General features: G+C 43.3%; 43 protein-coding genes and 1 tRNA gene. 25 read left to right on the top strand and 19 right to left on the bottom strand.

Annotated features, from left to right (window positions below):
- Positions 1-276: 276 nt before the first annotated feature.
- The gene (locus ABYU67_RS06215) at positions 277-936 is read right to left on the bottom strand and encodes a 7-cyano-7-deazaguanine/7-aminomethyl-7-deazaguanine transporter (protein WP_372844137.1); all 660 of its coding nucleotides are present in this window, start codon (positions 934-936) and stop codon (positions 277-279) included.
- 311 nt (positions 937-1,247) lie between these two features.
- Between ABYU67_RS06215 and ABYU67_RS06210 the strand changes: the two genes are divergently transcribed.
- The 3 genes from ABYU67_RS06210 to ABYU67_RS06200 all read left to right on the top strand — a co-directional run bounded on the left by ABYU67_RS06210 (position 1,248) and on the right by ABYU67_RS06200 (position 3,502).
- On the top strand, positions 1,248-1,823 hold the full coding sequence (locus ABYU67_RS06210) for a TerD family protein (RefSeq protein ID WP_372844136.1): 576 nt from the start codon (positions 1,248-1,250) through the stop codon (positions 1,821-1,823).
- A gap of 266 nt (positions 1,824-2,089) precedes the next feature.
- On the top strand, positions 2,090-2,842 hold the full coding sequence (locus ABYU67_RS06205; RefSeq protein WP_372844135.1) for a TIGR00266 family protein: 753 nt from the start codon (positions 2,090-2,092) through the stop codon (positions 2,840-2,842).
- 51 nt (positions 2,843-2,893) lie between these two features.
- A complete protein-coding gene (locus ABYU67_RS06200) occupies positions 2,894-3,502 on the top strand; it encodes a TerD family protein (protein WP_372844134.1) in 609 nt (202 codons plus the stop codon).
- Positions 3,503-3,609: 107 nt separating this feature from the next.
- Here the strand turns inward: ABYU67_RS06200 and ABYU67_RS06195 are convergent, their stop codons facing one another.
- The gene (locus tag ABYU67_RS06195; protein ID WP_372844133.1) at positions 3,610-4,863 is read right to left on the bottom strand and encodes a TerD family protein; all 1,254 of its coding nucleotides are present in this window, start codon (positions 4,861-4,863) and stop codon (positions 3,610-3,612) included.
- A 470-nt stretch (positions 4,864-5,333) separates the two neighbouring features.
- On the opposite strand from ABYU67_RS06195, the gene ABYU67_RS06190 reads away from it, so the two are divergent.
- The 10 genes from ABYU67_RS06190 to ABYU67_RS06145 all read left to right on the top strand — a co-directional run bounded on the left by ABYU67_RS06190 (position 5,334) and on the right by ABYU67_RS06145 (position 18,174).
- Complete coding sequence (locus tag ABYU67_RS06190) at positions 5,334-6,497, top strand: ATP-grasp domain-containing protein (RefSeq protein ID WP_372844132.1); 1,164 nt, start codon at positions 5,334-5,336, stop codon at positions 6,495-6,497.
- Positions 6,498-6,541: 44 nt separating this feature from the next.
- Positions 6,542-7,831 carry a phosphoribosyltransferase domain-containing protein gene (locus ABYU67_RS06185; protein WP_372844131.1) on the top strand — a complete coding sequence of 430 codons (1,290 nt, stop codon included), beginning with the start codon at positions 6,542-6,544 and terminating at the stop codon, positions 7,829-7,831.
- A 473-nt stretch (positions 7,832-8,304) separates the two neighbouring features.
- On the top strand, positions 8,305-9,948 hold the full coding sequence (locus tag ABYU67_RS06180; protein WP_372844130.1) for an ABC transporter substrate-binding protein: 1,644 nt from the start codon (positions 8,305-8,307) through the stop codon (positions 9,946-9,948).
- A 211-nt stretch (positions 9,949-10,159) separates the two neighbouring features.
- Complete coding sequence (locus ABYU67_RS06175; RefSeq protein WP_011513106.1) at positions 10,160-11,176, top strand: ABC transporter permease; 1,017 nt, start codon at positions 10,160-10,162, stop codon at positions 11,174-11,176.
- A gap of 248 nt (positions 11,177-11,424) precedes the next feature.
- Positions 11,425-12,339, top strand: a complete 915-nt coding sequence (locus tag ABYU67_RS06170; RefSeq protein WP_372844129.1) for an ABC transporter permease — start codon at positions 11,425-11,427, stop codon at positions 12,337-12,339.
- Positions 12,339-13,415 carry an ABC transporter ATP-binding protein gene (locus ABYU67_RS06165; RefSeq protein ID WP_372844128.1) on the top strand — a complete coding sequence of 359 codons (1,077 nt, stop codon included), beginning with the start codon at positions 12,339-12,341 and terminating at the stop codon, positions 13,413-13,415. The genes ABYU67_RS06170 and ABYU67_RS06165 overlap by 1 nt, the downstream gene beginning before the upstream one ends.
- Positions 13,412-14,383 (top strand): peptide ABC transporter ATP-binding protein, encoded by a 972-nt coding sequence (locus ABYU67_RS06160; protein WP_372844127.1) that lies wholly within the window; start codon positions 13,412-13,414, stop codon positions 14,381-14,383. Before ABYU67_RS06165 ends, ABYU67_RS06160 begins: the two co-directional genes overlap by 4 nt.
- A 545-nt stretch (positions 14,384-14,928) precedes the next feature.
- Entirely contained in the window at positions 14,929-15,744 is an 816-nt protein-coding gene (locus ABYU67_RS06155) for an HAD hydrolase family protein (protein WP_372844126.1), read from the top strand.
- A gap of 93 nt (positions 15,745-15,837) precedes the next feature.
- The gene (locus ABYU67_RS06150; protein WP_372844125.1) at positions 15,838-17,019 is read left to right on the top strand and encodes a cysteine protease StiP domain-containing protein; all 1,182 of its coding nucleotides are present in this window, start codon (positions 15,838-15,840) and stop codon (positions 17,017-17,019) included.
- Positions 17,020-17,109: 90 nt separating this feature from the next.
- Positions 17,110-18,174, top strand: coding sequence for an HpcH/HpaI aldolase/citrate lyase family protein (locus tag ABYU67_RS06145; protein WP_372844124.1), 1,065 nt, complete (start codon positions 17,110-17,112; stop codon positions 18,172-18,174).
- A 122-nt stretch (positions 18,175-18,296) separates the two neighbouring features.
- On the opposite strand, the gene ABYU67_RS06140 is transcribed toward ABYU67_RS06145, so the two are convergent.
- Entirely contained in the window at positions 18,297-19,109 is an 813-nt protein-coding gene (locus ABYU67_RS06140; RefSeq protein ID WP_372844123.1) for an alpha/beta fold hydrolase, read from the bottom strand.
- Between the two features lie 298 nt (positions 19,110-19,407).
- Here ABYU67_RS06140 and ABYU67_RS06135 point away from each other — a divergent pair, with 298 nt between their 5' ends.
- Positions 19,408-20,205, top strand: a complete 798-nt coding sequence (locus tag ABYU67_RS06135; protein WP_372844122.1) for an enoyl-CoA hydratase/isomerase family protein — start codon at positions 19,408-19,410, stop codon at positions 20,203-20,205.
- Between the two features lie 118 nt (positions 20,206-20,323).
- Here ABYU67_RS06135 and ABYU67_RS06130 read toward each other — a convergent pair whose 3' ends face one another.
- Positions 20,324-20,770 carry a PACE efflux transporter gene (locus ABYU67_RS06130; protein ID WP_372844121.1) on the bottom strand — a complete coding sequence of 149 codons (447 nt, stop codon included), beginning with the start codon at positions 20,768-20,770 and terminating at the stop codon, positions 20,324-20,326.
- A gap of 233 nt (positions 20,771-21,003) precedes the next feature.
- On the bottom strand, positions 21,004-23,607 hold the full coding sequence (acnB, locus tag ABYU67_RS06125) for a bifunctional aconitate hydratase 2/2-methylisocitrate dehydratase (RefSeq protein ID WP_372844120.1): 2,604 nt from the start codon (positions 23,605-23,607) through the stop codon (positions 21,004-21,006).
- Positions 23,608-24,189: 582 nt separating this feature from the next.
- On the opposite strand from acnB, the gene ABYU67_RS06120 reads away from it, so the two are divergent.
- Positions 24,190-24,546 carry a carboxymuconolactone decarboxylase family protein gene (locus ABYU67_RS06120; protein ID WP_372844138.1) on the top strand — a complete coding sequence of 119 codons (357 nt, stop codon included), beginning with the start codon at positions 24,190-24,192 and terminating at the stop codon, positions 24,544-24,546.
- A 211-nt stretch (positions 24,547-24,757) separates the two neighbouring features.
- Positions 24,758-25,801, top strand: a complete 1,044-nt coding sequence (lipA, locus tag ABYU67_RS06115; RefSeq protein WP_372844119.1) for a lipoyl synthase — start codon at positions 24,758-24,760, stop codon at positions 25,799-25,801.
- A 150-nt stretch (positions 25,802-25,951) separates the two neighbouring features.
- On the opposite strand, the gene ABYU67_RS06110 is transcribed toward lipA, so the two are convergent.
- From ABYU67_RS06110 to ABYU67_RS06100, 3 genes are read right to left on the bottom strand one after another with little or no spacing between them, the layout of a single operon-like run.
- Entirely contained in the window at positions 25,952-28,024 is a 2,073-nt protein-coding gene (locus ABYU67_RS06110; RefSeq protein WP_372844118.1) for a TRAP transporter permease, read from the bottom strand.
- Complete coding sequence (locus ABYU67_RS06105; RefSeq protein ID WP_372844117.1) at positions 27,996-28,547, bottom strand: DUF1850 domain-containing protein; 552 nt, start codon at positions 28,545-28,547, stop codon at positions 27,996-27,998. The genes ABYU67_RS06110 and ABYU67_RS06105 overlap by 29 nt, the downstream gene beginning before the upstream one ends.
- On the bottom strand, positions 28,525-29,556 hold the full coding sequence (locus ABYU67_RS06100) for a TAXI family TRAP transporter solute-binding subunit (RefSeq protein ID WP_372844116.1): 1,032 nt from the start codon (positions 29,554-29,556) through the stop codon (positions 28,525-28,527). The genes ABYU67_RS06105 and ABYU67_RS06100 overlap by 23 nt, the downstream gene beginning before the upstream one ends.
- An 808-nt stretch (positions 29,557-30,364) precedes the next feature.
- Here ABYU67_RS06100 and ABYU67_RS06095 point away from each other — a divergent pair.
- Both ABYU67_RS06095 and ABYU67_RS06090 read left to right on the top strand, forming a co-directional pair.
- Complete coding sequence (locus tag ABYU67_RS06095) at positions 30,365-30,751, top strand: hypothetical protein (protein WP_372844115.1); 387 nt, start codon at positions 30,365-30,367, stop codon at positions 30,749-30,751.
- 201 nt (positions 30,752-30,952) lie between these two features.
- Positions 30,953-32,617: an alkaline phosphatase gene (locus ABYU67_RS06090; RefSeq protein ID WP_372844114.1), complete on the top strand. Its 1,665-nt coding sequence runs from the start codon at positions 30,953-30,955 to the stop codon at positions 32,615-32,617.
- A gap of 128 nt (positions 32,618-32,745) precedes the next feature.
- Here the strand turns inward: ABYU67_RS06090 and ABYU67_RS06085 are convergent, their stop codons facing one another.
- The 3 genes from ABYU67_RS06085 to uvrB all read right to left on the bottom strand — a co-directional run bounded on the left by ABYU67_RS06085 (position 32,746) and on the right by uvrB (position 36,729).
- Positions 32,746-33,123 (bottom strand): hypothetical protein, encoded by a 378-nt coding sequence (locus ABYU67_RS06085; protein WP_372844113.1) that lies wholly within the window; start codon positions 33,121-33,123, stop codon positions 32,746-32,748.
- 218 nt (positions 33,124-33,341) lie between these two features.
- Entirely contained in the window at positions 33,342-34,397 is a 1,056-nt protein-coding gene (locus tag ABYU67_RS06080; RefSeq protein WP_372844112.1) for a histidinol-phosphate transaminase, read from the bottom strand.
- Positions 34,398-34,617: 220 nt separating this feature from the next.
- Positions 34,618-36,729: an excinuclease ABC subunit UvrB gene (gene uvrB, locus ABYU67_RS06075; RefSeq protein ID WP_372844111.1), complete on the bottom strand. Its 2,112-nt coding sequence runs from the start codon at positions 36,727-36,729 to the stop codon at positions 34,618-34,620.
- A gap of 534 nt (positions 36,730-37,263) precedes the next feature.
- Here uvrB and dps point away from each other — a divergent pair.
- Positions 37,264-37,767, top strand: coding sequence for a DNA starvation/stationary phase protection protein Dps (dps, locus tag ABYU67_RS06070; RefSeq protein WP_372844110.1), 504 nt, complete (start codon positions 37,264-37,266; stop codon positions 37,765-37,767).
- A gap of 89 nt (positions 37,768-37,856) precedes the next feature.
- On the opposite strand, the gene ABYU67_RS06065 is transcribed toward dps, so the two are convergent.
- The 8 genes from ABYU67_RS06065 to ABYU67_RS06030 form a co-directional block, all read right to left on the bottom strand.
- Positions 37,857-38,585 carry a DUF2059 domain-containing protein gene (locus ABYU67_RS06065; protein ID WP_372844109.1) on the bottom strand — a complete coding sequence of 243 codons (729 nt, stop codon included), beginning with the start codon at positions 38,583-38,585 and terminating at the stop codon, positions 37,857-37,859.
- Positions 38,586-38,626: 41 nt separating this feature from the next.
- On the bottom strand, positions 38,627-39,724 hold the full coding sequence (locus ABYU67_RS06060; RefSeq protein ID WP_372844108.1) for a cation diffusion facilitator family transporter: 1,098 nt from the start codon (positions 39,722-39,724) through the stop codon (positions 38,627-38,629).
- A 321-nt stretch (positions 39,725-40,045) separates the two neighbouring features.
- Entirely contained in the window at positions 40,046-40,582 is a 537-nt protein-coding gene (locus tag ABYU67_RS06055) for an acyl-CoA thioesterase (RefSeq protein ID WP_372844107.1), read from the bottom strand.
- Between the two features lie 96 nt (positions 40,583-40,678).
- On the bottom strand, positions 40,679-41,089 hold the full coding sequence (locus ABYU67_RS06050) for a DUF2177 family protein (protein WP_372844106.1): 411 nt from the start codon (positions 41,087-41,089) through the stop codon (positions 40,679-40,681).
- Positions 41,090-41,125: 36 nt separating this feature from the next.
- Positions 41,126-42,487: a class I SAM-dependent methyltransferase gene (locus ABYU67_RS06045; protein WP_372844105.1), complete on the bottom strand. Its 1,362-nt coding sequence runs from the start codon at positions 42,485-42,487 to the stop codon at positions 41,126-41,128.
- Positions 42,488-42,560: 73 nt separating this feature from the next.
- Entirely contained in the window at positions 42,561-43,601 is a 1,041-nt protein-coding gene (locus ABYU67_RS06040; RefSeq protein ID WP_372844104.1) for a DUF1365 domain-containing protein, read from the bottom strand.
- Positions 43,602-43,637: 36 nt separating this feature from the next.
- Complete coding sequence (locus ABYU67_RS06035) at positions 43,638-45,359, bottom strand: NAD(P)/FAD-dependent oxidoreductase (protein WP_372844103.1); 1,722 nt, start codon at positions 45,357-45,359, stop codon at positions 43,638-43,640.
- A 50-nt stretch (positions 45,360-45,409) separates the two neighbouring features.
- Positions 45,410-46,147, bottom strand: coding sequence for an SDR family NAD(P)-dependent oxidoreductase (locus ABYU67_RS06030; protein WP_372844102.1), 738 nt, complete (start codon positions 46,145-46,147; stop codon positions 45,410-45,412).
- A 395-nt stretch (positions 46,148-46,542) separates the two neighbouring features.
- Between ABYU67_RS06030 and ABYU67_RS06025 the strand changes: the two genes are divergently transcribed.
- The 6 genes from ABYU67_RS06025 to ABYU67_RS06000 all read left to right on the top strand — a co-directional run bounded on the left by ABYU67_RS06025 (position 46,543) and on the right by ABYU67_RS06000 (position 51,610).
- A tRNA-Asn gene (locus ABYU67_RS06025) sits at positions 46,543-46,618 on the top strand.
- Between the two features lie 275 nt (positions 46,619-46,893).
- Entirely contained in the window at positions 46,894-47,826 is a 933-nt protein-coding gene (locus ABYU67_RS06020; RefSeq protein ID WP_372844101.1) for a lysophospholipase, read from the top strand.
- Between the two features lie 111 nt (positions 47,827-47,937).
- Positions 47,938-48,759 carry a 2,3,4,5-tetrahydropyridine-2,6-dicarboxylate N-succinyltransferase gene (dapD, locus tag ABYU67_RS06015; RefSeq protein ID WP_372844100.1) on the top strand — a complete coding sequence of 274 codons (822 nt, stop codon included), beginning with the start codon at positions 47,938-47,940 and terminating at the stop codon, positions 48,757-48,759.
- 232 nt (positions 48,760-48,991) lie between these two features.
- A complete protein-coding gene (queE, locus tag ABYU67_RS06010) occupies positions 48,992-49,726 on the top strand; it encodes a 7-carboxy-7-deazaguanine synthase QueE (RefSeq protein WP_372844099.1) in 735 nt (244 codons plus the stop codon).
- Between the two features lie 59 nt (positions 49,727-49,785).
- A complete protein-coding gene (locus tag ABYU67_RS06005) occupies positions 49,786-50,946 on the top strand; it encodes a multidrug resistance efflux transporter family protein (RefSeq protein WP_372844098.1) in 1,161 nt (386 codons plus the stop codon).
- Positions 50,947-50,974: 28 nt separating this feature from the next.
- Positions 50,975-51,610 (top strand): trimeric intracellular cation channel family protein, encoded by a 636-nt coding sequence (locus ABYU67_RS06000; RefSeq protein ID WP_372844097.1) that lies wholly within the window; start codon positions 50,975-50,977, stop codon positions 51,608-51,610.
- The last annotated feature ends 171 nt before the right edge of the window (positions 51,611-51,781 follow it).

Genomic DNA, 51,781 nt, shown 5'->3' with positions numbered 1-51,781 from the left:
GGCGTTACTGGCGTCACTTAAGTATCGTAAGCAACAGGCAAAGTCGATGACTTAGGGTGTAGATCGCTTGAAGTAAACCTATTTTGCTTTAAAGTTTATTAATAACAGGTTATATCACGCAGTTGGTATGGCCTGTTTTTTTATCTGTTTTTCCATACTTAAATAAAGACTCGAGTTTAATGATACTCTTTTTATATGTTGAGCGCCCTATTAATCTATACCGTTATCAGAGTGCTCAACCTATCTTACTGCTTTCTTATGGTTGCCTTCTTATTGTTACTTCCCTGCTAGCATCTTTTGCAACCTTGCCAATATCACACCATATAAAGGTAAAAATATCAGCACGCCCATCACTATCTTAAACAGATAATCCATTGCGCCGATCTCAACCCAGTTCGCTGCCATAAACGGGTCTGGGCTTTTATAAAAAGCAATGGCAAAAAAGCAAAAGCTATCGACAAGATTACCAATAAACGTCGATACCAAGGGCGCAATCCACCAAGTTTTAAGCTGGCGCAATCTATTAAACACTTGAATATCTAACAGCTGGCCTACGACATAAGCACTAAAGCTTGCAATGACAATGCGAAAGACGAACAGATTAAAATCAAGCAGGTGCTCATGACCAACAAACTGACCATTTGAAAACACCACCGAGAAATAATAAGAAATCACCAGCGCCGGTAGCATAGCAAAGAATATAATGCGTCTAGCAAGACTTTGACCGAATATACGTACGGTCAAATCTGTAATTAAAAAGATAAAAGGAAAGGTAACGGCGCCCCATGTGGTGATAAAACCAAACAGGCCGACAGGTATTTGCACCAAGTAATTACTGATCGCAATAATAAAGATATGCAGACTGACCAGCCAAAATAGAGCACGGCTGTAGCGAATAGATTGAATCGGGGTGGTTGACAGGGTACTACTGCTCATAGAAGAGTCCTTTTTTTACATCAGGGTAGAGGGAACCTGAGCGCGCTATTATAAATGATAATAACAAAAATAGCCAAAATGTGGCTCATATAGCCATAAAAGCCTTTTTTTATAAATAGAAATACAAATGTCATATAGTCACACAAAATACGCCTTGCTTAGTAAGCAAACGCTTAGTATAGTAAAACGTAATGATATGCAGGACATGGCGTACAGATATTTTTTTCTCATAACGTCTATATATTACCACTGCACTATTTGAGTTTATTTTCTTATCAATCCACTTAATTATTAATCCAAAGGATATTTATATGGCTATTAGCTTAACAAAAGGCGGCAACGTAAACTTATCAAAAGAAGCGCCAGGCTTAACCAATATTACTGTCGGTCTAGGCTGGGATCCACGCGCCACTGACGGTCAAGAGTTTGACTTAGATGCGATTGGCTTTTTGGTCAATGAAGCAGGTAAAGTGCGTAACGATCAGGACTTTATTTTCTTTAATAACCTAAAGTCAGACAATGGCGCGGTTGAGCATACTGGTGATAACCGCACTGGTGAAGGCGACGGCGATGATGAAAAAATCAAAATCAACCTAGCTAGTATACCAGCTGACGTCAGCAAAGTTGCTATCTGTGCCATCATTTATGAAGGTCAAGCTCGTAACCAAAACTTCGGTCAAGTGGGTGATGCGTATATCCGTGTGGTAAATGATAACGGCGATTCTGAAATCGCGCGTTACGACCTATCAGAAGATGGCAGTACTGAAACGGCGATGATCTTTGGTGAGTTATATCGTCATAGCGGTGACTGGAAATTCCGCGCGGTTGGTCAAGGTTTCAGCGGTGGTCTTGGACCATTAGCAGCCTCTTATGGCGTTAACGTTTAATAGTCTCATTGACTTAAACGTATAGTAAGCCAACTATCGTAAGTAGCTATTTAACGAGCTACTGATGATATTTATAAGCCATCAAGTGTGTTGTTTAAGACATTTGATGGCTTTAAATTTAAGTAGCTTTACATTTATACGCCTATAAATTTAAACGGCTATGAATTTAAGTAACTCATTTAATGTCTAGGCGATATTCATAGAATTATTTGCTATACCCTCTACAAAGCGACTCATAAAAATATTAGAACAAGGACTTTTGACCTATGGCTGCAACATTTAGCTTAATCGGTACTATTGAACCTTTTTTACATTGTAATCTTAAAAAAGGCGACTCAATCTATTGCGAAGCCAATGCCATGGTGATGATGGAATCAAACCTTGAGCTAAAAGGTAAATTGCAAGGCGGTCTGATGCAGTCATTGATGCGCCGTTTTGCTAATGATGAGTCCTTATTTCAGCAACAGATTGAGGCGGTACATGGTGAAGGTGATTGTTTGCTAGCCCCAACGCTTGATGGCGATATGCAAATTATTGACTGTGGTAAACATCAATATACCTTGAGCGATGGCGCGTTCGTTGCTGCCCAGACAGGTGTCGATATCAGAGCCAATATCCAGCGTAACCTCGGCGGCGCGGTATTTGGTGATACCGGCGGCTTTATGGTCATGCAGACCCAAGGTCAAGGTCAGGTGGTGGTATCAGGTTTTGGTTCACTGTTTGAGATTGATGTGACACCAGATAAAGACGTCATCATCGATAATGGTCATGTGGTTTGCTGGGATTCAACACTTGATTATAAGCTGTCGGTATCGACCAGCAAGAAAAAAGGCATCATGAGTAATATCATCAATTCAGTCACCAGCGGTGAGGGCATGGTACTGAACTTCTCAGGCTCAGGCAAAGTTATTATTTGCTCGCGCAACCGTGATAGCTATCAAGGCTGGCTACAAAGCATCCTCGGCACCAGCTCAGGTGGTCGCGGCGGCAATAATGGCTTACTTGGCAATATTTTATAGCAGGCTTTTTACGTCACTATTATTTCACATAAATATTATAAGGATAATCACATGGCAGTTAGTTTACAAAAGGGTCAAAAAATCTCCCTAAGCAAAGAAGCTGGCGGCGAGCTTACCCAAGTAAAACTGGGTCTAGGTTGGGACGTCTTCCAAGGACAACAAGAGAAGAAAGGCGGTTTTTTAGGTAAGTTATTTGGCGGCGGTAGCGGCGGCGATTCTATCGATTTAGATGCCTCATGCATTATGTTTGATAGCAACAAACAGCCAGTTGATGCCATTTGGTTCAGTCAACTAAAATCAAAGGATGGCAGTGTTGTGCATACAGGTGACAACCGTACTGGTGACGGCGATGGTGATGATGAAGTCATCAATGTTGATTTATCAAAGGTTCCCGCCAATGTGGTATCGTTAGTATTTACCGTTAATAGCTTTACGGGCCAAACGTTTGAGACAGTAGAAAACGCTTTTTGCCGTATCGTTAATGCCAATAATAACACTGAAGTCGCGCGCTATAATTTGTCGTCGCAAGGTACTCATACCGCGATGATTATGGCAAAAGTCTATCGCCATAATAATGAGTGGAAAATGCACGCCATTGGTGAAACCGCTTCTGGTCGTACCTTTCATGATTTGATGCCTGCTATCACACCGCACGCGTAAACAATTTAAGCAGTCTGCATAAAGACCCTTAGTCATCCATACGCAATCAGCCCGTCTATTATAAATAGACGGGCTGATTTTTTTATTAAACAATACTATTAAAGCGCTTACTTACTACCACGTTTCCAGCTAAATCCCCAATTAAAGGCTTTGTCCATCTCTTGATGGCCTTTAAAGTACTCATTAATCCGCTCAACATTGATACTGCCTTGCTGATTGACCAGACGCGCAATCGCACACATCGGTAAGTTTCCCGCCCCTTCTGTCAAACGCGTTTCAATCGGTGGCTGGTCTGGCACATGGATAGTGACCACCCCATCGGTTTGCGCCCAATTTGGCGCACCTTCGTAGATGAAAGCAAAGATAAATACTTCTTCTATCTGCGACCATTGTTGCCCATTAATATCGAGCCATTCACCGCCGCTGACCTGCCCTGTCCTATCATCGGCACGTAACAATACATAAGGCGCTGACTGTAGGTTACCAAAGCGACCTCCTAATGCTTGGATAAGGGTCTTTTCACCATTTTTTAGATGAATCATCGCCCCAACATCAAGATCAATCCCACTGGCTTTATGCTGTTTGAACAAATCGCCAAGCAGCCCTTTTTTAGGTGCTTGCTTACTGACATCTGGTCGTTGGTTCCAGTCTAAATTGACAGAGATTTTACCAAAATCATCACGTTTTCTAAGATTGATGCTGGATTGGTTTTTGGTTAAAGTGATTTTACTTAGGTTAATTGACGGATTTTGAGCAGCTGTAGGAATGGGCGGCGGCGTAGATGTTTGAGGCGCACTGCCCGCTTTTTGCGTATTGATTGGTTGAGACTGATTTTGTATAGGGCTTTGAGCTGGCGCTTCATCGGCAATCTCCACACCGAAATGCTCAGACAACGGTTTTAAGCCACCTTCAAAACCTTGGGCAATAAAGCGAAACTTCCAGCTGCCCTGCCGGCGATAACATTCCGCTAGGATAATGGCTTTTTCGTTACGTCCAGCAGCACTTAGTTGGCAAGTCATCAACACTTGGCTACCTTGTAATACCTGAATATCTACATCGCCGACTTGCGCAAGCGTCTGGGCGCTAGAGAATGCGAGGGCTATCTTCTCGATACTGGCTGGCTGCGCTAGCAAATTGATATCAAAAAATCCATCACTGTCATGACCGCGAAAGCTTACGCTGCCATCATCGCTACGCGTCTGCCCATAAAATATCATATCGCCATCGCCGCGCACTTTACCGTCGCTGGTCAAACGATAAGCTGCACAGTCGATGGCATTTTGGCTTAAAATACGAATGCTAATATGGTCAGTTGGTAGTGGCGCATTAGCACCAGCAATCAGGGCTTGAGGTTGGCTCATTTTTTATCCTTGAAATGATTGATTGTATTTACTGTGTCGCTGTATTTGTTAGATTGACGCTTGCCATATAGTAGCATAGTTGGCATTAGAACCTTAATCAGAACCAGCAGCGTATAAAACGTCAAACAACATCCTAAAAAAGTAAAAATCTTTGAAGCTATTTTATTGCAAATCTCTATACCATCTAGCATTTGTATATAATAGAACCCGTTATATATAAACGCCATGACTGAAATTATTTGATCATGTATAGTGATTTCAGTATAAAAACGATCAACGGGACTAGGATAAATGTTATGCAGCCTCTGTCGGCGTAGGCACAGTACGCCAGAAAAACTTATCCCTGTTGCGCGTTGTCATATGACGTATCTGTTTTATTTGAAATCGACTGCATTACATTGCCAATCACTTTATGATGACAATATCAAGTGATCCACCACCCTATTATTTAAGAGAGCGCAAAGAGAATTATGGATAACCCTGTTAATGATCGTCATCATACAAAGTTAAGCGCTGCTTGGTTGGCTGAAGGTCAATCAAGCCAGCGCGATATGCTTGCTAGCTTGCAAGCATTAAAAGCTCAATCTGATGAGCCTTTTCGCATTATTGCTTCACACCGCCATAATCGACCTGAGATTTTTGAATTTGCCGACATCGTATACCGTGAACCCTCTGCGAGTGCGACAGATAGCGATGAGCAAGTACTGCTCAGTCCCGTTGAACCATTGTTACCGCGCTGGGAGTTTGTCTTAGAGCACGCAAAAGATAACAAAGTTAAGGTGTTATTGACTGGGCGCAACGGTATCGATTATGAAGCGCATCGCGAGAAATTTGCGGCAGCAGGTATTCGTCTATTAACAGGTGCGACCAGCGTAGCAGCATTAGAGGCGATAGATGACAAATTTGCCTTTATGCAGCAGTGTCATGAACATGATATTCCTGTTGCTGATGCGTGGCGTTTTGACAATGTGGCTGAACTTGAAGCGTTACTGGCTGCACACGGTCATCAGCCATTATGTGTCAAGCCCGTCACAGGTATTTTTGCTCAAGGGTTTTGGCGCTTAGGCAAAGTTCAGGAGACAGATAAAGAAGAGGCTGAGCAATACGACAGTTTTGAGCATCTGTATTTTACTGAAGAGAAAAAAATCAATACCACGCAATTTATCAATGCCTATGCCAACAGTCTCATGGTGCATGAACGCCCGATTCCTATGCTATTGATGCCTTATTTATCAGGGCAAGAATACTCTATCGATGTCGTTTGTGAATATGGCGAAGTATTGGCTGCCATCACCCGCTATAAAACTGGCAAAATCCAGCATATCGGCTATGAGCAAGCGGTCATGGATGTCGTCATTCCCTTAATAAAAGCCTTTGGCTGCGATGGTATCGTGAGCGTACAAACCAAAGCCGATGATGACGGTCAGCACCGGGTGCTTGAAATTAATAGTCGTCCTTCTGGCGGTATTGATTACACCACCCATAGCGGCGTAGATTTGACTCAAGTTGGCTTTGCTTATTGGCTCGGTTTAACTGCTAAACCTGTATTGGCTGATATCTCACAACAAATAACCCTCTGCCAAGTACGCTCTATTATGGTGGGTGTAAAAATTGAAGAAGATACCGCTGAGTAAATCAAACTAACGATATAAAAAATTGAAAGACTGAAGGAATATGAATGCCAAACCAGCAATACAATACCACCATCACCTTACCGCGCGGTACGCTTGATCTGACCTATCAAATTAATGCTGCCAATGATAGCAACGATCTTAATCGTCGCCATTATCAGCTAGATGACTTGCTTGACTTTGCTCAGCGTATCAATCCAAAACGGGCGTTTTTGTTTGTCTCAAAAGTGTTGGGTCGGCATATTCCAGTAGCGCCAAGCACCATGCGGGATGCCTTTACGGATTTGGCGGACCTTGTACCTGACAATCTGCCTAAGCCAATTTTGGTCATCGGTATGGCAGAGACAGCAGTTGGCTTATCTGCGGGTGTACACCAAGCACTGCAACCGCGCTATCCACAGGCACTATTATTAAATTCTACCCGTCATGCCCAGCATGATGATGCTAAGGGTGATGATAATAAGGGTAATGCCCATACCTTACTAACCACTTTTAGCGAAGACCACAGTCATGCCAATCAGCACCTGATTTATCAAAGTGCCGATACCGTGACCCAAGCGCAGCTACTTGCTAGTAAGACGCTGATTATGGTCGATGATGAAGCGTCGACAGGCAATACGTGTGTCAATGTCGTCACTGCATTACGTCAAGCAGGACTTGACCAACTAGAGCAAGTACATCTTACCACCTTGGTTGATTGGTCCCTAAATCACAATCCAGCGGATACTAACGCCGATGATACGATTGCCACCCGTCTGCCAAATATTTACTTTTATCGTCATCATTTGCTCTCTGGTGCTTGGACATGGACAGATGCGCCCAATCCTGAGCCTATTATTATGCCATCGGTCGATACGACGGAGGCTGGTAATCAAGCATTAAGCCATACGGGCAATTGGGGACGTTTCCCGACGCTAGATAGCACAGATGGCTTCGATCACTATCTCACAAGTTTTCAAACTGCATATGCAAGTTTGGCTGGGCAAACACAGTTTGATAAAAATCAGTTACCACAAAAAATATTGGTACTGGGCAGTAATGAATTTGTCTGGCTGCCGTTTTTGCTGGCAGAATGGCTTGAGAGACAGACGCAGCATTCTAAAATAGCGTCTACGGTCAAGTTTAGCGCCTTGACGCGTTCACCGATTGCGCTTGGTGGGGGTATTCATACGATGTTGAGCTTTAATGATAATTATGGGCTTGGTATGACCAATTTTGCTTATAACGTTGCGCCAAATGAGTGGGATTTGATTGTGCTCTGTGTTGAGACATCAGCTGACAGCGTCGATGAGATGTGGAAAGGTTTGGATAATGTGTTGGTGGTGAGTCCTCAATAGGCGCACATTTGACATAAGTATTACGAGCTACTGATAATGGATGGTCATAGCCGTAATACAAGCATCGTTATAATATTCATTATTTATCATAAAACAAAGTTTACTTTTATGTGTATGCGTTTTAGGGAAGCTAGTCCTAGGACTCATAATAAAAAAGATATCTATAGCATAAAAAAATTCATATTTAGGCGACAGATACCTTGCGCAACCTCCTATTTACCTATATATTCGGTCTATTCATTTGCTTATTCAACGTCAATATATCAGTTATTAGAAGCTTAAACCATTGAGACAAACCTTTTTTAAGGCCGCTCAAATTCTAATAATTTGTCAAGACCTGAATCATTGCAGTGATAAATACTTTAAAAGGAATTAAAGGTCTATCGATCAGAGTTCGATATCAATGGCATATGCCGTCGTTGTCGTGCTATGAATCGATAATTATCTGACGGTTTATACAGGATGTAATCATAATGCAAGTTCCATTTTTCAAGCTCACCTTATTGGCAGCCTTAACGCTCGGCGTCAGCGCTTGTAGCGGCGACAATAAAACCGCCGACAAAACGGCAGATGCTGGCAGCGATGCCAAAGCCGCTAAGACCTTAATTTACTGCTCAGAAGGTAGCCCAGCTGGATTTGACCCGGCGCAATATACCGCAGGTACTGACTTTGATGCCAGTGCTTATCCGATCTTTAACGGTATCGTACAGTTCAAACGCGGTGAAACCGAGATTGAGCCAGGTTTAGCAGAAAGCTGGGAGGTCAGCGAAGACGGCAAGACTTATACCCTCAATCTACGTAAAGGTGTCAAATTCGGTAAGACCGATTACTTTACCCCAACGCGTGACTTTAATGCTGATGATGTTATCTTTACCATCGAGCGCCTTATCGATACAGGCTTTGCGTTTAATAAAGATTATCCAGCTGAATTCCCGTATTCAGTCGGTATGGGCTTACCAGAGATTATCAATAAAGTAGAAAAAGTTGATGACCATACGGTTAAAATCACCCTTGCTGAGACCAACGCCCCCTTCCTACAAAACCTAGCGATGCCGTTTGCCTATGTGCATTCTGCAGAGTACGCCAAACAGTTACAAGACGCTGGCAAAGCCGCTGATCTAAATACCAAACCCGTCGGTACGGGACCATTTGTCTTTACCTCGTATCAAAAAGATGCGCAGATTCGTTATGCCAAAAACCCTGACTACTGGAACAAAGACGATATTCATATCGACAATCTTGTCTTTGTTATCACCAAAGACTCAGCGGTTCGTGCCCAAAAAGTGCAAGCTGGCGAATGTAATGTCTCAGCTTATGCCAACCCATCTGAAGTGGATTCTGCCAAAAAATCTGGCAAAGCAAATGTGCTGGATGATGCAGGCTTCAACGTCGGTTATTTAGGCTATAACACTGAAAAACCAGATCTAAAAGACGTCAATGTGCGCCGTGCGCTTGATATGGCAATCAATAAAGACGCCATCATCAATGCAGTCTATCAAGGCTCTGGTATCAAAGCGACTAACCCAATGCCACCAACGCAGTGGGGCTATAATAAAGACATCAAAGACGCGCCTTACGATGTCGAAAAAGCCAAAGCCCTACTGGCTGAAGCGGGTGCGAAAGATTTAGAAATCGACTTATGGTACATGCCGGTTCAACGCCCCTACAACCCGAATGCCAAGCTTATGGCAGAGATGATTCAGTCAGATTGGGCGAAAGTTGGCGTTAAAGCCAAGCTCGTAACTTACGAGTGGGGCGAGTATCTCAAGCGTGCCGGTAAAGGCGAGCCTGAAGCAATCCTAGCAGGCTGGACCGGCGATAATGGCGATCCTGATAACTGGTTGGGGGTTTTATTATCTTGTGATGCGGTTGGTGGTAACAACTACTCGCGCTGGTGTAATAAAGACTTTGATAAGCTTGTGACCGATGCGCGTGCTATTACCAATCAAGATGAGCGTATTGCCAATTATAAACAAGCACAGGTTATCTTTAAAGACCAATTGCCTTGGACCACAGTTGCCAACTCAGTCGTGACGGTATTAACCACCCCTAACGTAAAAGACTACAAAATTAGCCCACTCGGCTCCATTCGCTTTGATGGCGTTGATATTGAATAAAGGTATGAAATAGCCTTAGCTGATATCAGTGCTGTCTTAGGTGCTGATATCAGATTCAATACCAGTACCTAACAAACTTTAGTGACGCCTTTTACTCTATAGTCATTGCTTAATATATGTTTGCGGCTGGTTCAGAGATTCTGTTCCAGCCGTCTTTGTCTAAGCCTGCGCTATAGCGAGTAAAGCCACTTTTATAAAAACGAGCCGAGCTATGTTACTTTATATTCTACGCCGGATTTTAATTTTAGTACCTGTCTATATCGGCCTGACCTTATCGACTTTTATCCTTATTCGCCTCGTACCTGGCGATGCAGTTGAGATTATGATGGGAGAGCGCATGGTCGATCCTGAACTACATGCGCAGGCTTTAGCCCGCCTTGGTTTGGACAAACCCTTACCCGTACAATATTGGGATTATCTCACTGGGATACTGCAAGGTAACTTTGGTGAATCCTTTCGCACCCGCACGCCGATATTGCAGGACTTCTTTGCGCATTTTGTACCGACGTTAGAGCTGGCACTTTGTGCGATTACGATAGCGAGTATCGTTGGTATTAGTCTGGGTATTCTGGCTGCCTTACGCCGTGGTACTTGGCTGGACTATACCCTAATGTCTGGCGCACTTGCCGGCTACTCTATGCCGATCTACTTACTTGGTCCTATCCTAACGGGCATCTTCGCCCACTATTTAGGTCTACTACCAGTCTCTGGCGTTATCTCTGTCGCCCAGTTCCTAGACGTCAAACCTTTATATGGTTCTTGGCTACTGGGTTCTTTAAGCTCTGGTGAGCCCGGCGCCTTTTGGAACGTTGTCAAACATTTCATCCTGCCTTCGGTTGCCCTATCTACCATCCCGCTAGCGATGATTGCCCGTATGACACGCTCAGCGATGCTTGAAGTGTTAGATGAAGATTATGTACGTACGGCAAGAGCCAAAGGTCTGTCACCAAAACGTGTGATTTTAATTCACGTGATGCGTAATGCGCTCATTACCGTGGTTACTGTGGTGGGATTGCAGATGGCAACGTTACTAGCTGGTGCCATTATCACTGAAACTATCTTTAGTTGGCCGGGCGTCGGCAACTGGTTATTAGATGGCTTCTTTACCCGTGATTACCCGATTGTACAAAACGGTATTTTATTGGTCGCCACCGCACTGATTTTGGTGAGCTTAATGATCGATATTTTATATGGATTTATTAATCCTAGAATTCGCCATTCCTCATAGCCTATTGTTTGGGTGAAGCCCATTTGATGCATTATTATTGTATCGACAATTGCTATTTATAGTTTTTAATCATTACCCATAGTGCTCATAAAGACCGTGTATCCCTAAGTTTGTATTACTCAGCTTGCAGAAGACAAGTACGTGCTAATTTAGCTTAAGCAACAAATGATTTAAACAAGCAACTTAGCCCGATAAAGTAAGAAAATCAGTGGAGTAAAACAGGGTCTGATTCACTAAAGGAATATCCAATGAAGCCTTCTGTCGTTTCTTCTGACGTTGCTCCGGTCGCGCCTAAGCCGCCGACTTCTTGGCAGCTATTTTTATACACCTTTTGCCGAAATAAAGGCGCGGTACTGGGTTTTATCGTCTTGATGCTGATGGTCATCGTCGCCATTTTGGCCCCTACTCTTGCCCCTTATGACCCTTATGAATTATTTACTGGTAAAGAGCAGCTACCACCATCCTTCGTTAGTGGCGGTGATTCGATGTTCTTTTTGGGCACCGATGATGCTGGTCGCGATACCCTCTCGCGCGTCATGCACGGCGCACGTTATTCCTTATTTATCGGTATCAGTGCCACTTCGATAGCGATGATTGTCGGCGTATCATTAGGACTAAGTGCCGCCTTTTGGCCCAAGGTTTGGGGTAAAGCCGTCATGCTGGTGAATGATATCTTGATGTCTTATCCAAGCTTGCTGCTTGCTATTATCATTGCCGCTATTTTAGGGCCGTCGATGACCAATACCATCATTACCATTGCCTTAGTATGTACGCCGCCTTTTATCAGGTTGACCCGAGCAACAGCAATGGTTGAGCTACAACGTGAATACTTTATCGCCTCACAAGTGATGGGCGCAGGCATCTTGAGATTATTATTTATCACGATACTGCCCAACTGTATGGCGCCATTAATCGTCCAAGCGACCATGATTTTCTCTACGGCTATCTTGGAAGCCGGTGCCATTGGTTTCTTAGGTTTCGGTGTTCAGCCGCCTGACGCTGAGTGGGGCGCAATGCTAGGTACTGCGCGTCAATATATTCAGAGCAATGTATGGCTGGCGATTTGGCCGGGCGTGGCAATTTTCTTAGCAGCATTGTCCATCAATCTCACAGGCGACGGTCTGCGTGATGCCTTAGATCCAAAATTGAAGCAGGTGTCCTAATGAACGATTTTCAAGTGAACAGCTCTGACGTGAATAGCTCAATAGCGAATAGTCTTGCCACAGATAATTCATTATTGCTCGATATTGAGCATCTATCGGTGACCTTTGGTGAGGGCGCACGAGCATTTCGTGCGGTCGATGATGTCTCTTTAAAAATAAAACAAGGAGAGGTCGTCGCGGTTGTTGGCGAGTCTGGCTCTGGTAAATCGGTCACTATGATGGCGCTGATGGGCTTACTACCCTCTTCTGCTACTGTCGTTGCTGATCGTCTTACCTTTGATGGTAAAGAACTCCTCACCATGCCAGAAAAGCAAAAGCGCAAGATTATCGGTAAAGATATCTCAATGATATTTCAAAATGCCATGTCGTGCCTGAACCCAAGCTTTACGGTCGAGATGCAAATGGGAGAAGTATTAACCACCCATCTTGGCTTGCGCGGAGCAGCCGTACGGCAGCGTCTGTTAGAGTTATTAGAGCTGGTTGAAATGCCAGATGCTAAGAATCGCCTGCGCGTTTATCCGCACCAACTCTCAGGCGGTATGAGTCAACGGGTTATGATTGCGATGGCACTGGCTTGCGAGCCAAAACTGCTGATCGCTGATGAACCAACGACCGCTCTTGACGTGACCGTTCAAGCTCAAATCATGGATTTGCTTAGCCGTTTGCAGCGCGAAAAGCAGATGGCCATGGTGCTGATCACTCATGACTTAGGTTTAGTGGCGCAAAACGCGCGCGATGTCGCCGTCATGTATGCCGGTCAAGTGGTTGAGACCAGTACAGTGCCGGAGATATTCCAAAAACCTGCTCACCCTTATACCGAAGCGCTATTGCAGGCGATTCCTGAGCTTGCAGTTGGACAAGATAGATTAAATAGCTTGCCAGGTGTGGTGCCTAGTCAGTATGACCGTCCGACAGGTTGCTTGCTTTCGCCGCGTTGTCCCTATAAAGAGGCGGCTTGTGAGATACCACCTCCTATCTTAACAACCCCAAATGGTGAGGTACGCTGTATTCACTCTACCCTTCCCAAACATCCTACTCGGACTGCCCAAACCGCTACGCTGGAGTCTGCAACATGAGTAATAAAATCGTCTTAAAGGCAGATAACCTACATAAACACTATCAAGTGTCTCTAGGCTTAGGCAAAGGTAAAGCGTTCGTCAAGGCATTAAATGGCATCTCATTTGAGCTAGAAGCTGGTAAAACCCTCGCCGTCGTCGGTGAGTCAGGATGCGGCAAGTCTACTTTAGCGCGCCAGCTGACTTTGATAGAGCAGCCGACCAGTGGCGAGTTATTTATCAACGATGAGGCAACTACCAGTTATAGCAGAAGGGCGCTTAAAAACTTGCGTACTGAGATCCAGATGGTGTTCCAAAACCCTTATGGCAGTCTCAACCCGCGCCATACGATTGGTTTTCAGCTGACCGAACCGTTAGATATTCATACCACACTAAGTAAAGAAGAAAAGCGCAGCAAGGTCCATGCAATGATGAAGCACGTTGGTTTGCGTCCTGAGCATACGGGTCGCTATCCACATATGTTCTCTGGCGGTCAGCGCCAACGTATTGCTCTTGCCCGTGCCATGATGCTCAATCCTAAAATTGTCGTTGCTGATGAGCCGACATCCGCACTTGATGTCTCTATTCAGGCGCAAGTACTGAATCTATTTATGGACCTGCAAGATGAATATCATACTGCCTATGTCTTTATCTCGCATAACCTCTCTGTCGTACGCCACGTGGCAGATGATGTGATGGTGATGTATCTAGGCAAGGCGGTTGAGCACGGCGCTAAAGACGCTATCTATAATGATCCCAAACATCCTTATACCATCGCTCTACTTTCAGCGGCGCCTTCGGTGACAGGGCATAAAAAAGAGCTAACCCTACAAGGCGAGTTACCCAGTCCATTAAACCCGCCTAGTGGCTGCGCTTTACATAAACGCTGCCCCTATGCCAAGCCTATCTGTAGCGAAATCGAGCCTGAGCTACGTGAATGGGAAGGACGCTTAGTTTCTTGCTTAAGATTAGAAGAGATATATGGATAACTGGCTGCGGACTTTATATCTATTGTCTCTATAGTGAATTCAGTATTAAAACGATATAGCGGGACTGGGATAAATGTTACGCAGCCTCTGTCGTCGTAGGCACAGCATGCCAAACAAATTTATACCAGTGCCGCGTTGCCATATAGCGTCTCTATTTCATTTGGAATCGACTCTATCAGCTTAATACTGTTCTATTATTCAAGTAGCCTAACTTTAATAAACTCGGAAGAATTTCTCACTGGACTTTCTAAGTTTATTAAAGTGATGGTTATAATCAGCCACAAGCCATTTTTAAACGCTGTCATTTAAGCTTATCTATCCAATCCTAAATTGGTTAAACCCAATCCTCCTGCAATAATTCTGCACTTTTATTAGCGATTTATTCTGACCTTTTTTATGATTATCGTTATACTGTCTGCATTTGGCTAAAGTCTGATACATAGGTAACGCTCAGTTTTAAAAATCAGCGCTGCACCTCCCTTACCTATCTGCACCCAAGCCATTTTTAAACAGTCTTATCATCATTTTTATCTTTGGAAAACGTCATGACCTCTCCATTTTTCCAACCAAGCTTAAATATTCTAAAACCTTATGCGCTAATGGATTTGGACGATACGCTCTTTCAAACTCAGCGTAAAATTGATGCGTGGAAATTACCAACGACTGAGCCGGAAAAGCTGGTGTGCGCTACCATCAATAAACAAGGTGAGCCGTTAAGCTTTATGAGTCAGCGCCAAGCAGCCTTCTTTAATTGGCTACTATCTAGCGCTGAATTGATCGTCGTCACAGCTCGTGATAGGTCAGAGATACAGCGAGTGAAGCTGCCTTTTAATAGCTGGCAAGTATTGACCCATGGCGCGGTTATTTTAAACTCTGATGGTGAGTTACTAAGTAGCTGGCAGCAGCATATGTATGATGCACTCATGCCATTACAAGATACCCTTAATCATCTGACTGAGTGGGTAAAGGGCTATAGCCAACAAAACGATAACACGCATAACGATTTAAAGCTTACCCCGCATAAAGATACTTTTATTGATAGTGAGTTAACCATTTATCTGGCAATTAAACACAGACAAAAAGACCATCAATCATTGGCAGAGTTAGCTAAGAAACTACCGACGCTTATACCAAATTTTGATGCGCACTTTTATGTGCATGTCAATGCTAACAATTTGGCGATACTACCGCACGCCGTTCATAAGCGTCATGCGGTACAGTTTTTATTAGAGCAGCACTTGGATCATCAGCGCCCAAGCTTTGGTTTTGGTGACAGTCTGGCGGATCTGCCATTTTTGCAATTGCTTGATTGGTATGGCATGCCAAATCATGGACAACTGCACGAGCAATCTGTAAATTAGTAGCAGAGCCTTTATACTTATAGTAATCATACCGTCATCACTACTGTTTCATACTGCTATCATCGTCATTAAGCGAGTACCCATATTTCTACTATGACTTCAAATAACCCCAATACTCAAACAGCCGATTTATCCCAATATGGTTCAGGTAGCTATCTTGCCAGCGACGTCACTGTGCTACTTGATATCGTTAATAAAGACGCCGTTGCTGATGTCCCTGTCAGTCAAAAAGAAGCGCTGATCCAAAGTGGCAAGCGTCATTACTCTGATATGCTGACCTTGGAAGGCGCGCCAAGCGCCATGCACGAGCAGCTGTATATCGAGGCGTTAGAGCAAGGTAAAGTCAGAGCAGCGACTGACATTGCCAATCTAGCTTATACGCTCCAGCAAATTTTTCAGACAGCCGTTGGTCATGAGCGACCATTGATCTTGGTCAGTCTCGTGCGCGCCGGTTTACCGATTGGTGTGCTATTACAGCGGGCATTGGCAGATGCTGATAGCCGTCACTATTTACCAAGCGTTCATTATGGCGTCAGTATCATTCGAGATCGCGGTCTTGATCCGGTCGCTTTACAGATGATACTAGACAGCCATCCTCATAGCCCGATTGTCTTTGTCGATGGCTGGACAGGTAAAGGTGCCATTTATCAAGAACTGGCGCGTAGCCTAGCGGTATTTGCCGATCCTAATCACCCCCACTTTGCCAATATTTTTCATCAGGGTAAGGATGTCATTCCTTTATTAACCCTTGCTGATCCAGCTGGTGTTGCATGGCTTGCTGCTAGTGAGGAAGATTGGCTGATTCCATCAGGTTTATTAAACAGTACCGTATCGGGACTTATATCACGTAGCTTATATACTGAGCCGGAATCAGGGCTGCACCGCAGTGTTTTTTATGATAATTTAATAAAGGCAGATCATAGCCTAGCTTTTATTGAATATATTGATGCAACGAGGCGTACATTGAGCGCGCTTTTAGAGCGTTTGCCCACGTATCAACATCCGCGCTACCAGACGGCTGATTTAATCGATAGCTTGGCTATCGAATATGATATCAGCAATCGCAATCGCATAAAGCCGACCATCGCTGAGGCGACACGGGCGATACTACGCCGCGACCCTGAGGGCATTTTACTGGCAAGCGCTCATCACCCTGATACCATATTATTGCGCCATTTATGTGCACAGCGACATATCCCTATTACGGTATTAGGTGATAAAATATTGCCTTATCAAGCCATCACCCTTATTAAGCAGCGCGCCACAGACGATTAATATATCGCTGTGGCACGTCTGCTGTTTCAGCTGCGCTTTTATACATTTTTACATTGATACCTTCATTTACCACTATTTACGATGCCCATTATGTCAGATATGCCACACAACGAGTCACACCTTTATCAAAACACCCAGTCTTATGCCCATCTGATCACTGAACGCCATGCCATGCTTAAGCCTCATGCTCATCACCCCTACCAGTTAGGCGCAAGTCTATATATGCCGGCGACGCGCCAAGATATCTGGCAAGTGATCAAGCGTGATAAATTACCGACGATTAATAGTATTATTATTTGCCTAGAAGATGCGGTTAGTCACAATGATGTTGAGTTGGCACTTGAGCGCTTGCAAACATTGCTGCATACCTGGGCGGCGCATGTCGATAGTATCAATAAGCCAATACAACAAGCCCCCATACAGACCGAGCAGCCGACGCGTCCGTTGGTATTCGTGCGTCCGCGCCATCCGGCAATGCTAGAGCAATTATCAAACTTTGCCCATATCGATTTGATTGATGGTTTTGTGATGCCAAAAGTTGATATGTATAGCCTGTCTAACTGGCGTATGGCATGCCAAAACCTTAGTACTGATATGCTATTGATGCCGACACTTGAGACCGCAGCGCTGTTTAACCCGCATCACAATCAAGAGCTTGCCATTGGTTTTAAAGAAGCTTTTAGCCAGCCGGTCTTTGCTTTACGCATCGGTGGTAATGATCTGTTTGCAGCGCTGCGCTTGCGCCGTCCTAAAAACAGCCTTGTCTATGACACACCCGTCGGTACGCTTGCCTATCAGCTCCTCGGCTGTTTTGTGCCGCATGGTTTTTATCTGTCAGCACCCGTATTTGAGTATTTGGATGAGCCGACGCTATTTATGCAAGAGCTTACACGTGATGTCAGCTTGGGATTGGTTGGCAAAACCGTTATTCATCCAAGTCAGATCGCCTTAGTACAGCAAGCCTACTGCGTACCGCTTAGTATTTTAGATGAGGCGCAGGCCATATTGCATAGCGAGGCAAAAGCGGTCTTTAAATATAACAATACCATGCTAGAGCCTGCCACTCACCGTGCTTGGGCGACCGAAATCGTCAATCGAGCTAACGTTTTTGGCACGATTAACGATGGCAATAACGACTATACACCTCGCTTATAAGGTATAAAAACTCCTTTTCAAAGGTTAAAAAAAGCCGTTATCGTGATTTTGATAACGGCTTTTTTACTATATTTTTATGCTAATAAATGCTGTCGTGTGAGATAGAATATCAGCAATGAGCCCTACATAAAGTTTGCTAAAAACTTATTAATGGCTTTATTTACCTGCTCTGGCTCTTCAACGGTTGCTGTATGCCCCGCACCTGTGATTACCACGAGCTTAGAGCCTGCTATTGCAAAGTGCATACGTTCAGCTTTTGCATAGGGCGTTGCCACATCTTCATCGCCCACAATGATAAGCGTCGGCGTTTTGATAGCACTGAGCTGATCGTAGGTTGCTAAGCGCTCAATCACACCAGTTGTCGCCTTCACGACCCCACCTTTACGATTGCCTTGTAACATAGCCAACCACTCTCTACGGTCAGCCTTACGCGATTTATCAGCCAAAAAGCTGCTACCAAACATAATCGGCATGACCTTTTTACTGACCCTTTTCATGCCCAACCAGCGAATGGCCTTTACCAGCTTACGATATTGCGGTATGTTTTTTGGGTCCTCGGGGTCAGCGGAGGTCTCAAGTAGTGTCAGTGATAATAATAACTCAGGACGTTTTATAGCAATACGCTGGGCAACAAACCCACCCATTGATAGCCCTAAAAAATGACACTTATCAATCTGAAGCGCCTTTAACAATGCCAGCGTATCTTCAGTTAAGGTGTCCATATCGTAGCCCGACTTGGTTATCTCAGACTGACCTTGTCCGCGAAAATCAAAGGCAATACAGCGATAACTGTCCTTAAAATACTCAACTTGCTTATCGAACAGGTGGGTATTCCACAGCAGTCCATGGGCAAATACCATGACGGGTTTTTGCTGATCGTTTGGCGCGCTGTCTTCATAATAAATATCGACGTCGTTGATTCTTATCGTTGGCATAAACACCTCCTTGTTGATTCACTAAATATAAACTCAGTCTTTAAAAAGCTGCCTTCTAGCATAATTCAACCTCTCTACAGATAGTAGCCTTATTTTTGAATGGTAGGTTTTATATCTTTAGCAATAGTAGCATCGTAAAAAACCATCGCTGAATCATGTCTTCAGCGCGCACAAATCCTGCTTTTATAATAAACTCAAACTGCTATAGTAATTGGCATTGTATTATTTGCTGCATTGACTGCCAACAGTGCTGGTTACCAAAAACGTTTTATAGAAAACTCAATTAAGGATATCAACCATGTCACACCCTCTTGTCGAATATCAAGCCAAAAACCATATCGCAACCATCACGATGAACGACCCCAAAACCTTGAATGCCTTTAGTACGGTGCTTAAAGACGCCATGATGAGCGCCCTGACCAAAGCAGATGAGGATGAGCAAGTACGAGTCATCGTTTTACAGGGCGCTGGTAATAATTTTTCAAGCGGCGGTCATATTGGTGAGATGTTAGAACACGGCATGGAAAGCGAGGCATTATCAGATAAGCTGAATTTTATGGTCGGTGAAGTCGCTGAGATTAGCTTAAAGCTGCGTAATATTCATAAACCTATCATCGCCAAACTCGAAGGTGCCGTCGCTGGCGCTGGCATGAACTTGGCACTGACTTGTGACTTTCGTATTGCCGCTGATAATGCCAAATTTGTGCAAGCCTTTGTCAATATTGGCTTGATTCCAGATGCAGGCGGCATTTATTTATTAAATCAATTGATTGGCGTCGCAAAGACGACTGAAATGGTGATGCTTGGCGATAAGCTTAAAGCTGACGATATGGCGCGCTTAAACTTGGTTAATGATGTGGTCAATAGCGACGAGCTGGATGCTAGCGTACTGGCACTGGCCATGCGCCTTAGCAACTTACCCGGCAAAGCATTGGCTTCGATGAAGCATATGATTAATACCCATGCTTATATGGGTCTGAACGAAGCGCTAGATATGGAGGTGGAACAGCAGACTATGCTCGCCAAAACTAATGACTTTAAAGAAGGCATTACGGCATTTATGGAAAAACGTAAGCCCGTTTATCAGGGTAAGTAAGAGTCTTTTAACGCTATATTTTGCATTATCTTTTGCACTAACAGCAAAAAGGCTACCGAATGGCAGCCTTTTTTTTGGATAAAATACGATAAAAACAAGTCGATATGAGTACCCTTGTTTATGAAACAGCAGAGGCATTTTTATAGTGATGCGGTAAGGTAAATATTTTGTCAAAAGCCAAGGTAAAGATAAAGGTATATATCAAGAAAAACAGCAGTAGCGCCGCTTCCATCATAAAGGCTTTGATAAAACCAACATCATACCAAATCATATAAAGTGGCAGGCAAATCAACACCAAGCCGCCCTCAAAACCTATCGCGTGGACACTTCGTATCAGCAGTGTACGCTTAGGCACCTGTTTGCGACGCTCCCAAGCTTCAAAAGCAGTGTTATATAAGAAGTTCCAAATCACAGCGACCAATGACACCATCACAGCAACTGGCAGCGACTCTGTCGCATCGCCACCGCTAAGCTTCATTAGGACAAAAGTAGAAGAAATAATAGCGATGATTTCAAAGACAGTCACATAGACGATACGACGTTTGAGTGGGGATAAAGTAATCAACCAGGACTCCATAGCACTTGAGCATAAACCACAAAGTGCCTATCAAAGTATCGGTCCGTCCCGAGATAAAAATGAGAAAAGAATGCAGAGCCACGGTTTCCGCCTGCTGCTATATTATACATCAGATAATGAGAGAAACCAGCCATCACTCATAGCAAAAAGCCCCGTATCATCACGATACGGGGCTTTATTATAGAGATTTTTTAACGTTTATATTAACAGCGCATTTAATATTAGCTTAACTGAGCAACGTTAATTTTATCCGCTTCTTCTGTATATTCTTCCATACGATCGAAGTTCATGTATTGATATACCTCATCACCCATGCTGTTTAGCATGCCAGCATACTGCTGATACTCTTCGTTGGTTGGGAGTTTACCCAATACCGCAGCAACAGAAGCCAGCTCAGCCGATGCTAGATATACGTTAGCACCTTGACCTAGACGGTTCGGGAAGTTACGGGTAGAGGTAGATACGGCAGTAGAGTTCGGTGCGATACGTGCTTGGTTACCCATACATAATGAACAACCTGGCATTTCGGTACGAGCGCCAGCTTGTGCATAGATGTTATAGTAACCTTCTTCCATCAACTGACGCGCATCCATTTTGGTTGGTGGCGCAATCCATAGACGTGTCTGCAAGCTGCCTGCTGGAACATCTTTGAGCAATTTACCAGCAGCGCGGAAATGACCGATGTTGGTCATACATGAACCAATGAATACCTCATCAATGGTGTCACCGGCCACATCTGCCAAAGTTTTTGCATCGTCTGGATCGTTCGGGCAGCAAAGAATTGGCTCTTTGATTTCAGACATATCAATAGTCATATCGATGGCATATTCTGCATCTTCATCAGCACGCATCAGGCTTGGATTGGCAAGCCACTCTTGCATTTGCTCAATACGGCGACTGATGGTACGGGCATCGCCATAACCTTCTGAAATCATCCACTTAAGCAAGGTGATGTTTGAGTTTAGGTACTCAGTCACCGAGGCTTCTGATAAGGTAATGGTACAACCAGCAGCACTACGCTCAGCTGAGGCATCAGACAATTCAAACGCTTGCTCAGCAGTTAAGTCTTCTAAACCTTCGATTTCAAGAATACGACCGTTAAACTCGTTGATTTTACCTTTTTTATCAACCGTCAAATAACCTTCTTTGATGGCTTGATAAGGAATTGCGTGTACTAGGTCACGTAGCGTGATACCAGGTTGGCGCTCGCCTACAAAGCGCACACGGACAGATTCCGGCATATCAAGTGGCATAACACCCGTCGCAGCAGCAAAGGCAACTAAGCCAGAACCCGCTGGGAATGAGATACCGATTGGGAAACGGGTATGCGAGTCACCACCAGTACCGACAGTATCTGGCAGTAGCATACGGTTCAACCATGAATGGATAATACCATCGCCCGGACGTAAGCTTACGCCGCCACGATTCATGATAAAGTCAGGAAGCGTATGCTGAGTTTCGATATCTACTGGCTTTGGATAAGCCGCCGTATGACAGAATGACTGCATCACTAAATCTGCTTGGAAACCTAGGCAAGCTAAGTCTTTTAGCTCATCACGGGTCATCGGACCTGTGGTATCTTGGCTACCGACAGTAGTGATTTTTGGTTCACAGTACATACCAGGACGTACGCCTGACAGGCCACACGCTTTACCAACCATTTTTTGCGCTAGGGTAAAACCTTTACCGGTATCAGCTGGCTCTTCTGGCTTAGCAAAGACGTCTGAATGACCAAGACCCATATATTCACGTGCACGGTTGGTCAAACCACGACCAACGATGAGTGGAATACGGCCACCAGCGCGAACTTCATCAAGCAAAGTTGGTGAGTTTAGCTTAAAGGTTGATAGTACTTCGTCAGAATCATGCTTAGTGATTTTGCCTTCATACGGATAGATATCAAACACATCACCCATGTTTAGGTTATCAACGGCTACTTTTTCGATTGGTAATGCGCCAGAATCTTCCATAGTATTAAAGAAGATAGGTGCGATATTGTTACCAAGTACTAGACCGCCGCCACGTTTGTTTGGCACGTTCGGGATATCTTCGCCCATGAGCCAAAGTACTGAGTTGGTTGCAGACTTACGGCTAGAACCAGTACCAACGACGTCACCAACATAAGCAAGCGGATGACCTTTTTCTTTTAAGGCCTCAATTTGCTTCATCGGACCAACAACGCCCTCTACGTCAGCATGGATGCCGTCGCGAGAGTTCTTATGCATGGCTAATGAATGCAATGGGATATCAGGACGGCTCCACGCGTCTTGCGCAGGAGACAAATCGTCAGTGTTGGTTTCGCCCGTTACTTTAAATGTCGTGTAAGTGGTCTTAGCTGGTACAGCATCACGGCTTAAGAACCACTCAGCATCAGCCCAAGACTGGACCACTTCTTTAGCGATAGTATTGCCCGCTTCCGCTTTTTCAGTCACGTCATTGAACGCATCAAATACCAGTAAGGTCTTTTTCAGCGCATCGGCCGCTTCTTGTGCCACTTCCGCATCATCAAGAGCGGCAACCAAAGGTTGAACGTTGTAGCCACCTTGCATCGTACCCAAGATTTGAACTGCTTTTTTCTTACTCACAAGTGCAGACGTCGCTTCGCCTTTTACGATAGCGGCTAAAAATGCTGCTTTAACATAAGCAGCTTGGTCAACACCGGCTGGAATACGGTTTTCAAGCAAGTCCATCAAGAACGCATCTTCACCCGCTGGTGGGTTTTTGAGTAGCTCAACCAATTCTGCTACCTGCTTCTCATTTAGTGGAAGTGGTACAGTTCCTAGCTCAGCACGTTCTGCGACATGTTTACGATAAGCTTCTAACACAATAGTCGTCCTCGTCAGTTGGGAGTATTAGTACATCACGTGGGTAGTCAGCATGACCGCCTGCGTCTATATACTAGATGGAATAATAATTGGTGCAATCATAGCTTAAAACGCCCTAAATGTTAATGGCTCAGGCTTTAAAAGGCTCATAAAGCGGTTATCAAGGGGTCATATTGAACATTTATTATATAAATAGTACCATCAAAAATCTGACCAATGATGCCCAAGTCATCAGTTCTAAATCTCTCAACCTGATGACTTATTTTGTCTTTTATGATTCAACATAAAGTGCCAGTAAGGCGCCATGGCTGCCGCCTAGTCACTTAAAAGAAAAAGGTCGTTATTATCAAATCGACTCAACTATATCTCGATTAACGGTTAAATAAAATGCGCCCGACTGTTATACTATTTGGCAGCAAAGCCTCGATAAAGCCTCGTTGAGGCGCACCCTATTTACTCACAACATCAAGGATGATAATGGATAATAAAGAAAACAAAGAAAATAGTATCAGTCACGATGCCACTCAAGTCCTTAATCAAAACACCCTTTATGACAAGGGTCTAAAAGTTCGTACCGAGGTCATGGGCGCAGAGCACGTCAAACGCTCGCTTGATGCGGCAACGCCGTTTACTCAGCCATTACAAGACTGGATTATCGAGCACGCTTGGGGCAGCACATGGCAAGATGACACCATACTGCCGCGCAAATATCGCTCGCTTATTACCATCGGTTTTTTGATTGCGCAAAAAAGCCCAAATGAGCTGAAGGGACATATCCGAGGGGCAATTAATAATGGTGCCAGCGTCGCTGAGATTCGAGAAGTTTTGATGCATAGCCTCCCTTATTGCGGGGCACCTGCCACTCAAGAAGCATTTCGCGCTGCCATAGAGGTGTTAAATGACATGGGCATAGATATGGATACTGATATCAATAAATAAAACGATGGCAAACATACGCTGCTACGCTATTATTTATAAAAGCCTGTTATTCGTCAGAGCCTTATTATTCCTAGCAGCTTTTTCGATCGTCGTCTTAACAAGATTGCCTAAAAAACCTCGACCAAATATCTGCTATAATAGCTTCATTCATAAAACATTTTAATAATGCCATAAACCCTTATTATATCAAGGGTTAAGAGAATATTTGATTATGACAAACGCCGTACAAACGCACACGCCTGCTGCTCGCGCAAAACCGAAAAAAGCCATCCAAGGCGAAAAACTCCGTGGCTACGATAAAGTTGCCCGTATCCCAATTAAAATCATCCCAACCGTCGAGGCGAAGAAAAAGCCAGATTGGATTCGCGTTAAATTATCGTCTCCAGCAGAAGTGGCACGTATTAAAGCCACTTTGCGTGAGCAAAAGCTTTATACGGTCTGTGAAGAAGCGGCTTGCCCAAACCTTGCCCAGTGCTTCTCTGATGGAACAGCGACCTTTATGATTATGGGTGATATCTGTACCCGCCGTTGCCCGTTCTGTGATGTCGGACACGGTCGCCCAAATGCGTTAGATAAAGATGAGCCGCGCCATACCGCTGAGACCATATTGGGTCTTAAGCTAAAATATGCCGTAATCACCTCTGTCGACCGCGATGATTTAAAAGATGGCGGTGCGGCACATTTTGTTGAAGTATTGAACGAATCTCGCGCGCTCAGCCCAAATTGCTTAATCGAGATTTTGGTACCAGATTTTCGTGGTCGTATGGATATCGCTTTGGACTTACTGACTGAGACGGCGCCGGATGTCTTTAATCATAATATCGAAACCGTACCTCGTTTATATAAAGCATTCCGTCCCGGCTCTGACTATCAGCATTCGCTAGATTTGCTTAAGTTATACAAAGAACGTCGCCCTGATATCGCCACCAAATGCGGTTTTATGGTTGGGCTTGGTGAAACAGAAGAAGAAATCTATGCGCTACTTGACGATTTAAAAGCGCATGACGTTGATATGATTACCGTTGGTCAGTACTTACAACCCAGTAAAGACCATGCGCCAGTCGATCGCTATGTGCATCCGGATGAATTCCAGCGTTATATGGATTATGGCAAAAAGATTGGTTTCTTTAACATTTGGGCAGGTCCTATGGTACGCTCAAGCTACTTTGCGGATCGTCAATACTATGGCGAAGATTGCCCAGCGCCTATCCGTAGCAAAAAAGCACTAGAGGCTGAAGGTAAGCTTGGCTGCTAAATGTTATTTGTCACTCTATTAAAGTAGAATGATAAATTTTAAAATATAAAAAGGGCGAATAGTAGCTATCTACTACTCGCCCTTTTTTATGCTTCTAACTGTTTTATCTCACTTAGAGCATCCACATATCGGCTTTAAATACTTAAACGCTTAAACATTTAAAGCCGCTGGCGTATTACTCCTTTTTATATTGAACGCTGCAATACCCAGTACTATGATACCGCCAATTGCACCGGTAATCAGCCCAGGATAAATCAGCAGTAATGCACCCACTGCCAATATCAAGCGCGTAACGGTATTCATATCACTTTTAAAATAGCCCTCTAACGCAGCACTAAGTCCAATCACGCCAATGACAGACGTCACAACGGCAATCATAATATCGATAACCGGCGGTAATGGGAATTCTTTTGCCGTCACCGCAAGATCTGTCGGGTCAATCATCAACATCGCAGGATTATAAATAAACATAAACGGCACGATAAAACCTGCTAACGCCAGCTTTAAAGATAGATATCCTGTTTTCATCGGATCGCCGCCCGAGATACCAGCCCCAGCAAAGGCTGCCAGACAGACAGGCGGGGTAATATTGGCAAACACGCCAAAATAGAAGACAAACATATGCGCTGATAAAATAGGGATATTAAACCCTGCTAAAGCAGGCGCCGCCATGGTTGCAGTAATAATATAAGCAGGAATAGATGGCAACCCCATCCCTAAAACCATCGAAGCTAACATGGTCAAAATCAATGTGAGCAATAACGACCCTGCCCCTAAGGTGACAATCGATGAGGTCATGACCGTACCAAAGCTCGTTAAACTAACGACCCCAATGATGATACCGACAACCGCACAAGCCGCCATCACTGCTAATGACTGGCGCGCGCCGTCTTCTAACGCACCCAAAATATCTTTAAAGCCCATACGTGTTTCTTTACGTAGCATACTAATGACGACAGTAAAGCCAATGGTATAAGCTGCAGCGTACCCTACTGGTACATTTTGTATTAATAAATAAATCAGAAATACAATCGGTAATAGCATATGACCGCGCGCTTTTAAGACCTCTTTTACTCGTGGCAGACTCTCTTTTGCCATACCTTTTAAGTCACGGCGACCGGCGCGAAAATGCACCTGTGCAATAACGCCCAGATAATAGAGAATGGCAGGTAATAATGCCGCCAAAGCAATGGTGCTATAAGGTAGCCCTGTCGTTTCTGCCATAATGAAAGCACTAGCACCCATAATTGGTGGCAATATCTGACCGCCAACTGATGCACTTGCCTCTACGGCGCCCGCAAAATCTTTATGATAGCCAACCTTTTTCATTAATGGGATGGTAAATGCGCCCGTACTAACGACGTTTGATAAGGCTGAACCATTGATACTGCCCATAAAGCCACTTGATATGACAGCGACTTTAGCAGGTCCGCCTTTTTTATCGCCTGCCAGCGCCAATGCCAAATCATTAAACAACTGACCCATTCCAGAACGCGCTAGAAACGCCCCAAACAAAATAAATAAGAAGATAAAAGTGACGGATGCCCCGATTGCGACCGAATATAGCCCTTCAGTTTTTAGAAATAACTGACCAAAAATATCTCCCAAATCATAAGGTCTGGTCAATAGCCGATCAGGCATAAAGTCCATATGACTGATAAAAGGATACAGCAGAAATATAGAAGCTAATATGGGCAATATCCAACCCGTAATGCGCCGACTGCCCTCAAGGACGCAGACGACCGTAATAATCGAAAATATCACATCGACGGAATTTGCCATACCGCCGCGACTGGTGACGATATCTTGATATTCATAGATGAGATACGCCATCCCGGATAAAGAAAAGAAAAACCAAATCCAGTCATACCATGCTACTTTCTGACGGCTGCTTTTTTTGCTAGCAGGGAAGATCAGGAAAATCAGCGCAAAGCCAACGCCCACGTGCACAGAGCGCTGTAATAGTGACGGCATTGGGTTGAAGGTGATGTATAAATGAAACAGGGAATATAAGATACAGATTGCAGCGATAATATATTTCACTGGACCTTGGGTGATATGACGGGTAATAGATTCTCGATCGTATTTTTCTAATATCGCTTGTGTGACACTCGGATCAACGTCATGCTCAGTATCTTCATGCGCATCTGGCTGTTTGGACAGTTTAGCATCATCACTGGCATGAGGCTTATCGCTACTGTGATCCATCACTTGGGAGTTCATGACAAAAATCCTTATTGAATCTATCGATTGGGCTATATGCCTTGGGCATGATAGTTACTTCTGAATAATCGGGTACCAGCTGGTGAATAAGAATACGCTGACCGGCATAATCAATCTCACCTTGAGTCAGTCTTGAGACAACCCAGTTGAGATGCGGAAACCTTTGATTGATTTGATAGCCGACATAGCCCTCTTTTTGTATAGCAGCAAACTTTTCAGTAGACGGCGTACCAGCACCAAATGCCTGAAAGTAAGTATTGGTTAATAACAAGCCATCTTCCTCACGAAGATATTGCTCCTCCCACCACTGCTTTTCTACCGAATGAATCCAGCGCAATTGAAAATTGGGCTTAACAAAATAGCAGACTAGACTATCGTTATTGTTACCAGTAGCGCCCGCTACCCGTACTTCAATAACAGTTTGACGGCTAAAAATCGCCCATAGTACAAATAAAACCAGCGCAGCAATAGATGCTGCGCCAGCTATCCACCATAGCTGCTTATTTTGCTGCTTTCTCATCATAGTATTTTTTGGCACCAGGATGAATAGGGGCAACCATACCGACTTGGGCCGTCTCTAAACTGATATCGTTTGCTGCTTGGTGAGCATTTTTTAGACCATCCAAGTTTTCAAATAAGGCTTTGGTCAGCTTGTAGCCATCATCTTCCGAGATATCAGAGCGTACCAACAGAGCATTCATAACGGCTGTGGTTGGGATAGCAGCGTCGTTACCATAAGTACCAGCAGGAATCTCAAACGTCTTAAAGTAAGGCTTGGTCTCAATAATTTTCTTGAGCTTATCTTGATTGATGGTCACTAGCTGCAACTTGATGCCCTGCTCTAGCTCTAAAAGCGAAGAGTTTGGTAAGCCACTACTAAAAAACGCGGCTTCAATTTTGCCCGCTTTCATCGCATCTGCAGCATCTGCAAAACCTAGATAATCGACCTTGACATCATCATAGGTAATACCAAAACCTTCTAATAAAGTACGAGCATTGACTTCAGTACCCGAGCCTTGATCACCAACTGCAATACGCTTGCCTTTTAAATCTTCAATGTTTTTGATGCCAGACTTTTCTGAAGCAACCAGCTGAATAACGTTAGGGTACAGAACAGCAATTTGCTGAATATTGCCAATAGGCGCCTTAAAGTCATTTTTACCTTCGACGGCATCAGTGACGACATCACTAAGTGCCAGCACCATATCTACTTTACCTTGGGTCAATAGGTTGACGTTTTCTACTGAAGCACCCGTCGTTTGAGTCTTAGCATTAACGCCAAAAGTTTTGGCATAAACCTCTGCTAAAGAGGTGCCAATAATATTATAAGGACCGGACGCACCGCCTGTAGCAATGGTGACAAACTTGGTTTCAAGCTTGTCACTTGCTGTAGCAGTAGTATCTGTAGAGGTTTCAGTAGTAGCACCGTCAGTAGCTGCGGTATCAGCAGGCGCTTTGTCTGAACAAGCAACCATGGTCATACCGGCTGCAATCATAGCGGCGAGTAAAGGCAGTTTATAAATGGACTTCATTGTTTTCTTCCTTGATAAAATAAAGCAAATGGATGTATAAAAATATGATGCAAATACGATGGTGCTATCCATATCTGTCATACTAGCAGCCTGCTGTTTTAGATGGCTTTATTCACTCTGTTATCATGCATTCTGTTGCCATGAGCGCGCCATAAAAAACAGTCTATCTCATTAAAACATGAGAGGCTTTATATTGCTATATTGTTTTTCTTACTAGCTCTTAACCTAACTACAAGCATAGTCAATATGAAAAAGATGCAGCGGAAATAGAACAAAGTTTACGCAGCCTTTGCTGACATAGGCATAGCAAGCAAGCAAGCAAGAAAAACTTGTACCAGTCCCGTATAGTGTTATATATCCACTTTATGTCGTATTGACTATATCAATCGAAATATATTGAAAGTTAACGCTAGCATTCACTAAATACGGGGCTTTTGTCTTGTTTCGCTAAGCGATACTAAGTTTCATATTGTAAGTTATTTAAACAAACTTTAACTGTGTTGTAAACCTTTACCTCTATAAAGCTCCATAGTTACTAAGGCATTTATTATGGTTTGTGCTATGACATGATTTGATAAAAAACAATGGTTGATAGATATTTTAATATCGTGATTATATTTCCTTTGTCATCAATATTGAGTTCTAGTAAGATGACTTTCTATGTGTGCTGATGATCGTACTGATCATGCAAGTATGACAAGGTATAAATAGCAAACAGCAGGTTATAAGCTTTCGTATACCTGCTCGGTACGATATAAAATATTAAGTATGCCCCCTTATAATACCGACCAATCTGAAAGGATATCTGATGAAAAAATTATTCGCATCAACAGTACTACTAGCAACATTTGCGTTAGCGGGCTGTGCCTCAACGGGCGGCAATACCAATGCAGGAACAGCAATGGGCACTGCCAATGAAATCGGTATGAGCGTTTTTAAAGCGGCGATCGACAATCAATGTCGCAGTCAGATCGAACAGCAAAACGCGTGGCGTATCGCCAGTGTCGCGATGACTGATGCACAAGAAGAAGCGGTAAAAGGCAGAGTTTGTGGCTGCGTTAGTGAGCAAGCACCGCAACAAGTCAGCATCGTTGAATTGGGTAATGCAGCGTTAGACCCACAGTACCGCGTGCAATTAGTGGCTAGAGTTGTCGCAAAATCATTGCAGAGCTGTTACTCCAGTATCGTCAAATAACTCATTTATTAATCATATCTGTCATTATCAATAATTAGGCTGGGTTAGCGATTGCTTAACTCAGCCTATTCGTATAGATTATAAACAATAGTAGGCTAAATTTTATAATAGCGACCATATTGATAAATTTTCGTATCTCCATACGTAGCCAGCTACCAAAAATAAATGGGATTTATTTTTAATTGAGATTAAGGATGACAGATGAAAAGACGTGCATTTATAAAACTAGGCGGTCAGGTGACAGTAGCAGGGACTTTGCTCACTCAGCTAAGCGCCTGCTCATCAGATGACAATGACAATAAGAAACCAGATCAGCTGGATACCGTAGATGATTTGGGTTATCAAGGTGCCTCGCCCTTTATACATGGCATCGCAAGCGGTGACCCTTTACAAGATAGAGTCATATTGTGGACGCGAGTTACCAACGATGGCAGCATTACCGCCACAAGTATTCCAGTCGGCTATAAGGTTGCCACAGATCCCGAGCTAAAAAACATCGTTGTAGAAGGTAGAGCATTAGCGACTTTAGCAGCAGACTTTACGGTCAAAGTCGATCCTAACTCTCTTCAACCTAATACCACTTATTATTACGGCTTTGAAGCATTGGGCTATCTCTCTCCTATCGGTCGTACGCGCACCATACCGCATCCAGACCTGCCAGCGAGCGAGGTTGATCGTGTACGCTTAGCGGTGGTATCTTGCTCAAACTATGGCTTTGGCTATTTTAATGGCTATGCAAACATTGCAAAACAAGCTGATATCTCAGCCGTCCTGCATTTAGGTGATTATATTTATGAGTATGCAGAAGGGTTTTATCGTGACCCTTCCTTAACCGCAGAGCGCCCCTTAGAACCTAAAAATGAAATCATCAGCTTAGAGGATTATCGCCGCCGCTACGCCTGTTACCGTACTGATATCGATTTGCAAGAATGCCATCGCCAACATCCATTTATCGTCGTTTGGGACGATCATGAAATAGCAGATAATTCATGGAAAAGTGGCGCTAGATTCCATAATGACAGCAAAGGCAGTTTTATAGAACGTAAAATGTCTGCCGTTCGTGCGTATCATGAATGGATGCCCATTAGAGACGATAAGAGCAATGAGTTGGATAGCCAACTGCGTATCTATAGACGCTTTGAGTTTGGCAAGCTGTTTGATTTAAATATGCTCGATACCCGCATTTTTGGGCGTGAAAAACTTGATGCGGCTGCCAGTAATGAGCCTGCACGCCAGCTATTGGGTTTTGAACAAGAAAACTGGCTGTATCTCAATATGTTGCAGGGCAAACGTCGGAGAGCAACATGGCAGATATTGGGGCAGCAAGTGATTCTAGCGCCCTTTAAAGGCTCATCCGCTACCAACTCTAGTGACATATGGAATGGTTACGCTAGCGCTCGCAGCCGTTTATTGGACTTTATTGAAAACAATAAGATTGACAATACGGTGGTACTCACGGGTGATTATCATGCTTCATTCGCATTCGATATCTGTAAAAACCCTTTTGATGCGAGCAGTTATAATCCTAATACGGGAGAAGGCTCAATTGCCGTCGAGTTCGTTTGCCCTGCTCTGACTTCACTGGCATTTCCTGAAAAAAACGCCGGACCAGAAGCCAATCCGCATCAAAAATTCAATAACCAGACTGATCATGGTTATATGCTACTTGATATTAATGAACAGGCTTTTCAGTGTGAATGGTATTTTACCAATACTTTAAAAACACGTGATGACAGTACCCGTTTTGCAAAAGGCTTGGTCACACAAACCAACACCAATCATCTAGTGGAAGGCACACAATCTATCCCTATTACGAAAACATCTGCATTAGCTGCCAAAGATAAAGCAGTTGCTACAAAAAAGTAAGCAGCAGTGCTAGTTATTTCAATTTAATATCAACATAACAGGTAAGAAAAAGGCGCATTATTTAAATAATGCGCCCTTTTCATTACTGATTTTTTATTTTTTCCAAAATGACAATAATTTAGACCAGCTTATAACTTACTTGTTGTATATGGCTGAGACATGAGAGACGCTGTAGGTTGCGATGTCTTATTCTGGCGAAAATATTTTGACCGGCGTGCTAGTATCTTATTCACCTCTTTTATCAAATCATGAATAACATCATCATATATCCCATGATATAACTCGGTCTCAAACTCAGTAAAAGGATGCTTACGCGGTGCAGAACTGACTTCTGTCACCCCATCCTTGGTATAAAATATATCCACTCGGCCATCGCTATTAAGTACACAATTTAATACCCCACCTTCTAGCGCCACCTCTATTCGCTCAGGCATCACAATGTAATCGTCTAAATTGATGAGCTTTTTTTCTACTTCTCGTTTAAAAAATGATTTGATATCAAACATAAATATATCTTTAACCTTATAATTATAATTTACGTTAGCACACCTAAGATTAGCTATTATTCAATATTTATCTATCGCTTTAAAAGACAGTAAACTAAAAAATAGTGACCTAAAAGAGTGTGCTTAGCAGATCAACCTTATAAGATAAGACGGTATTTTTTAAGATGGGATATGTAAAACTGCGTTTGAGGTTGGTTAATTCATAGGATTTATCTCACTCATATCCAGTCATTTTCACGAAACAGCTTTAGTACTTCAATAAATACTGCCATCTCCTCAGGCGTGCCAAGTGTCAAGCGATTGAAACCTGTAACCGGTGGAAACTCACGACCAACCTTGATGCCATGGTCGCGCATTCTCGCGATATAGGTTTTCAAATCCCCTTTTATTTCATGAAAAATAAAATTGGTCTGTGAGGGTAGATAACGCAGTCCAAGTTCGTCTAGTACTGTCTCTATCATCTGCCGCGATTGATTGGTATTGCGTAAGCTGAGCGCTAAAAACTCTGCATCATTCAATGTCGCGATAGCAGCGACTGCACCTGACAAGTTGGTATTGTCCATAGACATAAATGCTTCGACAGTCTCGATAGCTTGCGGATTGGAAATCGCGTAGCCTACTCGCATACCAGCCAAGGCACATAATTTTGAGAAAGTATGGATCACAATTAGATTGTCTGATAAGCCTTGTTTTACCCACTCAATACCACTCTCAAAACTTGAATCTGACACATACTCCAAGTACGCTTGATCTAATAAAAAATAATGGTTGTCTGGTGCATGACTTATCCAAGTTTTAAGCTTTGACGTTGATGTAATGATGCCAGTTGGGTTGTTCGGATTGCAAATATAAAATAAGCTGATACCATCAAACTCGTCAGCTGCTTTTTTTAGTCCTTCAAAATCATAATCATAGTTTTCAGCGGTTAGCGGTATCTTGACGACGGGCACACCGATGGCATCTGCATACATCTCTGCACAATCAAATGTTGGCACAGGGATCACCATTTGAAACTGCCTGCCCTCTTTTAATGCTTTATATTGCAGCATTTGCAAGGTCGCTCGAATATTTTCAGTTGAGCCATTGCCTAGTGAGATTTGGTTTTCTGCCACACCATGGATCGTAGCAATTTTACTAATGAGTGCCGCGCGTGGATTGTCAGGATAACGAAAGCCAGCACCTAAAGAGTCTGTAATGGCTTGTTTGGCAGAATCTGACATACCTAATGAGTTTTCATTTGCATTTAATTCTAAGTATTTGTTATTTTGCATCATGGATTATATGCCTCAACGTCCGTTGTTATAAGATATTTACTGCTCAGAGCTATCATATTAAGTGGCATTTGGTATAAAAACAAGTTTTGTTATAGCCAATTATTGGTTATTAATTCCTTTGAATAAAAGTGAGATTATTTTGGTCACAAGAAAGGCAAAAAAAGGCGAGTTAACCATCAGTTAACCCGCCCTACTGTTTTTACATTCTACACCTAAACTTCTAAATCAAATGCGCTTTTAACTCCAATACTTTATCACGCGTTTTTGCTGCATCTTCAAACTTCAAATCACGCGACATCTGCTTCATCAGCTTCTCAAGGCGATTAATCTCTTTCGCCAATAAATCAGGGCTCCGTAAAATACTGATATCGACATCAGGTAAATTACTCTTAACCGGAATCGCTTGATTGTCATTGGCGTTCAAATCATCACCGGTATCGATTTTATCGGTGATACTACGGCGCGCGCCCTTTGGCGTGATATTATGCTCAAGGTTAAAGGCAATCTGCTTTTCACGGCGACGATCCGTCTCATCTATCGCCTTTTGCATACTGTTGGTAATGCGATCAGCATAGAGAATTGCTTTACCATTGATATGACGCGCGGCACGACCAATGGTCTGAATCAATGAGCGCTCAGAACGTAAAAAACCTTCTTTGTCGGCATCAAATATCGCCACCAATGACACCTCAGGCATATCTAAGCCTTCACGCAACAGGTTAATGCCGACTAACACATCATGTACGCCTGTACGTAGCTCATGAATAATTTGCATACGCTCAACGGTATCGATATCCGAGTGCAGATAGGCAACTTTGACATCGTATTCTTTTAGATAACTGGTCAAATCCTCTGACATACGCTTGGTCAAGGTGGTAATCAAAACGCGCTCATCTTTTTCGCGGCGTTTGGTAATCTCAGAGAGCACATCATCGACCTGCGTCAATACAGGACGAATCTCAATCTCAGGATCAATCAGCCCCGTTGGGCGCACGACTTGCTCGACTACCTGCTCGCTGTGCTCAAGCTCATATAATGCAGGCGTGGCACTAACGTAAATCGTTTTAGGCTTGATACGCTCCCACTCTTCAAACTTCATCGGGCGGTTATTCATCGCACTTGGCAAACGAAAACCATAATTAACCAAGTTCTCTTTACGGGATCTATCGCCTTTATACATCGCGCCAATCTGCGAGACCGTCACATGTGATTCATCGAGGAATAACAGTGCATCCTCTGGAATATAATCAAACAGCGTCGGCGGCGCTTCCCCTGATGGGCGACCAGAGAGATGCTGCGAGTAGTTTTCGATACCGTTACAGTAGCCGAGCTGTTGAATCATCTCAAGGTCATACTGGGTACGCTCTTTTAAACGCTGCGCTTCTATCAGCTTATTGTTTTCTCGGAAATACTCAAGACGCGGCTCAAGCTCAGCGCGAATGGTATGACTAGCAGCCTCTAACTTATTACGCGGCGTCACATAATGGGATTTTGGATAAATAGTAATACGCGGCACGCTGCGCACCGTTTTACCGGTTAAAGGGTCGAACCACGTGATTTTTTCCACTTCATTGTCAAACAAGTGCACCCGCACCGCTAACTGCTCAGATTCCGCAGGATAGATATCCAAAAGCTCACCGCGCAAGCGATAGGTACCACGCCCAAAATCGAGCTCGTTACGGGTATATTGCATCTCAACCAAACGCTTAATCGTTGCGGTTCGGTCTATCTTGTCGCCAACGACGACATGCAAGAGCATTTTTAGATAGCTTTCTGGGTCACCCAAACCATAAATACAGGATACCGAGGCTACGATAATTGCATCGCGGCGCTCAAGCAGCGCACGCGTCGCTGATAGACGCATCTGATCAATGTGATCATTGATGGCACTGTCTTTTTCGATAAAGGTATCACTTGCCGCCACATAGGCTTCTGGCTGATAGTAATCGTAATAGCTGACAAAATACTCAACCGCATTATTGGGGAAAAACGATTTAAACTCACCATATAACTGCGCCGCAAGGGTTTTATTATGCGCCATGATAATGGTTGGGCGCTGGGTCTCAGAGATAACCTTTGCCATAGTATAGGTCTTACCCGACCCCGTCACCCCAAGTAACAGCTGCTCATCCATGCCAGCATTGATACCCTTGACCAGTTTTTCGATCGCTTGCGGCTGATCGCCTGCTGGCTCAAACTCCGTAACCATCTCAAAAGCACGACTTGATATTTGTGTCCCAGACGCGTTGACACCACTAATTTCAGCTTCGCCTTGCAGCTGAGTGGCCAATTGGTTTAACTGACGCGACGAGCGCGGTTCAGGCATTCGCATATGGTTGTCTTCCTGGTATTTATAAAAAGTTATAAAAGGTTATAAAAAAATATAAGAGCTAAGGTTCATAACAATATGGGGGTAAACCACAGTTTTTAAAGGATAATGTCTGGGTTTATCCTTCAATGGTCATACTATCTAAAAGCCAAAGTAAAGGATCGAGTCAACTTCGTATAAACAAGTGAATAACGTCCAAAACAGCAGCTTTAGTCTGAGTACTCCTAAGGTACTGACTGCAATACAAACAGTTTTTCTTTATAGAAAACGCACAGAGCGGCGGCTAACTTTACAAAGGTTTTCATGATTAACAAACTCATTACACGACCCTCGTATAAAGACTAAATGTTGGGCTTCCATCTAGTATTTAAGCTGGTATTATCGATAATGAATTTATAAGTGGTTAGCAGCATTCAGCAGCACATTGATAAATAAAAGCTGATAAATAGTATGTGATGTATAGATGCTTAACGTGCTGTTGACACCGAGATACCAAGTAAAAATTAAATTTATTAAAATAAAATAATGGAGCAAAACATGAGAGAACGTTACGCAAGTGGTATAGATGACGCAACTGCCAAAAAAATGATCGATCTGTTGAATTCAAATCTAGCGAACTTGATTGATTTGAGTATGGATAGTAAGCAGTGTCATTGGAATCTTCAAGGTACGGGCTTTATCGGTGTCCACCAGTTATTGGATGACACTTATGAGCGCCTAACTGAAGCTTATGATACGGTTGCTGAGCGTATTGTTATCCTTGGCGGTAAAGCCAATGGTATCTCTAAACGTGTCGTTGAAGACTCTATCTTAGAGACTTACCCTACTGATATTACTGATGTTGACGAGCACGTTCGTGAACTGACTAATCGCTATAAAACTATTGCAGCATCACTACGTGAAGGAATCGATACTGCGGGTGATGCAGGCGATGAAGATACAGCTGATCTGTTGACAGAAGTAAGCCGTATTGTCGATAAAGATGCTTGGTTCATCGGTGCAAATGCTCCAAAAAAAGAGACGACTAAGAATAAGAAGTAAAAGCGTTACCGCATCTGCTTAATGTATTTGTTGAATAAAAAAAGGTCACCAACTGGGTGACCTTTTTTATGCTTAATGGTTTTCATACTCTATAAAATACCTTTTATAATTTGCTTCATCTGCGGTAATAGCTCGTCTAATTGTGCTTCGGTCGCACTGGTATCATCAGGTAAAGACTGCTTTAAGAATGCAGCAGTAATTTGTGGCTGTTTGGCTAAGATACTTTGACCAACGGCTGTATCATAAAATTTGATTTGGGCATCGACCTCTGCTTGTGTGTAGTAAGTCTTAGCAGCACTGATATACGCTTGCGTTAAGGTTTGCATGTCTGCTGTCTTACCTACCCCATTGGTCATGATCTTGGCATATTGACCTAAGACACTTTGAATCTGATTTTGTAGCTCACGTTGACGTTTATCCAACGGCTTATCAGTCATCTGCTGATTCTGTGTTTGCGCATTAACCGCATCGATAGCAGCTTGCTTGCCAGCGACGATAGACTGTATTTGCTCATCAATATGCATGACCTGCATGAGCTTAATAATCGAGATATCAGTAGGCAAAGTATGACTGACATTTTTTACGTTATCCATCCTATCGGTGCTGTCAGTGCTGTCAGTGCCATTAACGCCATAAGCCACCGATTTGGCTGGCTTTGATTGCTGAATTTTATCAGCGTCACTGTGTACGATTAATTCTGCGTTAGCTTGTACAGCCGTACCTGACATCAGTGTCCCTACGACTAATGCCAGTAAAGGCGATACTATTTGTGTACGACAATTGGATGTCTTGGAGAGAGTTTTTAAAGGATTTTTCATATCATATTCTCATTATTATTATAAATCATGATTATTATACATTACGGATCTTGAGGCTCAGGCAAGCGTAAAATCTCAGCATTGGGCACTGACAAGGTTAAAATCGCTTCTTGAAATAATGCCTGACTACGAAACTGATTTTCTATCTTTTCAAATTTATGGGCAATTTCTTGCTCTTTTTGATTACCAGTAATATCGACTGCCGCAACCATAAATATTTTTTTAGGGCCGACCCATTCTAAATGCAAATAAGAAACGCTATCGATATCTGGGTGCTTAAGGAGCTGTGCTAAAACATAATCGTGCATCTTTTCTGAGACTCTATGTCCTACCAAAAAATCACGATTACGGCTGATTAAAAACAAGGCTACCGCTGCAAGCAATATACCAACGATGATAGACCCTAGTGCATCCCAAAATGGCTCACCCGTATAAGCGTGCATAGCCATCGCCGCTGCCGCTACCAGCAGACCGATGACTGCCGCTAAATCTTCGAAAAATACTCCGCGCAAGGTTGGATTGGAGGTATCAATAACATACCCTATGGCACTGACATTGATCGCTTCACCTTGTTTTTTACTCTGCAAATAGGCTTGTACTAGAGAAAAACCCTCGAGCACAAAGGCCACTGCCAAGATAATAAAACCGATGGTATAGTTAGTCTCAGTCTCAGGTGCGTTCCACTCGGTAATGCCGGTATAAATAGACACTACCGACCCTGCCATAAAGACGCCAAATGCGGCAATCATCGACCAAACGTATGACTCTTTACCATAACCAAGTGGGTGGCTTTTATCCGCAGGCTTGATCGACTTTTTCTCTGCAACAATTAACAAAGTGCCATTGCCCGCGTCTGCCCAAGAGTGCGCTGACTCCGCTATCATAGAAGCAGAACCTGTCATAAAGGCTGCGACTGTTTTGGCAATCGCAATGATAAGATTGGCACCGACTGCAATCAACACCGTTATTAATGAGCTTGATTTTTTGTCATTATAGCTTGGCTCAGATTTAGCGTAGGCAGAATCGGCTTTATTTGACGTAGTAAAGGAGTTTTGAGCGCGGGCGCGACCAATGCCGCTCATATTAGCGCGCGGCGACGGCTTATCGTTTGGATTTGATTCTGGTGGCTTTACACTCATTTGAGTCTCAGTAAATGGACGCTCTAAGGTACAAAATTAGCCTGACTATATCCAGAATATAGTCGATTCCAAATAAAATAGATACGCCATACTGTAACGCGGAACTGGTATAAATTTTTCTGGCTTGCTGTGCCTACGCCGACAGAGGCTGCGTAAAATTTATCCCAGTCCTGCTGTATCGTTTTAATACTGAATTCACTATAGTTAGATACAGACATTGGCTGACCTATTAATTACATTCCATTTACTGTAGGCAAAAAACTTGTTTTTATCAGTAATGTTTTAGTGAGAGTATGTTTATTGTCTGCACTCATGGGCAGATTATGTGCTTGCTACTTTATTATTTGATTTACTGATGTCACAGCTGATACGTTGCGAGCCTGCCATACGCAGTTTTTTGCGCTCTAACCCTGCGTCAAAGCGGCATTGCTGCAAAGCATCTTTAATCTCAAGCTTGGGAACGAGCGTCGGCTTACGATTTTCATCAATCGCCACCATGGTAAAGTAGCAGCTGTTGGTATGGCGAACGGTACGAGCGCGTACATCTTCTGCCTCTACCCGAATACCGACCTCCATTGAGGTTTTGCCGACATAATTGACACTGGCTGCAAACGTTACCAGCTCACCGACATGAATAGGCTCTCGGAACATCACTTGATCGACTGACAGCGTCACCACATAACTACCGCTATAGCGACTGGCACAGGCATAAGCGACCTGATCCAGCATCTTGAGCAAATCCCCACCATGGACATTGCCAATAAAATTGGCCATATCTGGCGTCATAAGCACTGACATATACAGCTCATGGTTTAATGGCACTGTTTTGGCGGTAGAGCTGGTGTTATATTGCGTCATAATGTTCCTTAACGGGTGTAAAATCTATTTAAAGGAGTATTTATACAGCAGCCAGTGCCACAGCGCAAATATCATCCATTTACTTTAGCTCATAGACTAGCTTAACCAATGAAAACGATAAGCAAGCCAAGCCACGATAGCACTTACTGAACCCGTCAAAAGACCGCCCCAAGCAAAATCAACCAAAGCGGTGTCCATAGTAAAACCTTTGTATAACGCTAGGCTAGTAAAATCATACGTTCCATAAGCCATCAGTCCTATCAAAGCGCCCAATAAGAAAATATGGTGTAGCGGCGCATTTGATCTGATTTGTGGGTATAAAATGATGATACATAGTGCCAGCAGATAAAACAGATAAAACACGCCAGCAGCCATCATATTAGGCTGCTCAGCAAGCAGATGTCCGATACGCTTTTCATAAAATAGACCGGTCATGGTCTTTAGCCAAACCGCATCAATGCCCAAAAATATGACCAAAGAAGCAAGATAGATATAAATATAACCCATAATAAGATCCTTTTATAATAGGGACTACGATGCAACCTATGAATGCCAGGTATCAATGTTATTCGGCTTAACGGCGGTGACTTGCACGACTCCAATGGTTCGCTCCAAAAACCCACCTTCACAGTAGCAGAAATAAAACTCCCATAGGCGAATAAACGCCTCATCATAACCGAGCGCTTTTATCTCCTCACGCTGCGTCATAAATGCGCCGCGCCAATCTCGCAGTGTATACGCATAATCAAAGCCATAATCATGCAGCTGCTTGATGACCATATCGGTCTGCTCAATAAACTGCGTGGTCAGCTCTTGATTAGACAATAAACAACCACCGGGGAAAATGTGGGTCTGAATAAAATCGACTGACTTTATATAGCTTTGATAATTTTGATCATTAAAGGTAATGGCCTGTAATACCATCAAGCCCGTTGGTTTCAAGAGGCTATTACATTTGGCAAAAAACGTCGGCAGGTACTCGTGTCCGACCGCCTCAATCATCTCGATACTGACCAATTTGTCATACTGTCCGCTAAGCTCGCGATAATCTTGCTTTAATAGCGTGACTTTATCAGTCAGCCCAGCCGCTTTGACACGGCGCTGTGCCTCTTCATATTGCGCATCGGATATAGTAGTCGTCGTTATATGACAACCATAATGCGTTGCTGCATAAATCGCAAAACCGCCCCAACCCGTCCCAATCTCTATTACAGTATCTTCAGGCTTTAGTTGTAGGCGCTCACAAATCAGTGCCAATTTGTGCTGCTGCGCTTCAGCCAACGTTGCGTTATCATTTTTATAGACTGCTGATGAGTACATCATCGTATCGTCCAAAAAACGCTGGTACATATCATTACCCAAGTCGTAATGCGCTAAAATATTGGATTTTGAGCCCGACTGATCATTGCTGCGCAGCTTATGATTGGCGCGCTCAAAAGTCTTACTAATAACCGCAAAACGATTTTCTAACTGATTGAGCACTGCCAAATTACGCGCAGCTAATCGAATCAAAGCCGTCAAATCATCTGTATCCCATTCGCCATTAATATAGCTGTCCGCTAGCGCAATAGAGCCGCCAAATAATAACTGACGATAGACGCTGCTATCATGAATGGTCAGCGTCACACTCAATGGGTGACGACCAATAGCTGAGCTGCTTATGTTGTCAGAAGAGGCTTTGCCAAAATGATGCGGCTTAGACGCCTGTCCAATAAAATCCTCAATGATAGTCATACTGCCAAATTGAATATGGGTCAAAGCGCGAAATATGGCTTTTCGCGCCAGATAATTGATGCTATGACTGACGGGCTGCAAAATAGCACTGTCATTAATCGTTTGACTGATGTGAGCAGTGAATTTCTCTAGTGTTGACGTGGCTGCTTTACTGGCAAGTCGTGCTGACATCTTTTATTCATCCTTGTATAAATATCCAATAGTAAGAGCGCTACGTGAAACCCTTAAAGCTTTGACATCACAACTAATGCTCATGCTTATTATTGCCATTATTCTGCTTGCTACCTGCTAATCTCTCATCGTAATTGATATAAGGTACTTTTTTAATGGCATAAAGCTTAAAAGCCTGTCCATAAATACGCAGGACAGAGGTCATATTCATCAGTGGGTTTTTGCGTATGCTCGCCGCAATCGTTGCCGCCGTCATTGGTACGCCAGACATTTTTATGCCTGTTTTTAATACCTCGCCGCGCCTGTCGCTGATATGAATCACAATACGAACATCTAAATATTGTTCAGAATTATTTTCCGTCTCACTTTTTACTTTACTAATGTCAGTATTTCTTATTGACCTTGTAACCGTTACTTGCCACTGATATCGCTGATCAATCGGATTAAAAGGCGAGACGTGAAAATCTTTATCATGACAAAACTCAGTATGTATCCCATCTAGCAGAAACCCATAATAATGGCGTTTGTCCCATGGTGTATTGGATACTTCTGCCAACAGATGGCTGGGTTTTTGCTCTGTATCAAAACCCAGATAAAAATTTACTGGGCTAAAATATAGTCCCGCATTACGGCAAATAACCATACCCATCATATCGCCTGTTGGCGCACTACCCGTCTTTTCTATAAATGCTCGGATTAAACGTCGCTTAAGTGCTTTAACCTCTGTTAAATACTCTTCTTTCTTATCAGCACCTTTGCTTTTACCTAATCTATCTTTGTCTTGGGCGCTTAGCCCTTGTAAATAATCTTTAGGATAAAACTGTTGCAAGGCTTTTTTGGTGGCAGAAAATAGCCACGGTTGATTAAATGGCAATTTTTTTAGGAACGTATTGCCGCTAAATGGTCTGATAGCGACTTCTGGTAAAGCTTGCCCTGCTGCCAATGCGCTAATATTGACGCCCCAATAACGATAAGGGTAAGTAAATTTATGCATACTTGGTAGCAAGCGGCTGTGCCATGTTGTGCCGTGAAATATTTGGTGCGGTAGGCGCTGAGTAACATCTAAAAATGGAGGCTCTGCGCTGATATTGTTAGGCTGTTCTGCTTTTGCCATACTGACCACCCTCAATTAATAACGCTATATCAAACGCTACAGATGCTTATGTTTACGAGCAGCAAAGAACCCCAGTTTCTTCTTTTTAAACGCTTTCGCCGTAGGCTCCAATGTTGCAATATATTGCACCAATTCTTGGTTGGTCGTCGCAGTAACCAGCTGACGTTTTTTAAGTTTGCGTAATTGTTTGTCTGCCTTTATCGGCAAGTCTTTATAGCGAAACGGCGTATGGGCACTGTCAGCATCAGGCAAATGACTTGGGTCAACGCTGTCCTTAATATCGATGTCACATCCCAATACCTGACAGACACGTAGTGCGCTTCTTACGCCGTCTTCATGAAAGCCGTTGAACCAATAAGCACCACAAAAATGGGTGTGAGAATCGCTATTAGAGATACTTGACCACTGCCCTTGCGCGGCTATCATCTGGTTATTAAATACCGGATGGCTATAGTTGATACGCTTGATCACGTGGCTCTCGTCTACCTCATGATTGAGGGTGACTAAATAATTGTGCTGCTTGGTCAAGCGCTGCAAAATATTCATATGATAGGTTAATACTGGCTTTGTGGCAGTTTGCAGCGACTCTTTATTTTTTTTAATAGCATTTTTATCATCAATTAAATAATTCCAGCTTGCCCATGTGAGCAGCTTTTTGGGCAAGACTGAGCTATCGGTATGCAAAACGGCGGTATTATCCGTAAAGATAAAATGACTCAACACTTCTTGCTCGCTAGGATTGGCATCTTGTAATATTTTGAGCGCTGTATCTGCATGACAGGCAAAGATAACCTCATCAAATACCATCACCTGCGCTTTACCAGCGGTTTTATCTACAACGTCTAATATCACCTTGTCATCTTTGCGAATAACGGACTGCACGGGGCTGTTCACACGAATACTGCCACCTGCTTTCACAAAACGTTTGACCAGCTTATTGACATACTGCTTGGAGCCGCCTTTTATCGTAAACCACTGCGGACGATTGACTACCTCAAGCAAACCATGGTTATCAAAGAATCGAGCAAAAAACACCAAAGGGAAATCTTGGACGTCGCACATACTGGTCGACCAAATAGCAGACACCATCGGCAATAAATAGTTGTCCGTGAATAAGTCGCCGTACTTTTTACTATTTAGATACTCACCTAGCGTTTGTTTGGTAAAAATATCAATATCCTGCCCTTGCTCACGCGCGTTAGCATAATCTTGGCGCAGCTGACGCACCTGTTTATTAAACTGCAAAATATCATTCATAAATCCCCAAAACTTGGGGTTCAAGATATTTTTGCGCTGTGATAACAAGGTATTGAGCGTATGACCATTATATTCAAAACGTCGTGCCGTATTTTTAACAGAAAAACTCATATCCGTTGCTTGAAATGGCACTTGCAGCTCATAAAGCAGGCGAAAAAAGTTAGGATAAGTGCGCTCATTAAAGACAATAAATCCAGTATCTATGGCACTTTTTTCAACTTTATTGGACTTGGACTTTTTACCGTCTTGTAGCGTCACATCGATGGTATTTACGTGCCCACCGATATAATCACTGGCTTCAAATACGGTAACGTCATATTGCGCTGCCAAATAATGAGCACAAGTTAATCCTGATACCCCTGAGCCAATAATAGCGATACGCTTCTTAGCAGGAGCCTTCTTGTCAGCATTTGCATGATGGCTTGTATCGCTAATAACGCCTTCTATTTGCTTAGATAGTTGCTTAAATAATTGCTTAGATTTACGGCGCAAAAAAGGCATAAAGTATCCCTAATTATTTTATGTATACAGTCTCAAAAACATCAAATCGGCTATTTTTTATTGATTGTTGCACTGACCTGTTGCCAAACCATATCAGGTAATGTCCCTAATACTTTTAATGGTAAAGTCAGTTTTTTGGGAAATTCAATCACCTCATGACCGCTTGCAATACCGTCACGAATTGCGTGACTTGCCTGCTTAGGGGTTTGTAAAAACGGCATCGCAAAGTCGTTTTGCCTGGTCATCGGCGTCTCTACAAATCCGGGCACCACCAAACTCACCGCGACACCTTGCGGTGCAAGGCTAATCTGCAAAGTTTTCATTAAGTAGTGAATAGCTGCTTTTGAGCTGCCATAAGCTTCTGCACGAGCAAAGGGTACATAAGCTGATGCTGAACCAATACCAACTAAGCGTCCTTTTGCAGTAATCAGCTTTGGCAGCACGCCTTCGATGGCATGCGATAATGTTCCAATATTGACTGATAGCACTTTCATAAACACTGCACTGTCAAAGTTTGGCATCTCTAAATACTCACACATGCCCGCGCCCAAAATTGCTAAATCAATCTCCCTAATTTTGTCAAAGGCTGTTAATACCTGCTCGCGATCCATCAAATCAAGCTCAATCGTCTCTGCTCCTAAATCTTGAAGCTCAGACAATGCGTCCTTATCGCGACCAACGGCATAGACATAATGTCCCTCTTGCAGATAGTCTTTTGCCAGCTGATAACCAATCCCAGAAGTCGCACCCGTAATCACAATATGGAGTTTTTTAACAGTGTCTGTCATCGCAAATATCCTTTTTATCGTTTATTGCCTTATTTTCCATGTGGATTTAATAAATCGCTACGTTACAAGCGCTTAGCAGCCTTACAACGATTATTCAGGTCATTTCATTAACGTTATTTTATTAACCAAATCAGTCTTTTATTTATAAAATCTAAATAATTATAGTACAAGCACATCGCTTTATTTGTTGTTACTTCGCAAACAGAGTCGTATCAAAGATAGAATGCGAATGACTCAACAATACTCTTTACAATAGCGCTAATATTTTTAATGTATAAAAATATGAAAAAAAAGCTTGACCTATTTTTTATCTTTGCTAGAATACGCCCCACTTAGCAAGAACTCATTAGAGACTTACTAAGCTCGTTGTAAGCGATTAAACACTTACAGCTCATTCTCCAATAGCTCAGTTGGTAGAGCAACGGACTGTTAATCCGTGTGTCCCTGGTTCGAGCCCAGGTTGGAGAGCCATATTTTAGTAGTAAATTTTTTGAATCATTTTTGATTCGATTATGGCATTTGCCAAGACCCTCATCACTTTGATGGGGGTTTTTTTATGGCTGATACCTTTGTAATAATCGTCTAAATGACTAAACAATAAGGGTATTTGACAACCACATAACAGACTCAGGTTGCCAACTCTTGCAATTAATTTGGTTATCGCAATAACTTCTCCCTATAATAAAGTCCAAGAAAATATATAATCTATCCCATCATACCCTTAACCATTCAAGGACTGGATTTTTATGAGTAATAATGAACAAATAACCTCCTCTGACAATACCCATTACCTGCATCATACCTTTTTTGAGCCGAGTAAGAGCGAGACTGCCATTAGCGCAACCTTATTGATTGTACACGGGATGGCAGAGCACAGCGGACGTTATGCAGACTTTGCGCAATTTTTAGCCGATCAGGGTATTGCGGTCGCCACTTATGATCAGCTTGGCCATGGCAAAACCGTCAAGTCCGCCAAAGACTTGGGGTTTTTTGGTGAAGAGCATCCTGTGCAGACATTGTTAAAAGATGTCATCATCATGGCAGACAGCTTAAAAGCGCGTCATCCGAATGTGCCACATTTTATTATGGGTCATTCTATGGGCTCGTTTATCGTCCGTAACGTTCTAAAGCACCATGCGCGCAACTTTACTGGTGCTATTTTAATGGGTACAGCGGATGCCAATCCATTGACCAAAGTGTTATTACCAGTCAATAAGTTACTGACAAAAGCGGCGCCTAAAAAGCCAAACAGCCTTTTTGCAAATGTGATGAGTAAGGTACTCAATAGCAAGCTTAACAATCGTATTTCTTCATCAAAGTTTGCATGGTTAAGCGAAGACCCTGCCGCTGTCGAAGCCTATGAAGCCGATCCTTTGACAGGTTTTGACTTTACCAATAATGGCTTTATGACCCTCTTTACACTGATGGATGCAGGCTTGCGTAAAAACTGGGCGATGACAATTGCCAAAGATTTTCCGATGTTATTAATCAGCGGAGAGAATGACCCGATCGGTGATATGGGTCGCGGTATTCGTCGCATTGCCAATCGCTTAGACAGACAACATTTTGATCATGTGTCTGTGCAGCTCTATCCTCATATACGCCATGAGCCGTTACATGAGCAAGATAAGGAGCAGGTTTACCAAGACATCTTAGGCTGGATAAATAGCAATACCTAAGCCCATAACACCCCAAACTTATCATACCGTCTATCACGTTTGCTAAAAGTTGCCAAATTAGCGACAATACGGCACGTTTATTATTTACCTTCATCAATTTTAGGAATGTTTATGTCATTACAACAAACCATCGAACAAGCTTTTGAAAACCGCAACGACTATAGCCCAGCAACCATGCCACAAGATGTCCGTGATGCCATCAATCAAGTGCTTGAGCAGCTAGATAACGGTACTTTACGCGTTGCAGAAAAAAAGGATGGCGAATGGGTCGTCAATCAGTGGGCAAAAAAAGCCGTCTTGCTATCGTTTCGCTTAAATGACAACTACGTGCAAGCAGCAGGCGAGCATGTACAGTTTTATGACAAGGTACCAACCAAATTTGCCGATTGGACAGAAGCGCAGTTTAAAGAAGCGGGCGTACGTGTTGTACCACCAGCCGTTGCGCGTAAAGGCTCATTCATTGCACCAGGTGCGGTATTAATGCCATCTTATGTCAATATCGGTGCTTATGTCGACAAAGGCGCGATGGTAGATACTTGGGCGACTGTTGGTTCATGTGCTCAAATCGGTAAAAACGTCCATCTGTCAGGCGGCGTTGGTATTGGCGGTGTATTAGAGCCATTACAAGCAAATCCTACTATCATCGAAGACAACTGCTTTATCGGGGCGCGCTCTGAAATCGTTGAAGGCGTTATCGTAGAAGAAGGCGCCGTTATCTCTATGGGTGTCTATATCGGTCAGTCGACCCGTATTTATGATCGCGAAACAGGCGAGATTCATCGTGGTCGCGTGCCAGCTGGCTCAGTCGTTGTACCAGGCAGCTTGCCGTCTGAAGATGGTACGCATAGCCTATATGCTGCTATCATCGTAAAAAAAGTCGATGCGCAAACCCGTGCTAAAACCTCGGTAAATGAGTTATTACGTTTAGCGTAAATAATTAATTGCAACTGTTATCGTATTAAGTTGTGTTAAATAAAAAAGATGCTGAAGCTTTGTGCTCCAGCATCTTTTTTTGTTGTTAGAGAGCAGCTTAGTAGCAAACTTTACGTTATAATCTTGGTCTTATCTGGATACTAAAACTTCTAGCACAAGACAGATTCTTCAACCTTTTTTATCTGATATGTGCTCAATAGCATAATCACATCCTAACTGTATTTGAAATATTATGAGTGAGTTATCTTTACGCACCGCCGCTATTCCTGTCACCGACCCTGAAGCGGGCTTACGTTTGACAGAGATTTTTTATTCCTTGCAAGGTGAGGCACTGACTTCAGGACTGCCAACGATATTTGTGCGCTTAACCGGCTGCCCGCTACGCTGTGTCTATTGCGATACCGAATACGCCTTTAGTGGCGGTGAGCGTCAGTCGCTTGAGACGATTATGACAACCATCGCAAGCTTCCCTTGCAAGCGTATTTGCTTGACTGGGGGCGAGCCTTTAGCTCAGCCAAATGCGATTGAGTTGATGAAACGCTTGCTAAACGATGGTTATGAGATTTCTCTTGAAACGGCAGGCGCATTGACGGTCGAAAACGTCCCGCCCGCGGTCAGCAAGGTGATGGATTTAAAAACCCCAAGCTCAGGTGAGGTCGATAAGAATCTTTGGTCAAATCTCGACTACCTCACCCAACACGACCAAATCAAGTTTGTCATTATGAATCGCACCGATTACGACTGGGCAAAAGCCAAACTTATCGAATATAAGCTCGATAAATTGGTCGGTACTGTATGGTTTTCACCGATGTTTAATGTGGCACAGGAAGACACGGCAAACGATGATAGCCCAGATGTGCCAGTGCTTGCACGTGAGCTTGCCGAATGGATATTAGACGACGCCCTGCCCGTACGTTTTCAATTGCAACTGCACAAAATTATTTGGGCAGATGCCAAAGGTAAATAGCACTTAAAATCTAAATGGACACTTAGAGACATAACAAGCCAAGGAATAAAGGGATAGGTATGGTCAAACTCATTTTATTAGGCTTATTAGCAGGGGCATTTTTTAGTTCTACCTTTATATTAAATGAGATGATGAGTAGTGCCGGTGGTCACTGGTTTTGGTCAGCAAGTCTACGCTATTTATTTATGTGGCTAATCATCACTGTTATGATCGTGATGCAGCATGGTTTTGGACGCATTAAAGAATTGAGCGCCATATTTCTTCAGCATTGGCGATTTTGGTGTATCACCGGCAGTATTGGCTTTGGTATATTTTATACCGGTATTTGCTATGCTGGCGACCACGTTGCCGGCTGGGTAGTTGCGGCAACCTTTATGTTTACGGTGGTGACAAGCTTATTGGTACTGGTGGCATTTGGGCAACGATTTGATAAGAAATTTATTATCTATGCACTACTGGTCTTTATTGGCGTGGTGATGGTCAACGTCAGTGAAGGCTTGCATGCCTCTACCCTTGCTGACACCGTCCCGATGGCTGATATGCTGCTCTATGGTGCGCTGCCGGCGCTGATTGCAGCATTCAGTTATCCAATTGGCAATCAGCTGGTGTGGCAAGTGTCGCACAATTCGCGCAAACATAGCGCTGAGCAGCAACGGGCTCGTGACAACCTTCAGTTAAACGATCTTCAATCACATAACCTTCAATTAAATAATCTTCAATCAAACGACGCTACTACTCATATTGATGGTGGCATTGATATGCATAGCCAGCGCATCGTTACCGAAGCTCCTATCCTACCTGTCGATAGACAGGCGGCATCACGTTTGCAAGACCTTATCGCCCGTATTCCGGCTATTGAAACCACCTTATTACAAAATGCCTTTAATAAGGTCTGGCTAATGACCCTCGGTAGCTTGCCGTTTTGGCTACTATTGGGTTTAATCATACGTCCTGAGCAACCGGCGACCACACAGGTCTTCAATACCCTGTTGGTGGCAGTACTCGCAGGGGTTGCAGCGACGAGCATATTTTTATATGCGCGTGAGCAGGCAGTGACCTCAAGTGAGGTGGCAGGCGTAGATTCTACCCAAGCTAGTGAGGTGATATTTGCTTTGATCGGCGGCATGCTATTATTAAATAATGCCCTTCCTTCTACACTAGGCTTGGTGGGTATTGCGCTTATCATTTTAGGGCTGATATTATTTGCAAAAGATGGCTAAAGCTTAAATACAAGGCTTAAATACAGCGATGATAAACAACTTTATTTTCCCAGATATCCTGCTGTATATGTTAGATATGGTGGGCATTATCGCCTGCGCTATCGCTGGTACATTACTTGCGCAGCATAAAGGCTTTGATATTGCAGGCTGTATATTAGTCGCACTCGTCAATGCTATCGGCGGCGGTACGCTACGTGATATGGCACTTGATCGACATCCGCTATTTTGGATGACAGATCTCAATTACGTGATTGTCATTACTGTCACCTCTCTTATCTTACAAATATTTTTTCATCTGTATCATAAGATTGATAACGCGCTGAAGTTCTTTGATGCGATTGGTTTAGCTGCCTTTAGTGTGATTGGTTTTAAAGTGGCATTAGCGCAAGAGGTAGCGCCGATAATCGCCATTATGATGGCCGTCTGGACAGCCATTATCGGTGGCCTATTGCGTGATATCATTTGCAATGAGATTCCACTCGTCCTACAGCGTGAGATTTATATTACTGCCAGTATTGTAGGCTCATTGGCGTATTTGGCGCTCGACTACTTGGGGCTAGACGCGACCATAAACGAATTTACAATGCTGTTTATCATCTTTGCAGTGCGTATGCTGGCATTGAAGTTTGATTGGCACTTGCCTTCTATTCGTTTAGTCGATTAACTAATTAACTAATTAACTAATTAACTAATTAACTAATTAACTGATTAACTGATTAACTGATTAACTGATTAACTGATTAACTGATTAACTGATTAACTGATTAACTGATTAACTGATTAACTGATTAACTGATTAACTGATTAACTGATTAACTGATTAACTGATTAACTG

Source organism: Psychrobacter sp., assembly GCF_041554015.1.
Lineage (GTDB): Bacteria > Pseudomonadota > Gammaproteobacteria > Pseudomonadales > Moraxellaceae > Psychrobacter.
The sequence above is the reverse complement of the archived record's forward strand: the minus strand, read 5'-3'. Positions and strand labels throughout refer to the sequence as shown.

Bases quoted from the DNA above. Each gene is read 5' to 3' on its own strand.
- ABYU67_RS06215 (WP_372844137.1), bottom strand. From the start codon at position 936: ATGAGCAGTAGTACCCTGTCAACCACCCCGATTCAATCTATTCGCTAC.
- ABYU67_RS06210 (WP_372844136.1), top strand. From the start codon at position 1,248: ATGGCTATTAGCTTAACAAAAGGCGGCAACGTAAACTTATCAAAAGAA.
- ABYU67_RS06205 (WP_372844135.1), top strand. From the start codon at position 2,090: ATGGCTGCAACATTTAGCTTAATCGGTACTATTGAACCTTTTTTACAT.
- ABYU67_RS06200 (WP_372844134.1), top strand. From the start codon at position 2,894: ATGGCAGTTAGTTTACAAAAGGGTCAAAAAATCTCCCTAAGCAAAGAA.
- ABYU67_RS06195 (WP_372844133.1), bottom strand. From the start codon at position 4,863: ATGAGCCAACCTCAAGCCCTGATTGCTGGTGCTAATGCGCCACTACCA.
- ABYU67_RS06190 (WP_372844132.1), top strand. From the start codon at position 5,334: ATGGATAACCCTGTTAATGATCGTCATCATACAAAGTTAAGCGCTGCT.
- ABYU67_RS06185 (WP_372844131.1), top strand. From the start codon at position 6,542: ATGCCAAACCAGCAATACAATACCACCATCACCTTACCGCGCGGTACG.
- ABYU67_RS06180 (WP_372844130.1), top strand. From the start codon at position 8,305: ATGCAAGTTCCATTTTTCAAGCTCACCTTATTGGCAGCCTTAACGCTC.
- ABYU67_RS06175 (WP_011513106.1), top strand. From the start codon at position 10,160: ATGTTACTTTATATTCTACGCCGGATTTTAATTTTAGTACCTGTCTAT.
- ABYU67_RS06170 (WP_372844129.1), top strand. From the start codon at position 11,425: ATGAAGCCTTCTGTCGTTTCTTCTGACGTTGCTCCGGTCGCGCCTAAG.
- ABYU67_RS06165 (WP_372844128.1), top strand. From the start codon at position 12,339: ATGAACGATTTTCAAGTGAACAGCTCTGACGTGAATAGCTCAATAGCG.
- ABYU67_RS06160 (WP_372844127.1), top strand. From the start codon at position 13,412: ATGAGTAATAAAATCGTCTTAAAGGCAGATAACCTACATAAACACTAT.
- ABYU67_RS06155 (WP_372844126.1), top strand. From the start codon at position 14,929: ATGACCTCTCCATTTTTCCAACCAAGCTTAAATATTCTAAAACCTTAT.
- ABYU67_RS06150 (WP_372844125.1), top strand. From the start codon at position 15,838: ATGACTTCAAATAACCCCAATACTCAAACAGCCGATTTATCCCAATAT.
- ABYU67_RS06145 (WP_372844124.1), top strand. From the start codon at position 17,110: ATGTCAGATATGCCACACAACGAGTCACACCTTTATCAAAACACCCAG.
- ABYU67_RS06140 (WP_372844123.1), bottom strand. From the start codon at position 19,109: ATGCCAACGATAAGAATCAACGACGTCGATATTTATTATGAAGACAGC.
- ABYU67_RS06135 (WP_372844122.1), top strand. From the start codon at position 19,408: ATGTCACACCCTCTTGTCGAATATCAAGCCAAAAACCATATCGCAACC.
- ABYU67_RS06120 (WP_372844138.1), top strand. From the start codon at position 24,190: ATGGGCGCAGAGCACGTCAAACGCTCGCTTGATGCGGCAACGCCGTTT.
- lipA (WP_372844119.1), top strand. From the start codon at position 24,758: ATGACAAACGCCGTACAAACGCACACGCCTGCTGCTCGCGCAAAACCG.
- ABYU67_RS06110 (WP_372844118.1), bottom strand. From the start codon at position 28,024: ATGAACTCCCAAGTGATGGATCACAGTAGCGATAAGCCTCATGCCAGT.
- ABYU67_RS06105 (WP_372844117.1), bottom strand. From the start codon at position 28,547: ATGATGAGAAAGCAGCAAAATAAGCAGCTATGGTGGATAGCTGGCGCA.
- ABYU67_RS06100 (WP_372844116.1), bottom strand. From the start codon at position 29,556: ATGAAGTCCATTTATAAACTGCCTTTACTCGCCGCTATGATTGCAGCC.
- ABYU67_RS06095 (WP_372844115.1), top strand. From the start codon at position 30,365: ATGAAAAAATTATTCGCATCAACAGTACTACTAGCAACATTTGCGTTA.
- ABYU67_RS06090 (WP_372844114.1), top strand. From the start codon at position 30,953: ATGAAAAGACGTGCATTTATAAAACTAGGCGGTCAGGTGACAGTAGCA.
- ABYU67_RS06085 (WP_372844113.1), bottom strand. From the start codon at position 33,123: ATGTTTGATATCAAATCATTTTTTAAACGAGAAGTAGAAAAAAAGCTC.
- ABYU67_RS06080 (WP_372844112.1), bottom strand. From the start codon at position 34,397: ATGATGCAAAATAACAAATACTTAGAATTAAATGCAAATGAAAACTCA.
- uvrB (WP_372844111.1), bottom strand. From the start codon at position 36,729: ATGCGAATGCCTGAACCGCGCTCGTCGCGTCAGTTAAACCAATTGGCC.
- dps (WP_372844110.1), top strand. From the start codon at position 37,264: ATGAGAGAACGTTACGCAAGTGGTATAGATGACGCAACTGCCAAAAAA.
- ABYU67_RS06065 (WP_372844109.1), bottom strand. From the start codon at position 38,585: ATGAAAAATCCTTTAAAAACTCTCTCCAAGACATCCAATTGTCGTACA.
- ABYU67_RS06060 (WP_372844108.1), bottom strand. From the start codon at position 39,724: ATGAGTGTAAAGCCACCAGAATCAAATCCAAACGATAAGCCGTCGCCG.
- ABYU67_RS06055 (WP_372844107.1), bottom strand. From the start codon at position 40,582: ATGACGCAATATAACACCAGCTCTACCGCCAAAACAGTGCCATTAAAC.
- ABYU67_RS06050 (WP_372844106.1), bottom strand. From the start codon at position 41,089: ATGGGTTATATTTATATCTATCTTGCTTCTTTGGTCATATTTTTGGGC.
- ABYU67_RS06045 (WP_372844105.1), bottom strand. From the start codon at position 42,487: ATGTCAGCACGACTTGCCAGTAAAGCAGCCACGTCAACACTAGAGAAA.
- ABYU67_RS06040 (WP_372844104.1), bottom strand. From the start codon at position 43,601: ATGGCAAAAGCAGAACAGCCTAACAATATCAGCGCAGAGCCTCCATTT.
- ABYU67_RS06035 (WP_372844103.1), bottom strand. From the start codon at position 45,359: ATGCCTTTTTTGCGCCGTAAATCTAAGCAATTATTTAAGCAACTATCT.
- ABYU67_RS06030 (WP_372844102.1), bottom strand. From the start codon at position 46,147: ATGACAGACACTGTTAAAAAACTCCATATTGTGATTACGGGTGCGACT.
- ABYU67_RS06020 (WP_372844101.1), top strand. From the start codon at position 46,894: ATGAGTAATAATGAACAAATAACCTCCTCTGACAATACCCATTACCTG.
- dapD (WP_372844100.1), top strand. From the start codon at position 47,938: ATGTCATTACAACAAACCATCGAACAAGCTTTTGAAAACCGCAACGAC.
- queE (WP_372844099.1), top strand. From the start codon at position 48,992: ATGAGTGAGTTATCTTTACGCACCGCCGCTATTCCTGTCACCGACCCT.
- ABYU67_RS06005 (WP_372844098.1), top strand. From the start codon at position 49,786: ATGGTCAAACTCATTTTATTAGGCTTATTAGCAGGGGCATTTTTTAGT.
- ABYU67_RS06000 (WP_372844097.1), top strand. From the start codon at position 50,975: ATGATAAACAACTTTATTTTCCCAGATATCCTGCTGTATATGTTAGAT.